Consider the following 56,734-nt stretch of genomic DNA (forward strand, 5'->3'; position numbering starts at 1 on the left):
ATCCGCGACACGACACTGTTGATACCCCAGTCAAATAATATCAACGAATCGATGCAGCCTGATCCGCTGCCCGCTCAACCTCATAGCGGGCATGCAAGATCATCGCCCACTAAAGTTGGCTGAAGAAATTAAGGAGAGTCGACCCTCGCCCGCCCACCGCTGCGAATAGCGGTAAGCGAACGGGGAGATTATTTTGATCGAAGCTGCATACATCATGCATGCCTGGAACGGCATCACAGGTAAGAACACGCACGGCCACCCGATTGCCGGGCTACTTCGGCAAGACTGGACGCGCTTGTGACTCTATGGCGGCCGCCGATTAAACGGCTATCGGAATCAAACAGACAAAGGATCGTCGACCTCGAATATCTGGAATCTTCGATGGGTAATCCAGCCCGCAGCCTCACTCGATCGCCACTGCGCCATATGGGATGACGCCGAGTGTTCGTCGAATGCAGCCTTGCTCAACCAGGTTTCCTTGACTCGAATCAGCCCAGGATCAAGGACATCCTCGGCGTAGGTATAGTCCAGGCACCCGGCCTCCTCCCGACTCGCTGTAATCACGCGCTCCATTGCAGGCTTCGCTGCCTGGACCTTGTCTACCGGCAAACGGACCTCGCCAACTATCAGCAACATCATATTTTCCTTTATCCAGGGATGAGACTTCGCAAGACTTACTCGCGAACGGTGTTGGACTTTCAGACGACTTAATGAACGATGCTTTCCTTCTTGATCGCACCCTCGGACGCTGCCAGGGAAGCCTGCCATTCTTGACCATAGCGGGCCATAAAATGAGGGAATTCATTGGTCAAACGCTGTTCATCCACCCGCCCAGTGCGTCTCATGTAGTCGAACACAAGCGCTATCGGGCCAAGGTCGAGCTTCGACACGACATGCTCATACCAGGTAAAGCTTTTCTCCGCCGCACTGACTAGCTTCTGTTTTGCAGGCTCGCGCTCTTGACGGAAGGCTACGAGTGCCGAAGCAACATCCGCACTGTTCTCCAGGACCGAGACCAGAGCAATGGCATCCTCCATGGCGATACGGGTACCGGAACCGATGCTGGGATGCGCACTGTGCAGAGCGTCCCCAATCAACACCTTGTTGCCGACCGACCAGTTACGCACTCGGGTGACCGGGAGGCTATGCCACATTGATTTGTTGCAGATCAGCGACAGCCCCTTCAACTCCTTCGCGAACATCTGCTCGGTAAACCGTGCACTTTCCTGTTCGGTCATTTGACTCAGACCAGATTTCTCCCAAGTCTCGGCGTCGCATTCCGCGACAAAGGTGCTCATCTTTTCGGTGTAGGAATAGCCCACCGCCCAGAAATGGCCCAGCTCAGTCGTCTTGAAGCAGAGAATTGGATAAGGAAAGGCTGCCTCGGTGCCATACCACGCAAGCTTGTTGGTTAACGAATAGGTGGTTGTTCCGAAATCCTCCAAAAAGCCATTGCGAAGCGCGGAGTTGACGCCGTCGCCACCCACGACCAGATCGGCTTCGGGCAAATCTTTCGCCTCCATCCGGCTTCCGTAATTGACAACGACGCCAGCGCGCTCGGCACAATCCTGAAGGATCTGCAGCAACCGCAAGCGCGCAATCGCCGCACCGTAGCCGCCACCCTCGATAAAGATCTCCTCCCCTTTGTGCATCACCACGCGGTGCCGCGAGATAAAGCAGGACCGCATGATCTCGTCATAAGATTCAAGGTCCGCCTGCTTCATGCGATCCATGCCTCGGTCGGCCAGCACGATGCCGAAACCATAGGTGGCGTCGCGCGGATTCTGTTCATAAACCGTCACCTCCGCACCCAGCCTTTTACGAGCCAGAAGCGCGAAATATAGCCCGGATGGACCACCTCCATAGACCACGATCTTCATGACTCTGATACCTCATTTTCGATGCGCATAGTGTCGCGACCATACTCCAGGATGCGACCGCAAAAGCCGCCCGTCAGCGCACTGTTCCAGAGCGCCGGACCTAGTCCGAGGGCCCTTCGCTCGAAGTGGATCTGATCATCCGACTCAATCCGCCAATAGCCATTCACAGGCTCACGCACGGTGCAATTTGCGACCGTAAGCGCTCCGTTGATTAGCGGTAAGAATTCGGGAATGTCCGGCACGAAGATTCTGACCATTATTTGGCTTGCTCCATTTGGGCATCGAGCATGGCGCCCTTGGCTTTCCAGACACTTTCGATATCCTCCATCCGCAGCCCCTGACCCGTGCACTGCTCTTCAACCGCGATAGCCGCAGCGAGCGTCAATGCTGCGTCCGAGATGTCGAGCGGCTGGAAGGGCCGTACCGGTCGTCCGATCTCGAGGTAGTAGCCGTTTGGATCACGAAAATAGATCGACTCCACCACTTCGTGCTCAATCTGATACAAAACATCCACGCCCCGAGACTCGAGCAATTGGCGCCACGCCATTAGCTCTTCCCGTGTCTCTACGCGCCAGGCGGTATGGATTGCATCATTGTCATATTCCGGGCGGTGAATGAGATGATCGGGCTGCTCGTCACCCAGATAGTAGAAAAATGCAATGGTGCTGCCTTTGCCACTATCAAAGAAAAAATGCAGAAAATCGGGATGCTCCGATGGCCCCCAACCTCGCGCCGAAACACAATGGACAAGCGGCAGCCCAATAACATCGCGATAAAACTCGAGTGTCTCCCGTAGCTTCCAGGTAGGCCGGGCAGTATGGTGGACACCATTCAGTAGCAGTTGCTTGGTCATGGCATTTCCTGTCTGGCTAGTTAGTAACTACGTCGCGCTGTTCGAGCCGCTTCGCGATGTCTGTTCGCAACGCCGCCTTGTCTATCTTTCCGACCTTGGTTAGCGGCAGCGCGTCGATCGTCACGACTCGTTCAGGCCATTTGAACTTGGCCAGGCCCAACCCCTCCATGTGTACCTGGAAATCGTTGACGCTTGGCGCCTGATGCCCACCTCGCAGCACGACATAAACGCAGACCCGCTCACCCAGAATCGGGTCAGGCATACCCACGACGGCGCATCCGGCAACAGCGACATGAGTTGAAACTGCAAGCTCGACTTCTTCACAGTTGATCTTCTCGCTTCCGCGATCGACGACATCCTTGAGCCGTCCAGCAAAGGCGTAATAGCGCTTGCCGTCGATAACACGACGAACCAGCAAATCGCCTGGCTTGTAGAAGCCATCGGGCGTGAAGGCCTCGCGGTTACGCTCGGGAGCATTGAAGTAGCCCGATACCGTATACGGTCCACGGCAAATCATTTCACCGATCTCGCCATCGGCGACCTCGTCCATTGTCCCCGGCACAACAAGCCGCACCTCATCAAAGCTGGAAAGAGGCCGTCCGACCGTCCAGTCCCGCGCCTCTTCAGAGTCACCGGGGCGACAGTACATATTCATGCCTTCGGACATTCCGAACAGGGCGTAAGTTGGACGATCATATTTCTCACGCAACGTGCGGGCAGAATCCGCCGACCAGAATGCGCGCACATGCCCAAGCGCAGCGGGCTCAAGATCGAACGCAGCTTCAAGTCGCGGCAAAAGCGGGCGGATCACGCCGATATAGGTGGGCGGCGTGCGTTTGAAGGCAGCAGCCCAAGCCTCTGGCGTCAGGTCTTCAGGAATCACGAATGCAGCACCAACCAACAGGACTGGCATGATGAAACAAATCATGCAGGCGTTGTGCATCATCGGCATCGGCATAAACATGACATCGTCATGCCGATAACCTATGGCCTCGATGGTCAGGGTCGCGTTGAGCAAATAGTCGTTCTGCATGCGAGGAATAACCTTGGGAACTCCGGTCGTGCCCCCCGACAACTGAAAGACCGCAACCTGGTAAGCATCTCTCGGCACTGCCCTAACCGTCGCGTATGCCTTCGCCGCATCGGTCGCAGCAATCAGGTCTTCCATCCGAGCGACACCATCGCGCGGCCGCCCTCGGAACGAGATAACGTGGCGAACGGTCGGAATCTCCGGCTGCATCTTCAGCGCAAACGCCTCCAGATCGAACTTCGCGTCATCGCCCTGGACGATGAACGCCTTCGCATCGACATGCCGGCCGAGATAGGAAATCTCGCGCTCGCGATGGGGCGCCAGCGTGCAAGTGGGGATCAACCCCGCCTTGAGACAGGAAATCAGGGCAATGATGAGCTCGGGTGAGTTACCCGCCTGAAAGAGCACCCGATCAAGCGGCATGAGCCCCATTTCAAGCAACGCGGCAGCGAACCGATCGGTCCGCTCATCAAGTTCGGCGTAACTGATGATGCCATCAGTAGTACATAAGGCCGGCGCACCGGCATTGTCTGCGAACGAAGCCATCAGGGCTTCAATGAGACTGGTCTCGGACAGCTCACCGCTTTCGACATAGGTTCGCAGACGGTCAAGCGGTGGATAGACAACTCCGGGCAAAGGATCACGGACGCCGATCATAGTGATGCCTCCTTCTTGGAAGGGCTTTTCAACTGAACCGCAGCGGCGGGAAAGCGTGGCACGAGCCATTCAATCAAACGCTCAGCTGCAATCTCCTGACCATTGCGCTCGTCAAGACGCAGTGACTGACCATGATGGTTTCCGCGGATATCGACACGCTGTTTGTCACTGGTGGCAATGCTCGCAAAAATACTCGCGGCGTCGCCGGGAAAGACACTGTTGTCGCCGGTGTAGTACACGACGAATGCCGGCTGATTGATCGAGCTGCCACATAGTTCGAATGAGGCCCGCGAGGTCAATGCAGACCATGTCGAAAGCCAGCTCTCCGGCGTGCACACCCGTGCGAAACTAACGCTCCCCATATTGGACACAGCAGGATTGGCGCCCCACACACTGCCCCATCGGCGGTCCGAGGGATCCAGCGACAAATCGAAGCAGCGCAGGTCGGCATCGGTGCGCCAGACGGTGAACACACCAGAAAAGGCAGCTCTCAAGGCATCACCTCCGCAGCCGTCGGCGATCATCTTCTTCTGCGCCATGCGCCTGTCGATACTGCTGATGGCCGCCGCATCGATCCGAGCGATTCGGGCACGCTGAGCGGCGCGATATCGCTCAACGAAATCGTGGGAATAGTGAGCGCCGCCGGCTTTTCCGTCGCTGTAGCCATTTGCAGGACTAAACGGATCAAGCGAGGCATCAACCGAAAAAGGATCGTTCTCGTCGGTCAACGAGGGATCGATCATATTCATCAGCAGTCGACCCTGGCCCGGGTGCGGCGCGACGAAGACAAAGCCGTCCGCGATTGGCATGGACGCTTCGGCCAACCTGGTCGGCCGTCCACCCGGCGTGTGGGCAACGCGCTGGTCGCCATTGAGCTGCGATTGCTGATTATAGTAGGCAAAGAGACTTGCACCACCAGAGTTGCCGAGCATGACGATCTTCTCGAAAGCCAACTCGCGCAGCTTATTCATACCCGAGGCGACGTCGTGGAGCGCCAGTTCGTGCTCCAGACGTATATCGTTTCCAGTCGAGCGCGGCGCCTGCACCCAGCACGCATAGCCTGCTGAAACCAGACCGGGCACAAGGTAATGCGAAACCAGTAGCTCACGGGGATGCATGATGTATACGACGGTTCGTTCACCGCCACAGGCATGCAAATACCCCATGATCGGCGCACCGTCGAAGGTCACGCCTGGGTAGACCACTGTACGCATATCACTTGGCAGTAACGCCGGATTCCAGGACGCACCGCGAAGGCCCGCTGTCACCTGCCGCTCAAGTGTCGGATTATCTTTCTTCGTGCCGGTCATTCCTGCACCTTCTCAATCAAGTTCTATTATATTTATTATCTATCTTAATTAGCATCCAGATAGCATTTTCCGTCGCACTCAAATGACCGGTGTACACCTCACACTCATCGACTACCGGCGTCGTCACCCTCTGACAACCGGGCATCCTGATGAGCATCGACAGCCATTCAGCGCCACACACAATCAAACCTACCGAACTATAATTAATAGGTCAATCATTTTTATCCGCACCTTTCACAGACATAGATCCCCTGCGTGAGCATGCCGCCTGGCGGACGACCATGACCCAGTAGATACCCGCCACACTTAACTCAAGCGACTTATCAAGAGCCGCCCCTAAGCAATCGTATACCCGTTGCGAAAATTTCGAAAATGTCGAAGCGCGCAATTTTATTGACACCCCAATTAATCAAACCTAAGCTCGAGTCGCACTTGGAAAGTGCCATGTGCCCGCCAGCGGTTCCGCACGACAAACCTGAATTCAAATCCAACCAGTCGAAATCACAAACAGCCATGACAAAAAAATCGTTTAACGCCCTGGTTCTGCGCCAGGACGAGAATGGCACCGTGGCGATGATGGAGCCGCTATCCATTGACGACCTGCCAAGCGGTGACGTGCGCGTTGCAGTCGAATATTCGAACCTCAATTACAAAGATGGGCTCGCCATCACGGGAACGGGCAAGGTCGTACGCAGTTTTCCCATGGTCCCGGGAATCGACTTCGTCGGCACTGTTGAGGAATCAGCGTCGCCACTCTTCAATCCAGGCGACAAGGTCATCCTGACAGGCTGGGGTGTTGGCGAGACATGGTGGGGCGGTTTTGCCGAAAAGGCCTCAGCTAAAAGCGAATGGCTTGTTGCCTTACCTGCGGGAATGACGACTAAACAGGCTATGAGTTACGGAACGGCGGGACTCACTGCGGGGCTCGCAGTCAATGCCCTTGAGGACCACGGAGTCGATCGGAAACGCGAGATACTGGTCACCGGAGCCTCAGGCGGTGTCGGTAGCGTAGCGGTGCTCATGCTGGCGAAGCTTGGCTATCGCGTGGTGGCTTCAACGGGACGCCCTGAGCAGGAAGCGTGGCTCAAGGAACTGGGCGCCGAGAGCATTATCGCCCGCGATGTATTGGCGGCACCGTCCAAACCGCTACTGTCCGAACGCTGGGGCGGCGTGATCGACACGGTTGGAAGTCACACGCTTGCATCTGCGATGGCAGGCGTATGTAGCCGAGGCGCAGTGGCGGTTTGCGGACTTGCGGGAGGCTCTGACCTGCCGACGACCATCCTGCCGTTCATCTTGCGCGGGATAACCGTAATCGGCATCGAATCCGTGCGCTGCCCGCTTGAGGATCGACAGCGCGTCTGGTCCCGTCTGGCCAGCCTGTTTCCGAATGGACTGCCCGAGAGCCTGGTGCAGGAGGTTTCTCTGGCGGACGTGGTATCCCCTGCGAAGTCCATTTTGCAAGGACAGGTGCGTGGCCGCATCGTGGTTCGTGTCACTGAAGAGGTAGCAGCCTGATGACCGCTCCCCGTACGCTGATTCAGAAGGTTTGGGACGCCCATCTCGTCGCGACGATAGGTGATGGCGCGGTATTGCTCTACATCGACCGGCATCTGGTGAACGAGGTCACCAGCCCGCAGGCATTCGAGGGTCTGCGGCAGACTGAGCGCCGCGTGCGCCAACCGGATGCAACCATTGCAGTCGCGGACCACAACGTCCCCACGCAAGGCCGTGCCGGGGGCGTGGCGGCGATCGCCGAACCCGACAGTCGACTACAGGTCGAAACGCTGGAATGGAATGTAGCCGCCTTCAATGTACCTTATGTACCACTACTCAGTCGGCAGCAAGGCATCGTCCATATCATTGGGCCAGAACTGGGCCTGACGCTACCGGGAACCACGATCGTCTGCGGCGACAGCCACACCTCGACGCACGGCGCCTTCGGTGCGCTTGCTTTCGGCATTGGCACATCGGAAGCCGAGCATGTGCTCGCCACTCAGACACTGATCCAGCAGCCGGCCAAATCCATGCTGATCCGCATCGATGGACAGCTCCGTACCGGCGTTTCGGCGAAGGATCTGATCCTCGCAATCATCGGCCGGATCGGCACCGATGGTGCGACGGGTCATATCATCGAATATGCGGGCGAAGCGATCGAGGCGCTCGACATGGCTGGACGCATGACCGTCTGCAACATGTCTATCGAGGCCGGCGCTCGCGCAGGCATGATCGCTCCCGACGAGAAAACCTTCGCCTGGCTGCGAGACCGACCATTAGCACCACAAGGCGCCGCATTCGAAGCAGCCAAAACCTGGTGGCAAACGCTGCACTCCGATCCCGGCGCCTCATTCGACCAGACCATTTCCCTTGATGCCGCCGATGTTGCCCCGATGGTGACCTGGGGCACCAGCCCGGAAGCTGTCACCACCATCGACGGCCAGGTTCCCGACCCGGCGAATTGCACCGACCCTGACCGGCGACGCCAAATGGAAGCGATGCTCGCCTATATGGCATTGACGCCCGGCCTTGCCCTGAAGGGTCTGCCCATCGATGTCGTATTCATCGGGAGCTGCACAAATGGGCGCATTGAGGATCTGCGCGCCGCCGCCGCGGTTGTCGATGGCAGGCAGGTATCTGCGCGCGTGCGTGCACTGGTAGTGCCGGGCTCGGGCAAGGTGAAAGCACAGGCCGAAGCGGAAGGACTCGATCGGCTATTCATTGACGCCGGTTTCGAATGGCGAGATGCCGGATGCTCAATGTGTCTGGGCATGAATCCTGACCGCCTCGCGCCGGGCGAGCGCTGCGCCTCTACCTCCAATCGCAACTTTGAGGGACGACAAGGTCCTGGTGGGCGCACTCACTTGATGTCACCCGCCATGGCGGCCGCAGCGGCAATCGCTGGCCACATCGTCGACGCTCGGGAGTTTTCCTCATGAAACCGTTCCAACACATTGCCGGAGTGGCAGCTGCGCTGCCGCTAACCAATATCGACACAGACAAGATCCTACCCGCCCGCTTTCTCAAGACCATCCGCCGTGAGGGCCTGGCCGACGGATTGTTCGCAGTCCTTCGTGAAGACCCGGCATTCGTCTTGAATCGCAGCCCTTGGCACAGAGCCGAAATCCTCGTGGCGCTGGATAATTTCGGCTGCGGCTCCAGTCGCGAGCATGCGCCCTGGGCACTGCTCGATTTCGGCATTCGCTGCATCATCGCCCCTGGTTTCGCCGATATTTTCTACAACAACTGCTTCAAGAACGGCATCCTGCCGGTCGTACTCCCTCGCGATCAAGTCGATGCCTTGCTCGAGTCAGTCAGTGACCCCAAACTGGCGCGAATCGAGATCGATCTGCCAAAACAGACGGTACAACTCACCGACGGACGCATCTTCTGCTTCTCCATCGACCCCGCGCGCAAGCGCGCCCTGCTCGAAGGTCTGGACGACATCGGCAACACTTTGACTTTCGAAGACAAGATTGCAGCATTCGAAGCGGCGCGCCGAGAGAGTCAACCATGGCTCCCTAGCATCCCTATGGAGCTTTGACGAAACTCAAATCAGGCAACAGGCCGCATCTTGATGAATCGCACCAGATTGATGACGATGGCAAGCGAGGCGCAGATGACGGCCACTACCACGGCAGTGATCGGGCCGTCGGTGCCGGCCACGCTAAAGGCGATCGCCACCAGCGCACCGCCCAAGCTCTGCCCGAAAACTCGCGTTACGGCCTGCAAGCCACCCGCAGCACCACTGCGAATACGTGGCGAGTTTGAAAGAATTGCACGACCATTCGCGGCCTGGAAGAAGGCGAAGCTCAGCCCCGCAACCAACATCCCGATCATGATAAGAAGATTGGGGGAGCCTTGCGGCAAGGCCGCCACCCACGACAAGCCAGCCACCATACCTAATGCCCCGCCCCCACCCAGCAGAGCTGACGAATATCTATCGGAGAACCGGCCAGCGATCGGCGCCACCAGCACGGAACCCAATGGCCACGCCCCCATCAACATACCCACTTCCAGATGCGAACGATTCAGCACTTCCTGGAAGTAGAACGGCAAGGCGACAAAGGCCGACATTTGCGCGGTGAGCGTAAAAATGGCGGCGCCTACAGCATATGCCACCGGCCGAATGCGCAGCAGATCGATGGGCACCAACGGCGCCGGTTGGTGGCGCACACGCCTGTACAGCAGTAGACCGGCGCAGGCCGAAATCGACAACAGACTGAACGCACACAGGAAACTCTCCCCCAGATACCCCACACCACTGACAAACGCACCCAGCGTTAGCATACTGAGCAAGGCACCAACCCCGTCAAACGATGTCTTGGCGCAAGGCACTTCAGGCAGATACCGCAGGCCGAACACGGCCGCGATACCGATCGGCACATTCACAGCAAAGATCCACGGCCACGTGGCTACCGCGAGAATAGCGGCACCCACGGTAGGCCCCAGCACCGACATCACCCCCACGGTGAGCGCATTCCAGCTCAAGCCTCGCCCAAGCTTGTCCAGTGGATAGATATTGCGCGTCAGACCGCCGACCAGACTCATCAGACATGACGCGCCTACGCCTTGAAAAATACGTGCTGCGACGAGTGTGCTCAGCGAGTACGCCAGCGCGCACCCCAGTGATGCCAGCGTGAACAGCACCAGGCCGAAACCGAACATGCGACGGAAGCCAATTCGCTCAGCCAGAGCCGAGAACGGCAACAACAAAACCACCAACGTGAGGTTGTAGGCGTTGATTACCCACACAGCGGAAGCACTGGAGGCGTTCAATTCTGCAGCAATGGTGGGAAGCGCAACGTTGGCGATCATCGCATCCAGCACCGCCAGGCTGATGCCGGCGAGCAAGGTGGCAGCTGCCCATTGCCTACGCGGCGTGGGCAGCCCCTGAAAAGCATCAAGCTCGAAAGCTTCGCGGCTCAGATCTTGTGGAGGATTCGAACTCATGATCTCTTCACCCCACATACCACCGACATTTTAACGCGCACGCCCCAGGTTCATACCGAGGCTTTGCGGCTACGGGCTGGCCGCTTGGTTGCGACTGGCGCCTCGCTTGTAACGTGGGTATCAACCGGAGGCAAAGCATTGCCGAGGTTCATACGATTAAGCGCAAGTTCGAGCGCATCGAACAACAAATTCAATCCGGCAGCGAATGTGGTTAACGCATTGAGTGTTGTATAACTTTCCCGAACGAAATCGACGGCTGGGAACACTTTCGGGTCAAGGGCCGCCAGTTTGGCGTCAAGAAATTCCTTATGCTCCCCCGGCCACCGATGCCGTACGGTTGCATGTGCGTTGCCGATGATGAAATCCACGATCAGATGCGCATACATCGAGGTTCGCGCTGCATCGAATCCCATACCCCGCACAGTCGAGAGCATCTTCTCGAATACAATCACACCGTAATCAGTTTCACCTTCAGCAACTTCCTGGAACAGTCGGTACCGATTGTGCGAAATCACGTAGGCGGCCACGCCTGGATATCTTATATACGCTCGATACATGGCTTCGGCAGTGACTTCGATGTTGTGCCTCCAGCCACCCTGCTCTGGCGGCCAGGACTCCACCAGTTCTTTATAGAACATGTTCATCACGCCAGAAGTGAGCGGATCGCGCCCACCCAAATAATAGTGAATGAGTGCCGGCGTGACACCAAGCTCCTTCGCCACCTTGACGATAGAAACATCTTGCAAGGGAGCCGTTTTCGTCAACTGGAGAGCGACAGTGATGATCGTTTTTTTATCAAGTAAACTGGTATCGGTACCTGTGGGGCGACCACGCCCGCGACCCGTTTTTGCCACGATCGTCTTTGCAGAAACCGCCCGCAACTTTTTGGTTTCAGTCGTCGCCTGACTTTTCGTCTCTTCGGATGTTTTCCGCGCCATAATTAACATACTCCCACCGAATGGCTGATCGTTGCTCCGTCCCAACAGCGCAATCAAACGACCGTGGGAACTCAATATTACACTACGGTTAATTATATTGAGCCATAAATTCACACAACCAGACAGCACTCCTCAGGCTTCACAGCGCCATTCCTTTTTTTAGCTCGCAGTGGTATTTGCCACAGTACTTTCTGTGCTGGACGTCGATCCATTGGCCAGCATGCGCCACATAAAGTCCTTGAAAAGGCTTTCTTCGTCGGCCGTGAAACCGCGCAAGTGCTGAGCCAGCACGCGTCCTATGCCTGCCGGAATTCTCTTCGCGGTGTCCGATCCCGCCTCGGTCAGCTCGATCCTGATTACCCGGCGGTCCTCATTACTGCGCATACGACGCAGCAACCCCTTGGCCTCAAGCCGGTCGAGCGTGCGCGTCATGGCACCGGTATTCACATTATTCAGCAAGGCCAATTCACCGGCAGTAGCGGCACGCCCATTCCAAACCATGATGATCGGGCGCCATTGGCCCGCAGTCAGACCCAGCGGCGCCATTTCCTGGTCCAGCATCCGGTTCAGTGAACTCAAGGCTAGTCTGACCAGGAAGTAGGCATTGTCGCATTGCTTCCAACTGGCATCGCCCAGGTACGGGGCGGATTGATCGGGCGCAAGGGAAAGAAGGGATTCGCTCATACCGACAACCTAACTGCCCGAGCATTTATTATCAATATTATTAATTTAATTTCCCGCAACCTCGCCAGCGTAGAGCAGCCCCTGCGCAGAACGCACATCCAAAAGCCTGCAGGCCTTCAGACCCTCTGCCGGGAGGCATTGACAGAATAAAATTAACTGGCGTATAAATTTATCATAAATCAGTGATCTTCACGTCCTTCGGATGTGGCGAGAATGGTAAGTCGGGCCTTCGCTCGAGGTAAAAAACAAGAAGAGGAACAACTGATTATGGAACCCGTCTTTATCGTTGCAGGTGCGCGTACGGCTATCGGAAGTTTTGGAGGAAGCTTGAAAGATATTCCGCCGGCACGCACCGGGGCGCTGGTGATCGCCGAAGCCATCCGGCGTGCGATGCTGAACCCGAGCGACGTACAACATGTAGTGCTCGGCCAGGTTGTTCAGACCATTCCCCAGGACGCGTTTCTTGCCCGCGTCGCCGCCGTTCACGCCGGCATTCCCGTAGAAGCATCGGCACTGACGCTCAACAGGTTATGCGGATCAGGCGTGCAGGCCATTATTTCAGCCGCACAAATGATCACCCTGGGCGAATGCGACATCGTAGTGGCCGGTGGTGCCGAATCGATGAGCCGCTCACCCCATCATGTGACGGCCGCACGTTTCGGTCAGAAGATGGGCGACATGACCATGACTGATGCGCTCATCGCGATCCTCAGCGACCCCTTTGAAGGCTTTCATATGGGAATCACCGCCGAAAACATTGCGCGGGACTACGGCATCACTCGCCAGGCACAAGACTTCGCTGCCGCCCAAAGCCACAAACGCGCCGCAGCCGCCCAAGCAGGAGGATATTTCACCAGCCAGATCCTGCCTGTCGAGATCAAGGATCGGACAGGTACGCGGCTGTTCGATACCGATGAGCATGTTCGCCAGGACACAACTGTCGACAGTCTTGCAGCCCTTCGCCCCGCATTCAAAAGCGACGGTACTGTGACGGCTGGCAACGCCTCCGGTATCAACGATGGCGCAGCAGCCGTTGTCCTCGCCTCACAACGGGCCGTCGATGCACACAACCTCAAGCCACTGGCAAAGATTCTTGGTTGGGGTCATGCCGGTGTCGAACCTCACCTCATGGGCATCGGACCGGTCAAAGCGGTCCCTATCGCGCTGGCCCGCTCCGGACTCACCCTTGATCAGATCGACGTTATCGAGTGCAACGAAGCATTTTCGGCACAGGCTTGCGCGGTCGCGCAGGTGCTTGGGTTCGATCCGCAGAAGGTCAACCCGAATGGGTCCGGGATCTCACTCGGCCACCCAGTCGGCGCCACTGGGGCAATTCTGACCGTCAAGGCATTATATGAATTGGCACGAACGGGCGGCCGTTATGGTTTGATCACCTTGTGCATCGGCGGTGGTCAGGGTATTGCGATGACGATCGAACGAATGTGAACGATGAGATACCTGCGTCGAGGTATGACGCAGGTTTGCTTGTTCGACACCACTGACTGACAACTTGTGCAGCACGGGTGACGCTGTGTTGTCGAATAATTCGGCACCGCTCTGGAGTAATCATGTCGTACAAACTTCTGTCGTTTGCATCCAAAGAAAACAAGATCAGGGCCGGCCTGTTGATCGGCGACATCGTTCACGACGTCGAGCAGCTCACAGGCAACGCGCACTATGCGACGGTTCTCGGAATCCTCGAAGACTGGGAGCATGCCGAGGCGATCCTTGCCAAAGCCTCAGCCTCGCCCCCCGCCGACGAAGGCGCGCCCCTGGCCTCTGTCACGCTGCATGCGCCGATTCTGTATCCCGGCCAGATTTTTGCCGCCGGAGCAAATTATCAGGATCATATCGACGAGATGGTCAGGCAAGGCGTGGTGGAAGCCGGGCCGAATGCCAAGCAGGCTGGAGAACGACCTTGGCACTTTATCAAAGTCTCACGCAGCGGCGTCGTCGGGCCGGGTGCTGTTCTTCCCCTGCCCTCTCACTCGGCCAAAGTCGACTGGGAAATCGAGCTGGCGGTCGTTATCGGCAAAAAAGCCAGGAATGTGCCGGTTGAAAGCGCCATGGAATATGTTGCCGGTTATACGATCGCCAACGACCTGTCTGCGCGAGATTTTGTTTTCCGTAAGGGAACACCTCCTGATTCGCCGTTTTACCATGACTGGATCGGATCGAAGAACTTCGATGGCGCCTGCCCAATGGGCCCCTGGATCGTCCCTGCCTCCGATATCCCCGACCCCATGAATTTGTCGATGAAACTGTGGGTGGACGAAGTCATCCGACAGGACTCTTCAACACGACACATGATCTTCAACATCGCTGAACAGATCGCGGAGCTCTCTGCGCGTGTGACGCTAAATCCTGGCGATGTAATCATGACTGGAACACCTGACGGTGTCGGAATGGGCTGCAATATTTTTTTGAAACCAGGCCAGCAGTTGCGCCTGTGGATCGAGCACATTGGCGAGTTGCAGCACGGGTTTACCGCTTAATCAATGTCGGCGACGTTTAATTGAGGCGTTCATGGGCGACTGAGGTACTTCAATGGCCTACAGCATGACGCGACGGTGGTTATTCAACCTTGGAAAGGAACAACCAATGACATTCATGCCAGAGCAGATTATCGAAGCCTCCGAAGCCCTGATCCACAGGCGCCCCATCATCGTACGACGACAGGTACGATGGGGTGATTGCGATCCGGCTCAAGTGGTTTATACACCGCGATTTGCGGAGTACGCAGTTTCTGCTGCGGCCTTTTTTTTTGATGACGTGTTCGGCAAAGCTTGCATTGCAAGACGGGCAGACAAGAGCTTTGGGTATCCACTACGCGCTTTGTCCTTCGAGTTCGAGAAAAGTCTGACTCCGCACGAACTCTTCGACATGCACGTGGAAGTTTCGGCCATCCGGTCTCGCACTTTCGAACTGACGATAACCGGGTTACGTCTGAATGGAGAAGTCGCGTTTCGCTGCCTCTTCGTTCCGATCTGCATTGCTGTCGATGAGCGCCGCGCCCTGCTACTCCCGGCCGAAGTCCGGACTGCATTGGAAGAGTACATGGCTGAGTGCTCCGCAACATAAGCAATGCCGGACAAGATGTTCATCAACAGATCGGCCAGCAAAAAAAAGCGCGATTCCCGTATTTTTACGGGAATCGCGCTATTCACCTGGACTCAATGCCCTCTTCGGGCCGCCCGCAATATTTCTGAAGCCGCCAAATCGACAACGCCTGCGCCGTCAACGACCACTCCATAATTCTCGCGAGCGCTATCGACGGTGACGTAACCTTGTCGCACGTCGCGAGCAACCCGTTCAAGATCGCGCTTGAGCGGATCTCCATACCCGCCCCCGCCCGAACTCAACACCCGAAGCGCATCCCCGGCACGCAAGTCCAGGTTCGCCTTCATGACGGCCTGCCTTTCTGCGCCCTGCCACTCGACATAGGTCTCCGGCACTGCAGCGTCTTTGCCGCCAAGGATCCCCCAAGGCGCACATCCGCTGCGCTCGAAATTGAGTTGAACCGAAGTGGGTGCCAGCGTCCTGATCAGCTTCTCTAGCCCGGCACCGCCACGATATTCGCCAGCTCCTCCCGAATCAGGGCGAACCTCATAATGTTCGAAGCGCAAGGGATAGAGCGCCTCAAACGCCTCGATTGGTACATCCAGTGTATCGCCATGGGACATCGTCTTGTACGGACCGGGACCATCATGTCCTGCCGATGCTCCCCAACCTCCGTGATTGCCGGTGATCGCCAGATAGAGTTCGCCGGTCTCCGGATGATGGCCTTCGAAAACATGCGCCCCGAAATTAGCGTGATGCCCTCCCGCGACATGGTGCGGCATCGCCGGAACCATCGCACGCAGGATTGTGTCGATCACCGTTGGAAGAGGAGGACTGTACATGCTCATGGCAGCCTGCCCGTTCGCGCTCAGGAATTTGCCGTCCGGGATGTCCACATGCAACGGGCGGTAACTGCCGTCGTTCGAAGGTTCGTGAGGCGCACAGAGAAACTTGAAGGCTATGCGCGCCGCCGTGGTCGCGCCACCGAAGCGCCCGGAGTTGATTGATCCAGTCACCTGGTCAGCTACGCCGGAGAAATCGACAGTCATTTCATCGCCCGAGACACGCACGACAACCTTTATCTCGACCGGTTTGCCGAAATCATGGCCATCATCGTCGAGAAAGGAGCTCGCCTCGTAAACGCCGTCAGGAATCGCCGTAATCGCCTCGCGCGCGGCCGCCTCCGATCGACTCCAAATTAGGTCGATCGCACTCCGGAATGTTTTCAGCGTATGTTTTTCCACCAGCTCGCGAATCATGTCGCGACCCAGCAGACAGCCAGCGAGTTGCGATTCAATGTCGCCGAGCAGCATTCGTGGAAAGCGACTGTTTGATTCGATGATGCGGTAGACGTCCTCGACGCGTTTACCTTCCGACCATAACTTGATGCTGCGGAACTGAATCCCTTCCTGGAAGATGCTGGTGGTACCGATCGGAGCGGCAGAGCCCACCGCCCAGCCACCAATGTCGAGCCAGTGCATGATGATCGCCATGAACCCGGCGAGCTGGCCATCGTCCATAAAGATTGGTGTGTACATGATCACATTGTTGAGATGCTGGCCTAGCGTCCCGGAATGATTCGAGATGATGACATCGCCCGGTTTGATACCATCCCGACCATGAATAAGCAGGCCATCGCGCACACCCACACCGAGGGCATCGGCAACGAACAACGGAATACCACCGCCTGATTCCGAGATCAGTCGACCTTCCGGGTCCACAATACCGACTGCATAATCCTTGTATTCATAGACAAGCGGGCTGTATGCCGTGCGCGTGATATTCAGCTCAATCTGTTTGGGGATCGACAGCAGACTGTGGCGAATGAATTCCGCCGTTATCGGGTTGATCGACGTAGCGTGGGCAGCACTGGCCGCGTGATCACGCGGAAGCGATTCGGCCTGATTCATAGTGGGCTCCTTCAATTGAAACGGATATGGATTTCACCGAGCTGACCAACCTCAAATCGGTCATCGGGACCAACGACGGTGGTTGAGCCATATTCTTCGATGATCGCGGGACCAGTGGCAGAGAACCCAAGCTGAAGATTTCGACGCTGATAAATTGGCGTGCTGATGCGGCCACCGCGTTCTGCGAAATACACCGATCGCTCGCCACTTGGCTTGGAATTGCCCTCCCCGACCGACGGACTGAGCTCCTCAAGTCGAGGACGCTTGATCGTCGCCGCAGCCGTCAGAACCAGATTGACGATCTGTATCGGCGAATTGACCTCGACATGGCCATAGCGACGTTTATAGATCGTCTCGAACGTCTCGCGAACGCTTGCCGTATCGGGATCGGTACCCACTGGAACGCGCACGGAGTGTTTCTGCCCCTTGAAGCTAAGCTCGACCTGACGTTCGAAGCGGATGCTGGAGACGCCAAGATCACGCGTCATGTCGCCACCGACCCGTTGTTCCATTTCCTCAAAGCCTGCAGTGAACAAAGGAACGGCGTCCTGATCGAGGGCTTTGAGGAACGTGCGCGTGTCATCGACTCGAGCATCGGCGAGGATCATACCCAGTGCAGAAAAATTACCCGGCTCCGGTGGAATGATCAGATGCGGTACGCCCAACTCCCGAGCAAGAGCAGCGGTATGCAGTGGCCCACCGCCGCCAAAGGCAATCATCGACAGATCGCGCGTATCGATACCGCGCTCGACGGTAATCTGCTTGATGGCAGACGCCATCGTCAGTGCCCCCAGAGACAATATCCCTTGTGCGGTTTCATCCGTTCCAGCGTCGCCGGAAAAACCCAGCGCGGCGGCGACTTTCTCAATCGCATGTCGCGCCCCCGCCTCGTCGAGCGTCATCTCACCCCCCAGGAACGACGATGCGGCAATTCGACCGAGCACCAGGTTGGCGTCAGTTATCGTCGGCTCGACGCCGCCGCGCCCATAGCATACGGGCCCCGGGGTAGAGCCGGCGCTGCGTGGGCCGACATGCATGCCGCCATGGCGATCGACGGACGCAATCGAACCGCCGCCGGTACCCACTTCAACGATGTCCAGGACACCGCCACGGACCGGAAATCCTCGCTCGTAGCCACCCACGTAATACGGCGACTTGACCTCAAAGCGCCCATTTTCGAGCAGCGCACACTTCGCGGTGGTTCCTCCCATGTCAAACGCGATGACCCTTTCCAGCCCCAACGCCTCAGCGTATACACCCGCCCCGATGCACCCTCCGACCGGCCCCGACTCGACCAGCATCACCGGCTGCTGCTGAGCACGCTCGGCCGAGAAAACACCCCCGTTCGATGCCATCAGGAAGAAGCTGTCTTTGAAGCCTTCCGATGCCAGTCGCTCATTCAGACGCTCGACATAGTCTTCAAGCTTCGGCCCGACATAAGCATTGGCCACAACGGTAGAGGTTCGCTCGTACTCGTACCACTCGCGGCTCAATTCGGTGCCGGCGCTGACATAGATGCCGGGGAGAAACTTGCGTAGCTGCTCGACGGCAATGCATTCGTGCTCGTCATTGATGTAGGAGTTGAGAAAGGATACGGCAACAGATTCGACGCCGAGCTCGCGCAGACAAGTCGCGAGGCTTTCGAGCTCCACAAGGTCAAGCGGTTGCAGGATCTCGCCTTCAGCCGACATGCGCTCGCCGATACCGAAACGAAGATCGCGCCCGATCAAAGACGCTTCGCGTGCAAAACGCAGGTCGAAAGGAACTGGTCTGTTACCCCGGCCCAGCTCCATGACGTCACGAAAGCCCTTGGTCGTCACCAGGGCAGTCTTGGCACCGTCACGTTGCACAAACGTGTTGATCACCAAGGTCGTACCGAACTTGACAGTTTCGGCCTTGGCAAGATCAATCCCGGCCTTCGTCACGCAGCTCATCAGCCCTTCCACCAGATCACCATAATTGGTGAGGCTCTTGGTGTAGATGACGCGGCCACTCTCGCTGTCGTAAGCAGCCAGATCGGTAAATGTTCCCCCCGTGTCGGCGGCCAATATATAACTCATTTCGCTTCTCCCTTATTGTTATGGCGAGCGTTTGTCACGCCAGCCGACAGGCACGCGAGAAGCCCCGCGCACAGACTTTTCAGACTTGAGTCCAAGCGCGATCCCGCCCGGCATCTGCAGATGATTTGTCGTAGTTCCGAATAGGCGATGGTCATCGCTGATCGCTCACTTTCTCGAGAAATGCTGAATCAACCAGGCGTATACAGGCACGCTCCTGCGCGATAGTGCCGCGCCGTGCCAATCGCCTGAGTTGTGTGCTGATGGTCATCCGGGTCTTGCCCGCGAACTGCGCCAAACGCGCCTGGCTAACGTGAACATAGCCGTTGTCGTCAGCAAGCTTGAGCAGCAGCGCAGCGGTTTGTGCCGCGCTGGTAGCAAAGGCACCACGCTCGATGTCGCGCAACAAAGTCGCGGTCTTGCGGCTGATAACGTGCAAGAGTGCCGGTATCAGGTCCGGGTGGGCGCGTATCGCAGCGATAAGACTGGAAGGCGATATCTCGCCAACCCTGCAATTGGAGTCCGCTATGCAGACCAGGTCGCTGTCAAACCGGGTGCGCCCAATAGCGGTTTGTTCACCGATGAGGCTGCCCGGACCGAGATACCCCAGAAGATGCTCACGCCCATCACGACCGCGTAACGTTGAACGGGCGCACCCCTCAAGGATAATGATGATGACCGGTTCGCCATCCTTGCCTGTGGTTGGGATCGGCATACCTTCTGCGACCTCGTGCCGACGGGCAATCGGGATCTGGCGCAGCCATTCGGGGGAAACCACCCCCTCATTGCCATGCCCATCCATGACAGGCGTCGCCATCTCCTCAGACCAACGCGCCGGATTAGCCATGGACTGCCTCGCTCGATATCGCCCAAAGCCGTTGCGCCGCATCGAGGTCTTGCGCATGCGGTCCAACCCCGGACGGCGGCGACAATGCTGGAGCGCCAGCGATAGCACAATTTTCAAGGTAAAGTCCGCCGCGCCCCTCCAACTCCGGCGCAAGGGCCGCCCAGATCGTCGTCGCTGCGCCTTGTTGTGGCGTCTTCTGCATGGATCCCACGCGTGCCATCAAATCCGCCTCGGCTTTTTCATCCATATCTTTGAACAAGCCGGTTCGGATGACACCTGGCATCACCGACCAGGAATTGATACCACGCGATTCGTAGCGATCGCTGATAGCAACGGCCGCCAAGGCCGTCGCCGTCTTGCTACGCCCGTAGGCTGCTGTTGGATCATAGGGTTGGGACAGGAAATTCCAGTCGTCGAAGTCGAACGGCCAGCGCAGATGTGCGCCCGACGAGAGCTGAATGACTCGCGAAGGTGCTCCAAGCTCAAGATTGGGACGCAGCAGCTGGAACAGCAGAAAATGGCCGAGATGATTGATCCCGATGTTCATTTCAAAACCGTCCGCTGTCCGCGCCAGCGGCCCGGCCATAATCCCTGCGTTGTTGATTAGAAGATTCAACGGGCGGTCGCCCCACGCGGATGCGAAAGCACGAACGGACACCAGATCTGCCAGATCGAGAAGCCCGGTGCTAACCGCCTCCCGGCCTAACTCGGAATTGATGGTCGCCGCTGCGAACTCACCCGCTGCCGGGTTGCGCACGGCGATCATCACGTCCGCGCCGACACTGGCCAAGGCCCTTACTGTTTCGATGCCGATGCCTGCCGCACCACCCGTGACAATCGCAACAACGCCTGAAAGGTCACGACCACGCACGACATCTGCCGCTGTCGAACTGGCTCCGAACACTGCATTCGATACCATCCCATTCACCTTCTTATTTTTATTCAGATATGGCGTAACGTTGACCCATGGCTCATGGCATGTCTCAACATGAACAATATTTACTACCCTGTCAATTTATGTGCGAAAATTAATTTTGTCAATTACGTCCCTCGCGCAGGAAAATGACCCATGCACAGCTACCCGCTCAAGTCGCAATGGCTCGACCGGTTCTCAATTGATACCGTGAAACAATATCGACCCGACTGCCAGATAACCTTGCCTGAAAAGGACCAGGCCTTAGGCATCATCGAAGGTTCAGTTCAGGTAGCTATGCTCTCGTCGGACGGCCGGCTTCGCTCGCTGATGGTGTTGCACACGGGTGGCCTCTTTGGCGAACAATCTGCCTTGGGCGGGATCAGCATCACGACAAACCTCGTTGCTGTCGCGCTGACGAAGTGCACGATCGGCTATATTTCAGGGTCCAGCATCATTGCAGCGGTCAACCGTGATCCATCACTGATCCTGGAGCTCATGCAACACAGTGCAGAAAACACCTCGCTTCTTTTGAGAGAGCTTGAACGGATTGCATTCAGCGACTCCCTCACTCTCATTGCGATAATTCTGATGGAGCACAGCGATCACAACGGCACCGTCCCCCTCAGCCAGGAAAGACTGGCGCAGATCGCCGGCAAAACTCGCGTCACTGTCGCCTCGGCCTTGCATCGACTGCAGGAAATGCAGGTCATTGGACTCGAGCGCTCTCGTATCCTGGTCATTGATCAGCAGTCGCTACACCGGCTTACCCTTGGCCACGGCGAGTCGAAGCCGGGCCGGCCGATAGTAAAGACGTATGCAGACAGGACAGACACGCAGCCACGAGGATGACACCTGCCCGGAGGGAGATGATGGTAGCGATCCAATGCAATCCACCGCCTTTCGGTTTGTCGACCCGGTGTACCCAGGCTCAACCGCGGGAACGCCTCTCATAGTGAGGATCATCACATGCCTACGCGCTCAATCAAGATTGACAATGCTGACTACCTATTCACGATGGACCCCCAACGCCGCATCATTCGTGGAGGTTCCATCCTCATAGAGGGAAGCCGAATCACGCGAGTGGGAACCAAAGCCGAGCTGGCCGACGCCACCGCGGAACGGGTCATCGATGCTCGCGGCAGGATCGTAACGCCCGGCTTCGTCAATGCGCATGACCATTTGTATCCACAGATCATGCGCGGATTGTTTCTCGACGAATTGACATCCACCTATGTCGAAGAATCGTGCGCAGTGCGTAATGTGATGTCTGAAGATGAGGAATACATCGCCACGCTAGCCAGCCTGACCGAACACCTCAAAAATGGCACCACCACCATCCTGAACCCGAGCGATTCGCAACGACATGAAACAGCCTTTCAGGCATATGAAGCGGCTGGTGCACGGGTCATCATGGGGCGCAACGTTACAGATACCGCGAACGAGATCCATATCAACGTCCAGTCCACGCCGGATGCGCTCGCCGAGCTGAAAAAGATCATCAAAACCTACCACGGTCGCTGCGACGGTCGGGTCAGTGCCTGGGTGATGCTGGCCTATGCATCATCCGACTGCTCACCTGAGTTCGCCACGGCGGCAAAAAAGATTGCCGACGATTATGGCGTCGGAATGACCTTCCACCAGTCTGCACGACCGCGCCATATCCAGAGAGCCTTGCGCGACCACAATATGCGGCCCATCCAGTATCTTGAGAAGCTTGGCGTTGTCGGCCCCAATGTGGTGTTGGGCCATGGCATTCTGCTGGATCAGGCTGAAATCGATATTCTTGCCCGCACGCAGACCCGCGTGGTCATGTGCCCGACAACGTCGCTGCGCTGCGGTTATGGCACAACCCAGCATGGCAAACTACCCGAGATGCTCAAACAGGGCGTGGTGGTAGGCTTGGGCACCGACAGTGCCGATTTCGGCTCGGTGGATATGATGCGCGTGATGTGTCTGACAGCCGGTATCTATAAGGATGCGCGCGAAAGCACCTCGATGATTCATGCGGAAACCGCGCTTGAAATGGCAACCATCCAGGGCGCCAAGGCAATCGGTCTTGATCACGAAATTGGTTCCCTTGAAGCAGGGAAGAAAGCCGATATTGTCATCCTCAACACCCACTCACTGGAGTGGCAACCACTGATCAATCCGATCAATTCGTTGGTGTACAACGCAGACGGTCGTAGCGTCGAAACGGTGATTGTCGATGGCCAGATCAAGATCGAGAACGGATCACCGACGTTCATCTCCGAAGACAAGCTCATCTATGATCTTCGCGCTGCGGCAGAGCAGCTCGTCGCACGCTCAGGTCATAAAGTCCCCTCACGTTGGCCGTTCGTGTAGCACTGGGAGACATAATCGATAACGGGCGGTAGTGCCGGAACCAGGCAACAGGTCCTGGCACTGCCCCCCTACCTCAGCTCAACAAGCCTGTCCAAAACTATCTGCGCGACTGCGCGTGGCACTAACGCCGATCATCACGATATCGACGCTGCAAGCCAAAAGAGGATACACACTGCCCTGCGCTGGGAGCGGCCACTAAAGCGTTATTCGGCCGGCACCCAGCGCAATTAACAAGACGTCAGACCATATCGCCGAAGGCGAAGAAGTCGTCGGTCAGATTGCCAGGGTAGTATTCGATTTCCCACCAGTTATGGTCGAGATCCTGAAAGAAGAAACTGTAGGCACCCCAGACCTGTTCCATGGGCTCAACAGTCTCGCGGATTCCGTACTTGTCCTTCAGTTCAAGACAGGCACGATAGGCGTGATCGACCTCCTCCTTGGTTTCAACCTGAATACCCCAGTGATTGGCCAAGCCCATCGGGCGAATTTCTTCACCCAGCGCGAGCACGACCACGTGAAACCGTACGCCGATAGTGAAAATCACGCTTTCGGGTGAGATTCTGACGCAGCTCAGCCCAAGAAACTCTTCGTAAAACTGGCGGCTCTTTTCAATATCGTAACTTTCAGCGGTGCCATGGGTGAGAAGCATCGATTTGATGACCGGATTGGCCACCGATGTCTTTTCCCAGGTTGGCGTCTCTGCGTTTGCGTTCATGGCATTTCCTCGGCTGTTGTTGTAATGGTTGGAAAGCGCTCTCAGCTTGCCGCGACGCTTTCACTCTCGACAAAATCGGCTTGCGTGAGAAACAGGTCGGCAAAGAACTCGTCCCCCGGCAGCCCACACATTTCAACGAAATCGCGGCGGGCAGAATTGACCATGATTGGCGCCCCACAGGCATAAACCTGCATGGATGACAGATCAGGGTAATCGGCTATAACCGCCTGATGAACAAAGCCGGTTCGCCCCTGCCAGGCATCTTGCGGAGCAGGATCGGACAGGACCGGAATGAAGTGGAAACGTTCGTGCTGAGCATCCCATTGCGTGGGCTCATCAGCCAAATACAGATCCGCCCTGGTTCGCCCGCCCCAATAGAGATGGATGTCACGGTTCGGCATTGCCTCGAAGGCATATTGGAGCATCGAACGAATGGGGGCATAACCAGTACCACTGGCCACGAGAATAATGGGTTTATCACTGTCTTCGCGCAGGAAGAATGTGCCCAGCGGCCCACAGATGGTGAGCAGCTCGCGCGCCTTCATATCGCTGAATACATGATCGCTGAAGAGCCCACCGGGACTGTGCCGGATATGCAACTCCAACTCCCAGTTCCCCTCCGCCCGCGCCGCGCTCGCCAACGAATAGCTACGACGAGCGCCATCGGGAAGCAGGATATCGACATACTGCCCGCCATTGAATTGAAGGCCCTTGCGAGGCGGCAGTCGCAACGAAACGATCATCACATCAGGGGCGGCCAGGCGCATGTCAGCCACCAGCGCCTTAGCGATATCAGACTTGGCAACTACCGGTAAAGGCTTCGCTTCAACCACCACGTCAGTGACGGGCATTGACTGGCATAGCAGCGCATAACCGGCGGCAAGATCTTCAGCAGACAGCGACGAGTGCTTGTGCAACACCTTGCCCTCAGTCACCCGAGCGCGGCACGTACGACAAACACCCTTCTTGCAACTATAGGGCAAGCCTATCCCCGCAGCGGCGGCGGCCGCATGGATGGTCTGTCCTTCATCCACGGGAAAGGAGAGTTCACTGGGCATCAAACGCACTGAGAAACTCATTTGACACCCTCCAGCGCGGTGATGAGGCAGACAAGTTCAACGCGTGTAACAGGCTCATGCACTGCCACGCGGCCCTTCGCGATTAGAGTCACTTCTTGTCTCCATTTTATTTTTATATTGAGTAGAACATCTGCGCCAGTAGCCAGCACATGACATTGCATAGAACGCAAATTAGATCTATTTTGCAGGGATGTCAATATAACCCCGGCAGAGGGCTACCGAGTCAATCCAGACATACGGCGCTCTCCTGGATAGCACCTGTCGCTACTACGAAACAGCCGGTGTTAAGCAGCCTTTTTTTCGCCGTAATACCCGTGACCTACCGACCTTAATCATCAAGCTTTTCAGGAGAAATCATCATGCAACCTTCGACGCCAGCCCCCCATCTGATAAAGCCTGTCCTACGCCAAAGGCAAGGGGAGATTGAGATCCTTACCCTTAATCGACCAATGCAACGCAATGCAATGTCCAGTGCGCTTGTCGCCAGCTTGACCGAGGCTTTAGCGGACATCAACGAGGATGCCAGCGTCGGTGCAATCCTGCTCGTTGGTGAAGGCAGAGGCTTTTGCGCCGGCAGTGACCTTGGCGGCCTGACATCCATGACTCCAGCTCAAAGACGTTCTTTTGAAGCAGAATCAGGTCGCCTCGCCAGGATGATCGGACAGTGTGCTAAACCGGTGGTTTCAGCTGTTCATGGCTTTGCCGTCGGTGGAGGCCTCACCCTTGCCACATCCTGCGACATCGTCGTCACCGACGCGGCCTCGCGATGGAGCCTGCCAGAAGTGCCAATTGGGCTGTTCCCCGCGTGGGGCCTTGCGTCGGTCGGCAGTCGAATCGGGATGCCGGCTGCGCGGCGGCTGTCCTGGGGGATAGAGACGCTTACGGGCGCAGAGGCTCATCGTCTCGGACTGGCGGATATTCTGGTCGACAGCGCAAGCGAAGTTCGCGATACAGCTTTGAAGATTGCCAGCCAGCTTGCCGCCTTGCCACGTCGACAATCCGAAGCGGTGAAGCGCTATTTCGCGTCACAGTGTGCGGACGAAGGTGCTGACATCGCCGCGAATAGCCTCTTTATGGAGATGACCAGTAGCCCCGAGGCACAGGCGAGCTTCATACGCTTTGGAAGCTAACCGCTCTCCGGGAGAGGCTGCTCGCAAGCTTGCCCTGAACAATTGGTATCGCAACGCAGCCCACAGCTGCGTTGCTTTTCTTTACCTAAGTAGGTAATGAGGGAGCGTGCATTATCAAGCCCTCCCTCTAACGCCTTACACCCCTTCCCTTACAGCATCAAGCGCCGGAAGTCCGCCAACAATTGAGCCAGAAAAGCGTTGAAACGTCCGGCTGCGGCCCCGTCAATTACCCGGTGATCCCAACTGAGACTCAGAGGCAAGATCAAGCGAGGCACACCTTCCTTGCCATTCCAAACCAGCTTGGTAGCGCTCTTCCCGACACCGAGGATCGCAACTTCCGGTGCGTTGATGATGGGCGTGAAATAAGTGCCGCCGATACCGCCAAGCGATGAGATCGAGAAGCAACCGCCGCTCATCTCAGCTGGTCCCAATTTGCCGTCACGCGCCTTGGCCGACAATTCAGCCATCTCCCTTGCGATGGCAATCACCCCTTTCTGGTCGACGTCGCGGATTACGGGTACTACCAGACCGTTTGGGGTGTCGGCGGCAAAGCCAATATGGAAGTACTGCTTGAGTACGATTTGTTCGCCATCCAGACTGGCGTTGAATCCCGGAAATTTCTTCAGGGCCACTGCGCAAGCTTTCATCAGTAAGGCCAGCAACGTGACCTTCACCCCAGCCTTCTCGTACTCTTTGTTGAGCTGTACGCGGAAGGCTTCCAACTCTGTAATGTCGGCATCGTCATGGTTGGTGACGTGAGGGATCATCACCCAGTTACGGTGCAGGTTCGCGCCGCTGATTTTCTTGATGCGTGAGAGATCCTGGCGCTCGACCGGACCGAACTTGGCAAAGTCCACCTGCGGCCAAGGCAGCAGGCCAGATAAACCGCCACCTGCAGCAGGTGTGTTGGCTTTCTGGGCTTCAGTCTGAGCCTGCCCGGTCATGACGCATTTGATGAAACTCTCGACATCCGCCCGGGAAATTCGACCTCGAACGCCTGTACCGCGAATCTCGGTCAGAGGGACACCCAGTTCGCGAGCCAGCTTACGGATTGAAGGCGATGCAAAGGGCAGCTCGCCCTTGGCCTCAGTCAATTCCTGTGCGAGTGGCGAAACCACGACGGGCGCACGCTCTACAGGCTGAGCCGGTGGTTCTACAGACAGCGTAACAGCTGCCGGCGCTGGCTCAGGCAAGGGGGCGGTGACCGGGATCGCCATGCCGGGTGCTGGAGCCACCTCCATCATCGCGATCAGCGACCCTTCACTGATCTTGTCGCCCACCACGACATTCAACGTCTTGATTACACCAGCCTGCGCGGCGGGTATCTCTATCGAGGCCTTGTCGGTCTCGACGACGACCAGGCTCTGCCCATCGACGACCGATTCGCCGGGGCTGACCAGCACTTCGATGATGTCCACTTCCTTGTAATCACCGATGTCGGGAACCCGAATCTCCTGCAGTGTACTCATGCCTAAACTCCTGACGAAGTAAGCCGGACTGAACCCAGTCAGCCCGAACAAGATGATCGGCGGCACCTGGCGGCGCCGCGCGGAACAAGCAGCCTTGGTGCCGTACTTAGCACTCCCAGGGCGCGACCGAGTCGGCATCGATGCCATAACGCTCGATAGCTTGGGCACAGACCTCAGGCTTGAGCTTGCCTTCCTGCACCAGCGATGCGAGCGCACTCAGCGCGATCTGGTGCCGATCCACTTCGAAGAAATTGCGCAGGGCCGCGCGCGTATCGCTACGGCCGAATCCGTCAGTGCCGAGGGCGATATAACGCGCCTCGACATAGGCGCCAATTAGATTTGGCAAGGCACGCACGTAGTCAGTCGCGGCGATCACCGGCGCCCCCACCGGCAAGCACTTGCCGACGTGACTCTGTTTGGCCCCCTGCTGCGGGTGCAGGCGATTCCAGCGCTCGACTTCGCGAGCATCGCGAGCCAGCTCACTGAAACTGGTCACACTCCAGATTTCGCTTTCGATGTTCCAGTCTTGAGCCAGCAGCTCAGCGGCAGCGATCACTTCAAGCAAAATTGTTCCCGAACCGAGTAGTCGCACGCTCCCGCGCGAACTGTCCACCGACTGTGTGGCATAACGGTACATGCCTTTGATGATGTCTGACTCGACACCTTCCGGCAGCGTCGGCTGCGCGTAATTCTCATTCATCAAGGTCACGTAATAGAACTCGTCAACCTGACGTTCCAGCATCTGTCGCATCCCATGATCAAGGATCACCGCGAACTCACCAGCGAAGGCCGGATCGTAGGCGCGACAGTTGGGCACCATCGAAGCAATCAGGTGACTGCTGCCATCCTGGTGCTGCAGCCCCTCGCCGCCCAACGTGGTCCGGCCGGCTGTAGCACCGAGGAGAAAACCGCGAGCCCGCTGATCGGCGGCGGCCCAGATCAAATCACCAACACGCTGGAAGCCGAACATCGAGTAGTAGATATAGAACGGCAGCATGGCCAGACCATGCGCCGAATAGCTGGTGGCCGCTGCAACCCAGGAACTGATGGCCCCCGCCTCGCTGATGCCCTCCTCAAGAATCTGCCCATCCATGGCTTCGCGATAACTGAGAATCGAACCGATATCTTCCGGTTCATAACGCTGACCGACACTCGAATAGATGCCGATCTGCTTGAACAGGTTAGCCATGCCAAAGGTACGTGCTTCGTCAGCGACAATCGGCACCACCCGCGGCCCCAACTGCTTGTCCTTGAGCAGGTTGCCGAGCATGCGCACGAAGGCCATGGTGGTGGACATTTCCTTACCTTCGGCCTGGGTCGCGAAACCACCGTAGCCCTTCAAGTCAGGCACTGGCACGACCGCCGCAGTGGTGCTGCGGGTTGGCATGTAACCACCGAGCGCCTGGCGTCGCTCATGTAAATAGCGCATTTCCGCACTGTCATCGGCAGGCTTGTAGAAACTCAGAGACTCGACCTGCTCGTCCGAAAGCGGAAGATTGGAGCGGTTACGGATCGCGATCAGCGCGTCCCGATCCAGCTTCTTCTGCTGATGGGTGGTCATCTTGCCTTGCCCTGCCTCGCCCATGCCGTAGCCCTTCTTTGTCTGAGCCAGAATCACGGTCGGGCGACCACTGTGCAGCGTCGCAGCCTGGTAGGCGGCGAAGATTTTCACCATGTCATGCCCGCCACGCTTGAGGCGATCGATCTGCTCGTCAGTAAGACCTTGGGCGAGCTGGGCCAACGCCTCGTTCTGGCCAAAGAAATGGTCGCGGTTATAACGCCCATCCTTTGCGGCAAAGGTCTGGAACTGACCGTCCACCGTCTGCGACAAGGTCCGCACCAGCGTACCGTCCTTGTCGCGGGCAAACAGACCGTCCCAATCCGATCCCCAGACCAGCTTGATGACATTCCAGCCGGCACCGCTGAACAAAGCCTCCAGTTCGTCAATGATGCGGCCGTTGCCACGCACAGGACCGTCCAGGCGCTGCAGATTGCAATTGACCACCCAGGTCAGATTGTCCAGGCCTTCACGGGCAGCCAGGGTCAGTGCCGACATGCTCTCCGGCTCATCCATCTCACCATCGCCGAATACCCCCCACACGGTCCGCCCGGTGGTGTCCTGCAAACCACGGTGCTGCAGGTAGCGCATGAACCGCGCCTGGTAGATCGAGCTGATCGGCCCAATGCCCATGGAGCCGGTGGGGAACTGCCAGAAGTCAGGCATCAGCCAGGGATGCGGATAGCTGGAAAGCCCCTGTATGCCGCTACGCCGTGCGGTGATTTCCTGGCGGTAATGCTCAAGGTTATGTTCGCTCAGGCGCCCTTCCAGAAAGGCGCGGGCATAGACCCCAGGGGACGAGTGCGGTTGATAGAACACCAGATCGCCGCCGAGCGTGCCATTGCTGGCGCGGAAGAAATGATTGAAGCCGACTTCGAAAAGATCCGCAGCACTCGCATAGCTGGCAATGTGTCCGCCCAGCTCGCCATAAGCCTGGTTAGCCCGTACCACCATCGCCAGCGCGTTCCAGCGCATGATTGCCGCTAGCCGCTCCTCGATAGCCAAATCACCGGGAAATGCTGGCTGTTGCTCTACCGGGATAGTGTTGATGTAAGGCGTTCCGTGGACGGGATGCCAACCGATGGCAGGATCGCGAGCAATGGTCGTGAGCATGTCGAGGATTTCCCGCGCACGCTCCGGCCCCGCATTCTCTATCAGCGATAGCAGAGCCTCACGCCATTCGACCATTTCTTGCGCGTCGGCTTGATTCTGCTCCAGCGTCAAGGCCGCCAGGGCTGGGGAATTGGAATGGGTCATAGGCTTCTCCTGTGTTATTCTTTAATTGTTATACCTATTAAATATAACAAACATTTATCCATATATTCCTGACAAATGTCAAATTATCAAATGTTTAATAATCAGATACAGAGGATCGAAAAAGTAAGGAGCAGCCCCCTCAGAAGGATGAATATCAGTTCCAGAACGTGCAGAGTGCGGCTCACTCGTCTTGAGGTCGGCGAGGGATCGATATCAGTGCAGAAGCGGCGGCAGAAGGGGCGGCAGAATCACTTCAGTCACGGCTACTCGCTGCCGTGCAACATCTCTCGCCGAGGGTGCTTGCCCATCGACGTTAAACGGTTGAAGCAATCGATAAGGTTGAGCGCATTCCAAATAGTCAAGACATCACCCGCATTTCAAGGAGGCTTCCAGCATGTATGCTGTCCAAAGTTGCAACCCAGACGCCAAACTATTCTATCGCCCCATTGAAGCAGCGTTGCGCTGGTGCAATTTAATGGCCTACGAAACGGAAATTCTTGAGGTAGCATGGCGCAACCCAGAGCTGCTCAATACAGCGTTCCCACAATGGCCATGCCTAAATACCAATTCCGAGAAGATTCTCGATGCTATTCAACATGGTGAACTGACCTACGGCTGCCTGGGTATGCCTGTCGCCATTGGCACCACCGTCGATCACAGTCAGCTAACCGTCCGCCATACTGACCTCAGATTTTGGATGTCGCGCTACTACCCTGATCAGAGACCAGCTTTTCTTTTCGAGCAATCACTCGATCAACAAGGAGATATCAGTATCGGTATCTACCTGGCCTTACAAGCCGACCGGGATGCCTTGCAGCTACAGATAAAGGATATGGAAACAGCTTATCAACAATTGCTGAATGAACTTGAAGCTGTCGGGCTGGAAAAGGAAAACATCCATCACCTGATCAAGACCAATAGCAAGGTCAGCGACCGGAGCGAAACCGCTTACCTCCACATTATCGGCGCAATGGTCAGCCTGTTTCTAGATCACTCCCCCTCTGGGAAACCTCATTCTGTTTTCCGGTCCCAAGCCGCCATTGTCGACGCACTGACCGCTCACCATAAAAACCTGTCTGGCATTTCCAAGCGTACCCTGGATGAGAAATTCGCCGCTGCCAAGCGCAGCCTCTCCAAGCGCTGAGTCGTTTTGCGCTGCAATCGCCCCAATTGCGGTGCAATGACTCATTCCCATTTCTGCTATTCAATTCAGGTCACTTCCCAGAACGCGCCAATCGGCGCCAGGAGTGACCATCATGTCCAACCAGCTCTCACCTATTGCAGACCTACTCCAACCACCGCACGAACGTCACATCATGCGGCGTGAGGAGGTGGAGCGTAAAACCGGCTTCAAGCGTGCGCATATCTACAACTTGATGAAGGAAGGCAAATTCCCTCAAGCCAAACGCATTGGATTGCGTGCCGTAGGCTGGGACTCAGTGGAGATCGAACGGTGGATCATCGAGCGTTTAGGCCAACAGGTCTGATGCCATGCGTGTGGTCTCGGTGGTTTCCACCAAAGGTGGAGTAGGCAAAACCACAATAGCCGCCAATCTCGGCGGTCTGCTGGCGGATGCTGGTCTACGCGTCCTGCTGCTCGATCTAGATAGCCAACCCACCCTCTCTAGCTATTACGCCTTGAGCCAAAAAGCTGTTGCTGGTGCGTACGAGCTGATAGCACTCAATCTAACAGCACCTGCCCAGATGATTTCCAGGACAGTGATCACCGGACTCGATCTGATCATCTCCAACGACGATCAAGGCCAGCTGAGTACATTGCTGCTACACGCCCCTGACGGGCGATTACGGCTGCGCAATTTACTCGACAACTTCCGCCCCAGTTATGACTTGTTTTTGATCGACACCCAGGGCGCACGTAGCGTGCTACTGGAGATGGCCGTCCTTGCCTCCGATCTTGCTCTCTCCCCCATCCCGCCGGAAATGCTCGCCGCCCGCGAACTGCGCCGCGGCACATTGAAGCTGTTCAGCGAACTCGATTCGTTCCGCCACCTGGGCATTCCACCACCCCCCTTGCGATTGCTACTGAACCAGGTGAACGCCATTCGGATGGACACGCGGATGATCATCAGAAGCCTGCGCGAGACTTTCGTGGGGGCTACCAATATCTCGGTTCTGGACACCGTAGTTCCAGACCGAGTGGCTTATCTCAATGCCGCCTCCCTCGGTCTACCAGTCCACCGAATCGAGGCGCGCCGGTCACGTGAACGACGCTCGCCCTCAGCGCTGGAAACCATGCAGGCGTTGGCCATCGAGTTGTTTCCGGAATGGCGCGATGCGATCTCTACGGTGGGCAGGTGCACGGAGGCTCAATGAGACGAATCACCAAACCGGTATTTCTCACCCAATTGTTTTGTTTGATCGACCTTGAGGCCAACAGCGTTTGGCAAGGAGTCCTTTGATGCTGGATCAACTTCCCATCATCGTTCAGCCATTCGTTCGACCACACCATCCACCGTGCGAGGAGTACTGCACCGTGGTCTTTCGTTTGCAGGGTGGGCGCTCGGCCATGGGGTGGTTCCTCGCAGAACTTTCCCGACACTTCGAAGGTTCGGGGACTGCCGAGATCGTCAAGTTCGCGGTCGGTGACCATGTGCACAACCGGCGTTAACTGAGGTTGTTCCGATGAAGAAGCTCAGTCAGGAGGAGATTATCGACAAGCTGCAGCAGGGCCACTTCCCTCGGGGTCCAGAGCTTGAACGTCTATCCGATCCACTCATCGATACACCTATGCTCGTCACCCTGGAGCAGTTGCGACCCTACGAAAACAACCCACGCTTCATCCGCAATCCGCTGTACGACGATATCAAGGCCTCGATCCGTGAACGCGGGCTGGATCAACCGCCGCCGATTACCCGCCGCCCGGGAGAAGCCTATTTCATCATCCGCAATGGCGGTAATACTCGCTTGGCGATTCTCGGCGAACTGTGGCAGGAAACCCGCGACGAGCGCTTCTTCCGCATTCATTGCCTGTTCCGACCCTGGACCGATGAACTCACCGCCCTGCTCGGCCATCTGGCCGAAAGCGATCTGCACGGCCAACTCACTTTCATCGAACGAGCACTGGCTGTGGCCAAACTCAAATCCATGCTCGAACCAGATGGCGCTGCGCTCTCGCAACGGGAGCTGGCACGACGTCTTGCCGCTGGGGGCTATCCCATTTCGCAGTCACATATCAGCCGGATGCTGGACACCCTCGAACACTTACTGCCCGCCATTCCACAAACCCTGTATGCCGGATTGGGCAAGCCCCAGGTCGAACGCTTGATCGGTCTGCGTAGCCAGGCTGAACGAACCTGGAACCGTTATCCAACCGCCACCGTTGCGTTCTCCGAGTTTTGGCTCGAGACCCTGGGCGACTTCGATGCCGATCCCGAATCCTTCGATCTTGAGCAAATCCAGGATGAACTGCTCGAACGCATGAGCCGCCTACTCGGACAGTCCTACCGCATGTTGGCCCTGGAATTGAGCGATACCCAACGGGTCATCTCGACGCATGGTGTTGTCGTCACCACACCTGAGAACAGCCATCCGCCGAGCGTTGATGAAGTCGCGGCAGAACCTCCCTCCTCCGAGTCCCCTCCCAAATCAACTGAGACCAGAACCCAGACCGAAACAGCGCGAGAGGAGCTGCTCACACCGCCCCAAGCGAATGTCGTATCAGCAGTCAGCCCTCCGTCACGTATCCAACAGATTCGCGAACAGATCGATCGCGACACTGCCACTGAAGTAACACCGACCGTCGAAACCCGCACGATCGACGACATCTGGAGCATCGCACCAATACTGGATACCCCCGAACAACTGCGTTTAGCCATCGCCGGACTGGCGCGGGAAATGGCGGCCTATGCCGGACATCCCGCGAGCATCATCGATCAGCAGCATGGATTGGGTTTTGCTCTAGATATGGAGCGGGTAGATCTTGCGACACCTGGCGCGACCGGGGTTCACCTAATGCTCCTAGCCCTGCTGCGCGCTCAAGACGACGTGAACTGGGAGGATCGCAAGCAACTGCCATCAGCCCTGTTCGGCCAGCTGTTGTTGGGGGTCTATCAACTCCCGCTGACAGATCGTCCCGCCGTGGATGTGGGACTGGAACGACTGCCTGACAGTCTGCTAATCAAACTGTATCGCCTGATCCGCCTGGCCCGTCGTCTGATCGACCTAACGCTTACCCCTGAAGACGACTCACCGAAGGAGTTGCCATGAACCTGTCCTTCAATGTGCTCAACCAGGCCATGCTGACCCAGGTGCTGCATGAGCTGCGCCTGGGTAATCTGCAACGCTGTAAGGCACTCGGACTGGGTGAGGACGACATCTACCTGTTGCAATCCTTGCCGCCCACCACACTGTCGCGCCTGGCCCATGCCTCCGTCCCCTGGGTTGAGGTCAAGATTGACTCACCGGTGCTGCATAGGTTGATCGAGCAAGCCGAACGCGACGAGCAGAACGAGCGATTGATCAACCGAGCGCTCAAGCTCGGCGCCAGCAGCACCATCATGTATCAGTGCTTCGGTTTGGCGCATTCGGAAACCGCCCTGCGTCGACGTCTACTCAAGTTAGAAACCCGTAAGGGCCGCCCCCAGAACTTGAGCGAAGAGCAGGAACATGCGCTTTGGCAGCGTTGGTGCCAATTACGAACAGAGGACGGGACCGAGGATAAACTCGACGCCATGATGATGCTGGCCGAAGAGCAGCAGATCAGCTTGACCATCGTTTGGCAGCAGATCGACCAGTACAGCAACGGAACATGAACGCTGTCCCTTCCAGTCGCTGGCAGCGTGTCCTGCAGCAATGCACCCAGCAGCTAAGTGAACGTTGGCCCGCACGCACTACCACTGAGCAACCCTCCAACCAGGCTTTGCAGGCTGGCTTTCTGTTCAGTGGTCAATCACACGAAGTCGTGCCGCGTCGCCTGCTGTTGGACCATCGGCTGACGCCATTGGAACGTAATGCCTGGCAAGTATTTCGACTCATGCTGCAAGATCAGGGCGTGGTCACGCCGCGCTATGAGGATTTGCAGCCTTACCTGTCGAGCGTGCCTTACGGTGCGTCAGCCTCCCGTGAAACCATCGCGCGCGTCTTGACCATGCTCAGACTGACCCGCTGGCTCAGCTTGGTGAGTCGTGGCCGCGATCAGCTCAGCGGGCGCCTACAAGGTTCTCTATACGTCCTGCACGATGAACCGTTAACCCCCGCCGAAGCCATGGAGCTGGATCAGGATTACCTGGAGCTAGTCGGACATACCCTCGTTCATGCGACTAAGGCCGTGCGCATTGTCGCTCAGCACATTCTGGAAGAAATCCGCCAAGACACGGATATCGATCAGGGTCGACTACCGACGCAGCTCGACAGCTGGGGCGAACTCTGGACGCAGCAAGGATTGGATCTCGCGACTGAAGACGCCTTACACGATTCCGAACTGGGTGGCGATCGCCGCGTTCGGAATCGTACAAGCCCTCGTTCGGATTCCGAACCAGGCTTGAACGCCAGCGTTTCCGGCACCGTTCGGAATCCGAACGCCGCCTGTACTGTATTAAAAGAAAGTACTCGTACTGTACCGCGCGCGACCTCAACGGTGGATAACCTGAACTGGCCCGCTCCGCTGCACCTGAGTCCAAGCGAGCGTCAGGCGATCGCCGTGGCGCTGAGCAAGCTCACCCCAGCTGATCGTCAGGCGGTGCTTAACGAAGCCGGTGCACGCTGTGCGGTAGGAGGTATCCGCAGACCAGCGGCCTACCTGATGGGACTGATCCAGCGCGCACTGAACGGTGACTTTCATCCTTGGGCAGGTCAAACAGAACCCTCCCCCATTGCAGAACCGCCCCCAACAGCACCGTCACGCCCGCCCCGAAAACAGGGTGAACCCGCCTCTGCCCTCGCCCAAGCGTGCCTGAATGAGCTGCGCCAACTGCGCGGCAAACGCCCTGGACGTCAGTAGATTTGATGCCACTGGCATCAAATCTACTGAGTTCTAATGTGAAATCGCAAAGGGCCGAACCTGTGCAGTCCGACGTATGGCCATCGCCATCCATGGAAATGATGCCACCGGCCTCACCCGCGAACGTCTTTGAAATTAACCCTCTCACACCAAACCGAACAGAGCGCATTCAGCTTTTTGGCTGCCCTTGCCCCTCAAATATCGCAACGTTCCCGTCCAAGCTTATGCGAGGACAACACCGTGGCCGATCACTACCAACTCAACCTGGGCTCATTGCGTAGCAGCATCACCCTGACCCTGCACACCCACCACGCTGCCCGTATCTGGCAAGGCCGGACCGCACGCGAAGGCGTCCACTCGATCATGGGCATGGCCGGCTACATAAGTGTCACCAATCTGATCAAACAAACCGCGGCCCAGGACGATCCCTATGCCGATTGGGCCATTGTGCAACTCGAAGAAAAACTGATGCAGGCTAAAGCTGGGATGTTGGAGCTGACCCAACAGTTGGATCGGATCAGACAGGACCTACCGACACAGATCGACATGGGCGATAACCTCAACATCCACCCCGTCACCTTGCCGTTGTACATCGGCAGTCAGTTGGGTTTTCTCGCGGTCTACCTATTGACCGACTACGACACCCTGGTACGTCGTACCCTGTTGGCCCATCACACTGCTTTGATCGGCCGCAGGGACATGGAAGCCTGGATCGACGACGGCGCCCATCTCCTACGAAGCCTGTTCGGCCAGGCGCAGCGCTATCGGCATGCTGGTGTCACCCGCGATGACATGGCGGCGAACAACGCCCGTGCCTTGGCGGCCATCGATAAATTAGGTCTGCCCCCCATGGACATCCTTGAGGGGCATCGCCGCTCCCAATTCGCGCCGCCGATCATTCGTCGTGGTGCTGTGGCAGTGGATGACGCTGACGCGTTGGCAGAGGAAGCGGGCGAGCCATCTGCGACAGTGGATGCACAGGAGGACGAAGCATGAATCCCATGATCCCGGCTCAACCAATGCCATTCGAAGCACTGCCACCGGATGCCTATCGACAGCTCGAACACGCTGCCTCCCTAAAAGGCCTTTTAAAACCTTTTAAGGGTAAGGGGGAGTTGGAGCACCTGGCGCAGGTGGCGAGGGAAATCGAGGCGCAATTATGTCACCTGATGGAGGCTGTGGTGCAGCAGGCCGGACATCCCCCGTACTCACTGCTGGATATTCGATTGGTGCTGCAGAACACCAGCGCTGGCAGCAGCTTTTTGCGTTGGCGTACCCGTGACTTCGCCCGTATGGGGATTGCAGTCTGGGAACGCCAGGTCAGCAGCAAAACCCTGCCGCAGGCCGTACGCGAGGGATTGCACCGTTTCGAACGCGAGCGTATTGCACTCAACCTGCAGATGAGCGTGGTGCATTCGCTTTACCGCCAGGCATCGACCTGCGCGATCAAAATGGCCAGTGCCGATCGGTTACTGCGCCAACTCACAACCGCAGTGGAGGTATCAGGATGAGTACTTTTTTTGTCGGCGAAGGCAATATCGGCAGTGCGCCAGAGTTCCAGGAGTTTCCATCAGGCAATGACGAGCCACGGCGTTTGCTGCGACTGAATGTGTACTTCGACAACCCCGTGCCACGCGATGGCAGCTATGAAGATCGAGGCGGCTATTGGGCACCGGTTGAGCTCTGGCACCGTGAGGCTGAACACTGGAGCACGCTATACCAGAAAGGCATGCGTGTGCTGGTCGAAGGCCGCACCGTGCGCGATGAGTGGGAGGACAGCGAAGACAATGCGCGGGTGACCTTCAAAATCGAGGCCCGTCGAGTTGGCATCCTCCCTCACCGAGTGCAAAGCGTGGCCATGCGGGAGCGATCTAGTGAACAAGCGCCTCCCGAAAAACACAATGGGCAAAGTCCAGAACAGGCTAGTTCACCAGAATCGAAACCCATAAGGCGCAGAAGATCATAAGCCACTACAGCATGGGATTGACCCCTAACGCGCAGCTCCTCAACAGAGGTCATACACCTACGTGAACAAGGGAGGCTAGAGTCGAGGCTTGGACAGCTGGATTCCGTACCATTACTTTTCCATCGAAATACACGTTGGAAAAGTGTGATGAACTTGGACGCCCAGCAACGTATTGCATGGGCAGTCAGGTGACTTATCTCTTCTCTGCCTTCTACACACTTTCGGCTGACTTAAGAGCTATATTTCTCTGCTAAATAACGCCCCTGGACAAGGACATTACCAAAGTACTCGGAGCCACCCGACACCACGCCCTGTAGTTGTCAGATTGTTTTTGTTGCCTGGTTGAGTGGTTAACGCATTAGCAGGTCATCCGGTGCCGGATGCAGGTCGCAGTTGCGTCCGGCTTTGGCGAGTTGCCCGGGTACTTCGTGGCCCAGCAACGCAGGCAATCCTCGGGACAACTTCAGCAACAACGGCAGATCAATGCCGGTGTGAATACCGATTTCATCGCATAGGTTGACCAAATCCTCGGTGCAGATATTGCCCGAAGCACCCGGCGCAAACGGGCAACCGCCAAGGCCGCCGAGGGCCGCGTCGAAGCGTCGGGCACCGGCCTCGTAGGCGGCCAGTACGTTGCACAAACCGAGGCCGCGAGTGTTGTGGAAATGCAGGGTCAGATCCGCGGGCGAAACCCGCTGCAACACTCTGCGCACCAACCGATCGACCTGACGCGGATTAGCCATGCCAGTGGTGTCGGCCAGGGTAATGCCCTGAATCCCGAGCTCCTGATAGGCGTCGACGATCTGCAGCACTCGGTCCTCATCGATCCAGCCTTCGAACGGGCAACCGAAGGTCGTGGCGATGCTGCCGTTGAGCCGCACCTGCGTGCCGCGAACGAATTCGACGATCTCGCCAAACGCCGCCAATGACGCCTCGCAACGCATCCGCATATTCGCCAGGTTGTGGGTCTGGCTGGCGGACATCACCAGGTTCAGCTCATCGGCCCCCGCGTCCAGCGCTCGTTGCGCGCCTTTGAGGTTGGGGATCAATGCGACATAGATCATGCCCGGCCGTCGGGCGATGCCCTTGAACACTTGCTCGCCATCGCGCAGCGCTGGAATGGCCTTGGGCGAAACGAACGAGCCTGCTTCGATGCGGCTGAACCCCGCCAGAGACAACTGATCGATCAGCGCAATCTTGTCGACGGTTTCGACCCAGGTCGGCTCGATCTGCAAGCCGTCACGAGGGGAGACTTCCTGAACGATCAGCCTCTGGGAATAATCAGTGATCATTGCACCACCCCTTCAGCTTTCAGCCGTTCGATGTCCTGGTCAGTCAGGCCCAGCCCCGCGAGGATGCCGTCGGTGTGCTGACCCAGGCTCGGTCCCGACCAGTTCACGCCGCCGGGGGTCTCGGACATTTTCGGTACGATGCCCGGCATCTTCACTGTGGCACCACCGGGCAGGTCGGCGCTGAGCAGCATGCCCCGCGCCTGATAGTGAGGATCGGCGACGATATCAGCCACCGAATAGATGCGCCCGGCCGGGACTTCGGCAGCTTCCAGCGCAGACAACACCTCGTCGATGGGCAGGCTGCTGGTCCAGTGAGTGATGGCTGCGTCGAGCACATTACTTTTCGCGGCGCGGCCATCGTTATGAGCAAACTCCGGCGCTTCGGCCAGATCGACCCGACCGATCACCATCATCAGGCGCTTATAGATCGGGTCGCTGTTGCCGGCGATCACCACGTAGGCGCCGTCGGCGGTCAGGTAGGTGTTGGACGGCGCGATGCCCGGCAAGGCGCCGCCGCTGCGCTCACGCACATGGCCCAGCATGTCGTATTCCGGCACCAGACTTTCCATCACGTTGAACACGCTTTCGGCCAACGACACATCCACCACCTGCCCGCCGCCCTGCCCGGTCTTGACCCGCAGCAGTGACATCAAGGCGCCGATGACCGCGTGCAGCGAGGCGAGGGAATCACCGAGGCTCACACCCACCCGGGCCGGCGGTGAACCGGGGGTGCCGGTGGTGTAGCGAATCCCGCCCATGGCCTCGCCGATCGCACCGAAGCCCGGACGATCACGGTACGGGCCAGTCTGGCCGTAACCGGAAATGCGCACCAGCGTCAGGTTGGGATTGAGGGCATGCAACACGTCCCAGCCCAGACCGAGTTTCTCCAGGGCGCCGGGGCGCAGGTTTTCGATCAAAACATCGGCGTCGGTCGCCAGTTGCTTGACCAGTTCGATGCCTTCGGGGGATTTCAGATTCAGCGCCAGGGACTTCTTGTTTCGCGATTGCAGGTACCACCACAGCGAAGTGCCTTCGTGCAGCTTGCGCCATTTGCGCAGGGGATCGCCCTGGCCCATGGCTTCGATCTTGATTACTTCGGCGCCGAACTCGGCAAGCATGCGCGCGGCGAATGGCGCGGCGATCAGTGTGCCGATCTCGATCACTTTGATTGCACTCAAGGGGGCAGTCATCGCGGGGTACCTCTTGTTCTTGGAATATGAGCCAAGGCTAGAGGACCGAGGGGCAAGGAATCCAACCTTCAGTTGGAAACTGATCGTTCGTGAAATGCGAAGGGGGTTCGGAAAGCTTTTGCGACCTCAGGAAGGCCTTCACGGGCTTGCCCGCGAAGGCCTCTTTACAGGTACCAACAAATCTCAACCTTGCTCCCCCCGTAAACACTCAAACAACATTCGGCTCACCGGCGACAGCGATGCTTCATCGCGCACCACCAGAATCAGCGTGCGTGCCGACCATTCGTCGCAGAGTGGCACCGCGTGCAAACCCAGCGCCCGGCCGAACAGTTCATAGGCCCGCTGCGGCAGAATGCCGATGCCCATGTTGGCTTGGACCATGCGGCACATGGCGTCAAACCCCGGCACATGAATCCGCAACCGCAGCACCTCGCCCGCCGCCCGTGCTGCCGAGTGAGTGCGCATATTGATAGAACTACCCGCGTGCAGGCCGACGTAATCGCTGTCCAGCGTGTCGGCAAACACCAATTCGTGCTCAATGGCCAACGGATGATCCGGACGCATCAGCACCACCAATTTGTCGCATCGATACGGTACGCTGTGTAGCCCTTTCCTATCGATGTCACCGGAGCAAATGCCGAGGTCCGCCACGCCATCCAGCACACCCTGAATCACTCCGTTGCTGGGGCGTTCTTCAAGGTCCGTTTTGACTTGCGGATGCAGCTCGGAGAAGTCCCGCAGATCTTCCGGCAAAAACTGAATGATCGCTGAAAGATTAGCCAGCATCCGCACATAACCGCGCATACCTTGCACGTGCTCACCCAACTCAAGGCCTATTTTCTCGACGTTGAGCAACATCTGCCGCGCATGGTGCAACAGGGTTTCGCCAGCAGGCGTCAGGGTCATGCCCTTGGCCTGGCGCACGAACAGACTGATACCCAGCGCCTCCTCCAGCTCCATCAATCGCTTGCTCGCCGCCGACACCGCAATCGCCTCACGGGCCGCCGCACGGGTTAGCGTACCCTCCTCCTGGATGGCAACGAAGAGTTGCAAGGTGATCATATCCAGACGACGGATCAGTTTTTTTTGCAGCATTAGCATTCTCGGCGATAACAGCTCATTTAAAGGACAAGAGAATGGTGTCAATTCACTTGAATGAAGCCAGCTGATTAGATTTCCCTGCCTCTGATGCTGTCTACGTCCCGTCTCTTCGGGCGATTGCAAGCATGGCTTTGTCAACCACTTCAACGTCCAGGATTACACTGGGCCCCTGATCCGCGACATAGGTATATGCATTTGAGACGAAAACAAGGTCTTCTGAGGATTGAGCCAGGACAACGAGTTGATTTGAGCTCTCTTACTTCATTGAAGGAGTACCGCACGATTTTGGATCAAAAATTCGCGTAGCAAACGTGGAGGTTTTCCCGTAAGAGTCTGTATCGTGTTGCTGACTATATTGACTCCTCCAGCGCGAGCAGTGGCATCCATCGCGACGAGCAACTCAACAATTGGAGCGAGGACACCGACAGCCGACATGCCCTCAGCGAGTTGTTCGTCGCACACCGGGACGACTTGAATCGAAGAGTCAAAGACCTCATTCACAATGCCAACGACCGCTGTCGCCGATAGTGCTTCCAGCCCAGTACGTCAACACGACAGCTGTGTATAACATCGGATGAAAGGACAGCAGCGGCAGCGGCCGCCACATCATCGCGTGTCACATATCCGGCACATCCCTCACCCGACGAAGTAAACCACTGGCGCTGACGCTTGCCGGGCACTCCGAACGCGTCCGTAGAGACGATAAGCAGACGCTCTATGCCAGCGAATGCCAGATCAAGAGTAGCCGGATCATCGAAATCGGCTTTGCGTATCTCGGCCCCACGTGAGGCAAGGTCTGAAAGCATCTCCGGATAACGGCTGGCGGCGATGACGTTTTCAGCTCCCGCCTCCAGCAACAATTCCACGGTACGTCGACCAATATAGCCACTGGCACCAGTGACGAGAAGGCGCGATGGAAGGGGTGCTGACATGCGAATTACCTCACAGATTCACAAGCGGAAACCATCTGATAGAGAACCCGATGGAAAACGCCAAAAGCATGCCGTTTTCCATCGTCTATAACGGGGGAATCATGCCGAAGTAGATGAGCGGAGCCGCCATGCTGTCCAACCAACAACAGCCGACAACGCCAGCACGACTACAGGAGGAATCGCATGGGCGTACTCACCGTGAACAGTGACGGTGGCTGCTGCCGCAAACATGGCGACACAGCCAAGCGCTGCCCCCCAAAGACGCGTAGCCGCAACAGCCAGCAGAACAGCCGTGGTGAGTTCCAGTGCTCCAGTCACAAAGTGGAACCAGTCCGGGTACCCCCAACGCAGATAGTCTTCAGCGATCGATTCCGAAACAAAGATGTTACCTACGGCTCCGACGAGGAAAAAAGCGGCGAGCGTCCAGGCCAGAATCGGCCTCCAAGAGAATTTACGCATTGATACCACCTTTCTGAATGAGGGCTCCGCTCAGGAACAGCGCGACCGCCCGCTCAACGATTTGAGCGTTCTCTGTTGATCGACTTGGGTCAGGAATGAAACCGACGAGAAAGCGCAGTTGCGGTTCGGTAACCACTAGACTCACGAATTGCCCAGCAAGGTCTTTAGCCGGCAGATCGGCCCGCAGCTGCTTATTGGATTGCTTATGCTCGATCCAGGGGATAAGGATCCGCGCGGCATTGTCATGCCCAGCCTGCCAGATCGCTTGAGCCAGCTCGGGAAACCGCTGACCTTCAGCAATCATCAGGCGATGCAGAGCTAGGGTGCGCGACTGCAAGACGATCTCAAGGAGGCGGCTCCCGAAGATGGTGAGGGTATCTTTCACGCCTTCGCTAGAGATCTCCAGCCCTTCAAGCGGGCGGGCGAGATCAGCACATAACCGGGTAACGACCTCTATAAACAGGCCTTCCTTGCCGCCGAAGTGGCTGTAGATGTTACGCCGTGAGCCTCCAACCCGAGCAATGAGAGCGTCCAGTGACACAGCCTCATATCCCTGATCCAGGAACATATCGGCCGCCGCGTCGGTCAGCGAGCGTACTCTCGCAGCCCCGTGCTTGGTGCGATGTGCATCCATAGTCATTGCACCAACCGTAATTTAGTTCGGGCAACTTTGAGCGCCTCGGCCCACCAGACTAGATTGTCAAAGAGATCGGTACGGCTTTGAACAAGATAGTCATAGTCGTTCAGTGTCTTGCTTTGCGTTAAAACACCCATGAACGGCTCACGGGCAATATTTACCTCGTGTTTGAGTGGCGCCATCTGCATTTCTACGGCGATACCGCGAAGCTGCTCGATGGCCCGCGCGCCCCCGACTCCACCATAGCCGACAAAGCCAATAGGCTTGCGATTCCATTCAAGGAAGGCGCTGTCGAGCGCGTTCTTCAGGACCCCGGTCGGGCCGTGGTTGTACTCGGCAACAGTAGCGATATAACCATCATATTCACCAATACGACGCCGCCAGGCCTCAGCCTTAGGATGGGAATAGACTCCCCCAAGCATCGACGGAGGAATGGACTCCTCGAAAAAGGGTAAATCCGCCTCTCGCAGATCGAGTACATCGAGTTGGACGTCAGTGCGCGCTTTCGCGCCTTCGACAAGCCATTCCACCGGTTTATCGGCAAAGCGTTTGGGACGAGTCGACCCAACGATCAAGGCAATTCTGAGCATGAGGTTCTGATCCTCTCGGTCAAAGTTTTTTGATGGAGATCCGGCGCTTCGAATACGATTCCCAGGATCACATCATGTACGGTATCGTACCGTACCATACCTATCAAGACAAAAAATTTGGACAACGTTAAGGATTGCACTGCACTAATCGTTTGCGCACAAACCTGGCTCAAATGGACAATAAACAGTCTAACTATCGCAATACAGAAGAGCTCGTAGAGTCTTACGCACCTCCCCTTTTAGCCATCAGGGGTGGCATGCGAAACCAGGCGTATCGACTACACGAGCTTTATCCGTGTTCTCACACCATGCTCGCGCTTTTCCCCTTCAACTGTTGCCCCATTTACTTAATATGGAAGACCTGAAATTCAGGTTTCTCATATCCCACACCTAGTGTTTCCAACAACGCTGCTTTGGACCCAATCCGGAGCAGTTTTATGCGCCTATTCCTCTGCGAGAAACCTTCCCAGGGTCGGGACATCGCCAAGGTACTCGGGGCCACCCGGCGTGGTGATGGTTGCCTGAACGGCACAGAGACAACCGTCACCTGGTGTATCGGCCACCTGCTGGAGACAGCACCGCCTGAAGCCTATGGCGCTCAGTACAAGAACTGGTCGTTGGATCATCTACCGATCATTCCCGAGCAATGGCAGGTCGAGGTCAAACCCAAGACCGCGGCACAATTCAAAGTCATCAAGCGCCTGCTCAGCGAAGCCACCACCGTCGTTATCGCGACCGACGCCGACCGCGAAGGTGAAATGATTGCTCGCGAGTTACTGGAGCTTTGCCAGTATCGAGGCCCCGTTCAGCGCCTCTGGTTGTCTGCACTCAACGAGGCGTCGATTCGCAAGGCACTATCCTCGCTGAAGCCCGGCCAGGAAACCTTCCCGCTCTACCACTCAGCCCTCGCCCGCAGCCGCGCCGACTGGCTGATCGGCATGAACCTGAGTCGCTTGTTTACCCTCCTTGGTCGGCGGGCGGGCTACGATGGCGTACTGTCGGTGGGACGCGTCCAGACACCGACTTTACGTCTGGTGGTCGATCGGGATCGTGCGATTGCCAGCTTCGTCCCAGTGCCCTATTGGGAAGTGGAAGTGCACCTGTCCTCCATGGGGCAGCCGTTCATCGCGTCGTGGCAACCACCCAGCGCAGGACAAGATGAGGCCGGTCGCTGCCTGCAGCAGGCGCTTGCCCGTCATGCTGTCCAAACAATCACGGACAGTAAGACCGCCACAGTACTTACGCTGCAGACAGAGCATTTCCGCGAAGCGCCGCCCCTACCCTTCGACCTGAGCACCCTTCAGGAGGTCTGCTCGCGCAAGCTGGGACTCGGTGTCCAGGAGGTCCTGAACATCGCCCAAGCCCTGTATGAAACCCACAAAGCCACCACCTACCCGCGCAGCGATTGCCGCTATTTACCAGCGAGTATGTTCGACGAGGTCACTGCGGTATTCGATGCCCTGCTCAAAACGGATCCCGCACTGCGGCCCGCACTCGGAAGCCTCGATCGAGCATTGCGCTCACGAGCATGGAACGACGCCAAGGTCACCGCACACCACGGCATCATCCCCACCACCGAGCCGGCGAGCCTGGCACGGATGTCCGAACAAGAACGCCAAGTCTACGAACTGATTCGTAGCCACTACCTCGCGCAATTTCTGCCGCACCATGAGTTTGATCGAACCCAGGTCGAACTGCAGTGTGGCGGAGAACGATTGACCGCGGCTGGCAAACAGATCCTGGTCCAGGGCTGGAAAGGTTTGCTCTCCGAAAACACCGAGGAGGATGAGCCCAGTCACAAGTCCCAAATCTTGCCCGTCCTGCAACAGGGTACTCAGTGCGCAGTAAACGACGTCGAACTCAAGTCGATGCGCACTGCCGCCCCCAAACCGCTCACCGAGGGTGATCTGATCAAGGCCATGAAAAACGTGGCCAAGCTGGTCAACGACCCTCGCCTGAAACAGAAACTGCGAGACACCACCGGTATCGGTACCGAAGCCACCCGAGCCGGCATCATCAAGGGGTTAATTGATCGCGGTTATTTACTGAAGAAAAAACGCGCCTTGATGGCCTCAGCAGCGGCCCATACCCTGATCGAGACGGTACCCGTTGCAGTCGCGGATCCGGGTATGACCGCGATCTGGGAGCAGGCTCTGGACGAAATCGAAGCGGGACGTCTGACCCTGGATGCATTCGTCGCCAAGCAGGCGAATTGGATTGCGCAGTTGGTCGCACGCTGCGGCTCACTTACTTTGGCCATGCCTATCGAAGTCGGTCCGGCCTGCCCAACTTGCAACGCCTCAATGCTCAGGCGAAAGGGGAAATCAGGACCGTTCTGGTCATGCTCCTACTACCCAGACTGCAAGGGTACTGTGCCGATCAGCCAAGATACGCGTCGCCCATGACACGCCATTGGAGGCCAACATGCGTATTGGGGGCGATGTACTGGTCAGTGCATCATCAACGGCGGCTGGTCCCTCTCTAAGTCGCTTAGCGGTTGTCCGATTTCACGGGCCAAGGCGATGCCTGTCGAAATCCATATCTGCCCCAGTTCGTTAAACGCTTTCAGGTAAGCAGGATCTTCGTTGAGCCAATGGACAAGATTGTCGAAGTGCTCAGGGTTATCTGGGCAATCATGAATCCTGATGAACAACTCCAGTGTTCGATCCCAAATCAGATCCATGACGTTCTCGCTCTCCTCTTCCATGCTCAACCTTTCCTCCGTTTGGTCCTATCAGACCGTTCATTCTCACTGGCCACCTCGGACTCTGATTCCTGGAGGAATAGAAGCCACATCGCATTACACAGCGATTTCAGCCAATATAACAACCCTAAAAGTCTATACTCAACCTTTAAGGATGTTCATGTCAATGGGTCTTTGCTCAACCATTCGGGTTGAACTGGAGAACTCATCACTTGGCACATAAACATCCAACCCAAGCCCAAATCGGGCGCATGATCGCGAAGCACCGCACCGAGCGTAATCTGACCCAGGAAGAGGTGGCTGAACGCCTGGGGATCGGCAGCGAAGCCATCTCGCGCCTGGAGCGAGGTGTGGTGGAGCTTTCCGTGGTCAAGCTGATGCAGTTAGCAGATATTTTCGACTGTCGGATAGATGAACTGCTGACGGCGTCGAGCAATCGTCCCCATGACCAGGGCCAGATGATCGCTGGTTTGCTGAGTGGACTGAAAGAAAACGACCGTGCCTTCATCTTGGCAACCGTCGAACAATTGGCCGCACATCTCGCCAACAAGTGAGCTCATTCGCTCGCATTCGCTATAGGGACCGCTGGGTGCGTCCTCTGCCTTGACGTCGTCCCACCCTCTCTGCTGTAGTGCCTCAGGATCATCGCCAACGGCGACCCAAGACCGATTCGCTCCGGATAGTTCGGTCGGACTCCTTGAGTTCGGAGCCTTCTCTTCTGCGGGATTTCGTTCCCGTTTTGTGCTCGACCTGATCGTGGTGGCGGATGACCACTGTTGCCTCTGCCAGGCAATAGCGGTCATCCGCTTCGGCGATCGTATTTAGTCCCGGAGCCCGCCGGGGAAACACTGGGCGCCCTTTGTGCGCGGATGCGTGCCAGCATGTTCCGATCCAGGCCACGACAAGGGTCGGTTGGCGAATCATGGCGCAGTTAAACCAAGTTTTGCGAGGAGCTTGTGACTGCGTAAGACCGTCAAAGGTGGCTTTTCTGTTCCTCGCCTGGCGCCTCGTCAGGCCTACTCTTCATTTTCTTCAGTACAGTGACTGCCGCTGAATTCCGGCCATAAAAAACCGGGTTGCAGCGCCTTGACGCTCCCCTGTGACAGGCTTATATAAAGGGCGTGGTTCGCTGTCGTTGACAGCCCAGCCCAGGTAGCTTGAACCTTCAAGGCTACGCCACATTCGTGGTGGTTTACCCAAGTGCGATCAGCGTTCGGAAGCTCGCGCGATTACCGCTTCAGCGGTGATGAATGCCCACTACCCCATGCCTGCGGATCACCAACGCAGACATTCATCTGCTGCACCGCTACTCCCCCAGACGCATCGTTCTGCTCGTCATCGACTTGCCGGTGGAGAGTCATTCATCGCTCGCCTTCACCTTACCCACCCTGACGGGGGCTCACTTCCCCGTCAGGGACTGTGCGTCGCCGTTTTCCCTTGAAACAGGAGAACTACCATGGCCCACGCCAACCAATCCCAAGAAGCGACCACCTACTTCAACCTGCACACCGTCGGTATCGGTTACCTCAACCGTGTTCGTGAAGTCCAAGTCCGCCGCGGCCAGCCGTTCATGGCCTGCGATATCGCCGCCCTGCACGGTGCCTCCGATGCGGTCGAGTACACCCGTTTCGACTGCAAAGTCGCGGGGGGCGAAGCTGAACGCTTGATTCGTCTCTATACGGACGCCGTCAAGGCCGAGAAAAAGGTCTTGCTGTCGTTCCGTATCGGCGACCTGTGGATCGATCCGTTTCTCTACGAGAAAGGTGATAAACAAGGTCAACCAGGCGCCAGTCTGAAAGGTCGTTTGCTGTTCATCGACTGGATCAAGGTCGACGGCACGTTCGAGTACAAAGCGCCCGCCAGGCAGGAAGCAACAGCACCTGCTGAGCAAGCGTCCACCAGTGAGCCCTCCCCACCATCGGCTGATGCCGAAGCTGAGGAAATCGAAAACCCAACAGAGGCTCGGGTTGAACCTGACTCTCCACCCACTCCTCGCACGGCTCGCCGTGATGCTACCCGTAACGTTCAGTCCGTCTGAACAGGACACGATGTTTCTCACCAAGGCGCTCCGTTGAGCGCCTTTTCTTCAATCAGAACAGGAGAACCAACATGGAATCCTTCTGGCTTTGCGATGACTGCCTGTTCGCTGTGGCTTACGAGGACTACAGCACATTATCGCTCTACTACACGACGGATGAAATCGAGAAACGCATCGCAGGTATCCATCGTGGACTGGTTCAGTTGATGCCCATCAGTGCCGACTTCGATCCCGAAGCCGGCTGGGGGATAAAAGCCTTTTCTCCGTTGCCCTGCGACGGCTGTGGCTCACCCCAACACGGTCAACGCCACCGATTCACTCGGCTGTAAACAGCGCGCCATCGGCTAACGCCCGCGACTCCACACCTACTGGGGATACCACTCCCCTCGGGCGTGTACCCCTGATTGTTCCCTTCGGAGGTACCGCAATGAGCACCCAATTCACCCTGATCGAGACCTCGGATTTCGAGGCCGATCGTATCGTCCAAGAAAACCAGCTGATCGACGAAGCGCTGCAAATTCTGGATCGTCGGCTGTTCACCCGCGGCCCTATCCTGACCGCCCCTGACACCGTAGCGTTTTATCTAAAACTGCACCTTGCGCAACAAGAGCATGAAGTCTTCGGTGTAATTTTTCTCGATTCCAAGCACCGCGTGCTGGCGTTCGAAGTCCTCTTTCACGGCAGCATTGATGGCGCCAGCGTTTACCCCCGCCAAGTCGTTAAGCGTTCCCTCGCGCATAACGCCGCAGCCGCCATTTTTGTGCACAACCACCCCTCAGGGTGTACGGAACCCAGCCAGGCGGATCGCATCTTGACCGCACGGTTGAAAGAGGCCTTGGCCTTGATCGAAGTGCGTGTACTGGATCACTTCATCGTGGGTGAAGGTCGTCCGCTCTCCCTTGCCGAACATGGCTGGCTTTAACCCTCACAGGCGTCGGGCGCCTTGTTCATTTTCATCTGGAGAACCCTCATGCCCCCCACACCCCAAGCCCCAACCCTGCTGGCAGCTTCAAACCCATTTGCTCGCGGCTACGACAACTTTCATATCGAACGGCTGCTGCAGATCACCTACGAAGACGACTGCCCTCCCTGCTTTCGACCCGTACACGACTCACAAGCCCATCTGCCCGACGATGAGCTGCAGCTGTTCCCCTGTCTGTTCAATGACGATTTCGCCTTGATCAGCGAAGGCCAATCCATTCCGGATGAGTTGGATGAACGCTGCCAGTCCACCGGGCTGGTGCGCCAAGTGATCTACGCCGTGATGGGAGAAGTGCTCAACGAGCGGCATCACGTCGGCGACCTGTACTCCCTGGAAGAAGCCCAAGCCGTGTTCCATCGCTTGAGCTTCGAAACGGGACACTACAGTCGAGCCTGGGAGATCAGTACCGCACACCTTCCCGAAGAAGCGATGCTTTATCTGGAAGAATGGGTCAGTCACTTCGTTCCGAGGCAAACTGGCCTCTTGTTCGAACTGTTCGCGTTGCCGGATTGCTGCGGTATCGGATGCAAACTGATCGGCACGCCATGGACGGACGACAACCTGCTGAACATTGAGAGCCAGCCTTATTCAACCCTGAGACAAGAGCAGCTCGACGCCGGCACGCCGGAAACTTTGGTCAACGTACTGTATCTGGCGGCATTGGCGGATGTGCGATTGTTGATCTTCGACCCCGACGCTGCCGTCTTGGATGGGCTCGCCGTTTTTGATGAGTAACAACGCGTTCAGTTTTAACACGACCCGCCTTGAATCGACTTTCTCACTGAATCGCTCCTTCACCTCATGTCAGGTTCTGCACTGAATCTGACATGAGGTTTTTTCCATGGAGCGTTTTTTCACGCCTGTCTGCCTGCTGGGTTTGCTGAGCGCCTGCACCGCACCAATCCCCAGCCCATTGCCGACCACTCCAGCTATAGAGAATGGCTCCAATCGAGCCCAGCTCCCGATGGGCACTGCCGAAGGAAGCCATCCGACAGAACTCCGCTATGGTCGCTATACGCTGGTCAGCACCGAGCCCACCACGGAACAACGCGATCTTCTAGAGCAAATCATCGACGTGAACATCCCGTCCAGCCTGAGCCCTTCAGTGCAGGAGGCGTTGCAGTATGTATTGCAGCGCTCGGGCTATTCGCTCTGTCCAGTTTCCGCGTCGGTGAAGGTGCTGTTTACCCGCCCTCTGCCCGCAGCTCATTACCGGCTTGGCCCAATCCCGTTGCGCAGCGCGCTACAAGTGCTGGCTGGCCCCGCCTGGCAACCCACAACTGATGAAGTCAGCCGTTCGGTCTGCTTCGAACAGTTGAAAACGGAGGCTGGCGTCACGCCAATCACACCCGTTTCGCCCCATCAGTCGGAGGCACGCCCATGAAAGCCTCGACGTTTCAAACCCTCATTGTCGGATTGCTTTGCCTGGCAATTGCCGGCCTGAGTGGTGGTTTGTATAACCAGTATCAGCGCATCGCCGAGCTACAGAGCACGAACACCCAATACCGACAAACCCTGGACACCCTGCAACGTGATTCAAACGCCCTCATGGATGCACAGGAAAAACTGCAGTACGCGATGAAGGACCTGAAGCAGATGGTCGATACCGGCGAGCAACAAGCCAATACCCTCGATCCGATGTTGGATCAATGGGCACAAGAGATTCAGGAACTGCGCGATGATCTGGCAGCCCGTGCCACCGAGGCAGACCTGACAGCGCTACGCGCACGCCTTGAGCACATCGAGCAGCAGCTCCTGGACCTCAAGTCTCAGCCATCCCCCCCACCGCCGACGCCTTCCGCGACCAAACCGAAAAAGACCGCTCGCCCCATGCCCGTCCCGCTCTCGCCGCCGTTCTCGGTGTTGAGTGTCGAGTCCCGCGGTGGTGAGCGCTTTCTGGCGGTCGCTCCTCATGACAGTCGCTCTCTCACGGACGTCCGGCTGCTGCATAGCGGCGAGCAGCTCGGAACTTGGCACCTGAAAGTGCTTGAACCGAACTCAGCCATCTTCGCAGTGGCCGCTCAGCCAGACCAGACCGTGCACCTCCCTTGAGACGCAATCATGAACAGAGCGCTACTGCCCACCGTTGCCTGTCTCGTTTCGCTACTGGCCATGGGCGCTGCGATTGGCAACCCCGCCACGACACAGTCACGGATCCAGGAAACGCAGTCCGCTCCCCTGGGGCGCTCTGACTCTGAACAGGCTGCGAGCTGGGGTCTGACGGAGCAGGAGTGGACGCGCTTCGAACAGATCCAAACCGGCCCACGCGGTTTCTGGAGCCCGAACCTCGATCCGTTGACCGCACTCGGAGTCGAGGCAGAGACCGACCAAGAGCGCCGGCGCTATGCCGAATTACAGGTAGCACTGGAAGCCAAACGCGCCGAGCGCGAGATGGCCTACCAAAACGCTTACACCGCGGCCTGGGCCAAGCTGTTTCCCGGGCTGCTGCCGATCCAGGGCATGGCATCCCCATCCCCATCCCCTGCCAACTCATCGGTCGTGCTGCGCCAATCCCTGTTTGTGGAGGACCACTGCCCAGCGTGCACCGCCGAAGCGCAGCGTTTGCAAAGCAGTGACACGGCGTTCGATATCTACCTGGTGGCCAGCCAAGGTGAGGATGAACGCGTCCGTCGCTGGGCTCGGCAAGCAGACATCGATCCGGCCAAGGTTCAACGCCGGCAGATCACCCTGAACCATGACCGTGGACGCTGGTTCCGCCTCGGTGCCCCGGGGCCATTGCCTGCCACATTTCAACAGGTGAATGGACAATGGCAACGCCTCGACTGAGTCGTATTGCGCTCCTGCTGACGGTGCTCGCCGTCCAGGCGGATGAACTCCCGCCTCCTGCCTACCAACTGGCGGCGCATGACGCCGACATCCCTTCTACGGTGCTGTTCGCGATTGCCCTGCAGGAGAGTAGTATCCGCGTCCGTGGTCGACTGCGGCCCTGGCCTTGGACGCTGAATATTGCCGGTAGCCCTTACCGCTTCGCCACTCGCCAGGCCGCCTGTCACGCCTTACTTCAGGCACTCGCCCGACATGACGCCAAGCGGGTCGATGTCGGACTCGGGCAAACCAACCTGGGTTACCACGGACAACGCTTTTCCAGCCCCTGCGAAGCCCTTGATCCCTACCGAAATCTCGCCGTGACCGCCGCGCTGTTGCAGGAGCACCACGCCGCCACCGGTGATTGGGTGTCAGCTGCCGGACGCTATCACCGCCCGGCGGGCGGAGCGCCAGCCGCGCGTTACCGCTCCGGCTTTTCCCGGCAACTCGAACGGTTGTTGGTTTCCTTCGAACAGGGCACATCGCCATGAAGCCCATATCTCTTACCTGTTATTTCCTCCTGCTCTTGGCACCTTTCGCCCAGCTGGAACTAACCGTTGCTGGGGGGCAGCCTAACGACGTCACCCAGAACCATTTTCAAGTTTCCAGACCGCCCATCAACAACAAGACCCAGCCTGATCGGGCCATGCATGCGGACCTGTCCACGTTTACCGATGAAGCCTGGATACTGCCGATCCGTAGTTCTCGGTTAAGCCCAGGCCAGATCACGTCTCGCGCCCTGAACATGCCGGGCTTGCGGCCATTTTTCCTGGTCGGTGAAGATCCCCAATCACTGACTTGGCTGCGTCAACGCGCGGCTGAACTGCAGGAAATGGGTGCGGCCGGCCTCGCCGTCGAAGTGGCTGATACTGAAGCCTTGGCCCGGATTCGAGCAGCCGCTCCTGCCATCACCATCCTGCCGGTCAATGGCAACGACATCGCCACCCGCCTGCAGATTGAGCACTACCCGGTCTTGATCACTGCCACCTCACTGGAACAGTGAGTCCAGGTCATGGCCGAGCATGCGATGGAGTCCAAGCTCCGGCCAGCGGTGGAGCTGTACACCGTAGCGATCTGTATCGCCGCCGTGGTGTTGTGCGTGTACTCGCCCTGGGCTGTAGCCCTGTCACCCGAGATCGGTCTGATTGCGGCGCTGGCCTATGCCCTGTTCGGCCTTATCCGCCTGCGACAAGCCTGGGAGGTGTTGCGCTATCGGCGCAATATCCGCCGGCTGCCCCGCTACGAACTGACCAGTCGGCAGATTCCGGTTAGCCGTCAGCGCTTGTTTATGGGGCGCGGCTTTCGCTGGAGCCGCCTGCACACCCAGCGCTTGGTCGAGGCCCAGGATCCGGCGGTCGCTCACTATGTCGACCAACCGACCCGTTACCGCCTGGCCCGAGCACTCGAATGGCGCTTGGAGCATGCACCGTTTCCGTTCTCGACATTGGCGCGTGTCACCGCCTGGGACAGTGCCTTCAATCCGTTGCGCCCTTTGCCCCCGGTCGGTGGCTCGCCGCTGTTGCATGGGGTCGAACCCGACGAAACGGAAGTCAGCCTGCCGCTGGGCGAACGGGTAGGACACACCCTGGTGCTCGGCACTACCCGTGTCGGAAAGACGCGACTCGCCGAGGTGTACATCACCCAGGACATTCACCGCGTCGAACCTGAGGTGGTCATCGTTTTCGATCCGAAGGGCGATGCCGACCTGCTCAAGCGCATGTACGTCGAAGCCAAACGCGCCGGTCGGGAAAAGGAATTCTATGTTTTCCATCTAGGCTGGCCAGAGATCTCCGCGCGTTACAACGCCGTGGGACGTTTCGGGCGCATCTCGGAGGTGGCATCGCGCATCGCAGGGCAGCTCAGCGGTGAAGGTAATTCTGCGGCCTTTCGTGAGTTTGCCTGGCGTTTCGTCAATATCATCGCCCGCGCTCTGATCGAGTTGGGCCGGCGACCGGACTACCTGCAGATCCAGCGACATGTGGTCAATATCGACGCGCTGTTCATCGAATACGCCCAGCAGTTTTTCGCCAAGACCGATCCGAAAGCCTGGGAAGTGATCGTCCAACTGGAAGGCAAGCTCACCGAGAAAAACATTCCCCGGCATATGATCGGGCGCGAAAAGCGGGTGGTGGCCATTGAGCAGTACCTGGCGGCGAAGCGGGTATTTGATCCGGTAATGGACGGACTGCGTTCGGCGGTGCGGTATGACCGTACTTACTTCGACAAAATCGTGGCCTCGCTACTGCCGCTGCTGGAGAAACTCACCACCGGCAAGACCGCCCAGTTACTGGCCCCCAACTACACCGATTTAGATGACCCGCGGCCAATCTTCGACTGGATGCAGATCATCCGAAAACGCGGCATCGTCTACGTCGGTCTGGATGCGCTGACCGATGCCGAGGTGGCCGCCGCCGTGGGCAACTCCATGTTCGCCGACTTGGTCTCGGTCGCCGGACACATCTACAAGCATGGCATTGACCATGGCCTCCCCCCATCGGGCAGCAGCGGTGACAAGCTGCCGATTAACCTGCACGCTGATGAGTTCAACGAGTTGATGGGCGATGAGTTCATCCCACTGATCAATAAGGGTGGCGGCGCCGGTATCCAGGTAACCGCCTACACCCAAACCCTCAGCGATATCGAAGCGCGAATCGGTAACCGCGCCAAAGCTGGCCAGGTTATTGGTAACTTCAACACCCTGCAGATGCTGCGGGTGCGCGAAACTGCGACCGCAGAACTGCTCACCCAGCAGTTGCCCAAGGTTAACGTGCTGACCAAAACCCTGGTGTCGGGCGCCACCGACACCTCCGATCCGGAGGCCAACACGGACTTCACGTCCTCCTCGCAGGACCGCATCAGTAGCACCAGCGTGCCGTTGATCGAACCCGCGCACATCGTCAGTTTGCCCAAGGGGCAAATGTTCTCCTTCCAGGCGGGGGGGCAGCTCTGGAAAGTTCGTATGCCTTTGCCAAAACCCTCCAATGACGATGCCATGCCCAAAGACCTGCAGGAGCTCACCGAGCGAATGCGGGCGGCCTATAACGCGCAGGCGGGGCAATGGTGGACTGCCAGCGGTGGCGGGCCAACTACCAACTTCGATCTGGATCAGGTCGGATAGCCCGCCCCGCCACAGGTTTCGATTCAGTAAAAACCGATCCAGAAGGCGTCGTGCCCACATCAGCTCTGCAGCACGCAATGGAGTGAACTATGGCGACTACCGCCCAGAACACGCAGCCACAACCCATCCAGCGCCCAGGACTGATCATCTCGGCGATCAGCCTGGTCCTGCGCATCATCGGTTTGCTGATTGCCTCGTTGTTGTTCTCGATCCTCATCGAGTTCGTTGGCCTGCTGCTGTTCTGGGGTGATCAGGGCTGGCGACATAGTCAGGCCATGCTAACCAAGGAGTTAGGCT

Annotated in this window: 56 protein-coding genes (1 of these 56 running past the window's edge); 32 read left to right on the forward strand and 24 right to left on the reverse strand. The window is 57.5% G+C overall.

Annotation, left to right across the window (positions count from 1 at the left end; translation table 11 throughout):
* Positions 1–336 precede the first annotated feature (336 nt).
* From KGB18_RS09895 to KGB18_RS09915, 5 genes are all read right to left on the reverse strand, one after another.
* On the reverse strand, positions 337–636 hold the full coding sequence (locus KGB18_RS09895; RefSeq protein WP_223541920.1) for a putative quinol monooxygenase: 300 nt from the start codon (positions 634–636) through the stop codon (positions 337–339).
* A gap of 71 nt (positions 637–707) precedes the next feature.
* Positions 708–1,880 (reverse strand): FAD-dependent monooxygenase, encoded by a 1,173-nt coding sequence (locus KGB18_RS09900; RefSeq protein ID WP_223569755.1) that lies wholly within the window; start codon positions 1,878–1,880, stop codon positions 708–710.
* Positions 1,881–2,136: 256 nt separating this feature from the next.
* Positions 2,137–2,733, reverse strand: a complete 597-nt coding sequence (locus KGB18_RS09905; RefSeq protein WP_223541922.1) for a VOC family protein — start codon at positions 2,731–2,733, stop codon at positions 2,137–2,139.
* Between the two features lie 16 nt (positions 2,734–2,749).
* Entirely contained in the window at positions 2,750–4,420 is a 1,671-nt protein-coding gene (locus KGB18_RS09910) for an AMP-binding protein (protein ID WP_223569756.1), read from the reverse strand.
* A complete protein-coding gene (locus tag KGB18_RS09915; protein ID WP_223569757.1) occupies positions 4,417–5,730 on the reverse strand; it encodes an alpha/beta hydrolase in 1,314 nt (437 codons plus the stop codon). Before KGB18_RS09915 ends, KGB18_RS09910 begins: the two co-directional genes overlap by 4 nt.
* 513 nt (positions 5,731–6,243) lie before the next feature.
* On the opposite strand from KGB18_RS09915, the gene KGB18_RS09920 reads away from it, so the two are divergent.
* Genes KGB18_RS09920 through leuD form a run of 3 tightly spaced genes read left to right on the forward strand, consistent with a single transcriptional unit; the run spans position 6,244 to position 9,271 of the window.
* Positions 6,244–7,248 (forward strand): MDR family oxidoreductase, encoded by a 1,005-nt coding sequence (locus KGB18_RS09920; RefSeq protein ID WP_223569910.1) that lies wholly within the window; start codon positions 6,244–6,246, stop codon positions 7,246–7,248.
* The gene (gene leuC / locus KGB18_RS09925; RefSeq protein ID WP_223569758.1) at positions 7,248–8,666 is read left to right on the forward strand and encodes a 3-isopropylmalate dehydratase large subunit; all 1,419 of its coding nucleotides are present in this window, start codon (positions 7,248–7,250) and stop codon (positions 8,664–8,666) included. The genes KGB18_RS09920 and leuC overlap by 1 nt, the downstream gene beginning before the upstream one ends.
* Positions 8,663–9,271 (forward strand): 3-isopropylmalate dehydratase small subunit, encoded by a 609-nt coding sequence (gene leuD, locus KGB18_RS09930; RefSeq protein WP_223569759.1) that lies wholly within the window; start codon positions 8,663–8,665, stop codon positions 9,269–9,271. The genes leuC and leuD overlap by 4 nt, the downstream gene beginning before the upstream one ends.
* A gap of 11 nt (positions 9,272–9,282) precedes the next feature.
* On the opposite strand, the gene KGB18_RS09935 is transcribed toward leuD, so the two are convergent.
* From KGB18_RS09935 to KGB18_RS09945, 3 genes are all read right to left on the reverse strand, one after another.
* Positions 9,283–10,680 carry an MFS transporter gene (locus KGB18_RS09935; RefSeq protein ID WP_223569760.1) on the reverse strand — a complete coding sequence of 466 codons (1,398 nt, stop codon included), beginning with the start codon at positions 10,678–10,680 and terminating at the stop codon, positions 9,283–9,285.
* A gap of 50 nt (positions 10,681–10,730) precedes the next feature.
* Positions 10,731–11,627, reverse strand: a complete 897-nt coding sequence (locus KGB18_RS09940) for a TetR/AcrR family transcriptional regulator C-terminal domain-containing protein (protein ID WP_223569761.1) — start codon at positions 11,625–11,627, stop codon at positions 10,731–10,733.
* A 150-nt stretch (positions 11,628–11,777) separates the two neighbouring features.
* Positions 11,778–12,302, reverse strand: a complete 525-nt coding sequence (locus KGB18_RS09945) for a MarR family winged helix-turn-helix transcriptional regulator (protein WP_223569762.1) — start codon at positions 12,300–12,302, stop codon at positions 11,778–11,780.
* Between the two features lie 267 nt (positions 12,303–12,569).
* On the opposite strand from KGB18_RS09945, the gene bktB reads away from it, so the two are divergent.
* The 3 genes from bktB to KGB18_RS09960 all read left to right on the forward strand — a co-directional run bounded on the left by bktB (position 12,570) and on the right by KGB18_RS09960 (position 15,383).
* A complete protein-coding gene (gene bktB, locus KGB18_RS09950; RefSeq protein WP_223569763.1) occupies positions 12,570–13,748 on the forward strand; it encodes a beta-ketothiolase BktB in 1,179 nt (392 codons plus the stop codon).
* A 122-nt stretch (positions 13,749–13,870) separates the two neighbouring features.
* Positions 13,871–14,797 (forward strand): fumarylacetoacetate hydrolase family protein, encoded by a 927-nt coding sequence (locus tag KGB18_RS09955; RefSeq protein ID WP_223569764.1) that lies wholly within the window; start codon positions 13,871–13,873, stop codon positions 14,795–14,797.
* A gap of 106 nt (positions 14,798–14,903) precedes the next feature.
* Positions 14,904–15,383 carry an acyl-CoA thioesterase gene (locus KGB18_RS09960; RefSeq protein ID WP_223569765.1) on the forward strand — a complete coding sequence of 160 codons (480 nt, stop codon included), beginning with the start codon at positions 14,904–14,906 and terminating at the stop codon, positions 15,381–15,383.
* A gap of 92 nt (positions 15,384–15,475) precedes the next feature.
* Here KGB18_RS09960 and KGB18_RS09965 read toward each other — a convergent pair whose 3' ends face one another.
* From KGB18_RS09965 to KGB18_RS09980, 4 genes are all read right to left on the reverse strand, one after another.
* Positions 15,476–17,272: a hydantoinase B/oxoprolinase family protein gene (locus KGB18_RS09965; RefSeq protein WP_223569766.1), complete on the reverse strand. Its 1,797-nt coding sequence runs from the start codon at positions 17,270–17,272 to the stop codon at positions 15,476–15,478.
* Positions 17,273–17,283: 11 nt separating this feature from the next.
* Positions 17,284–19,332: a hydantoinase/oxoprolinase family protein gene (locus KGB18_RS09970; RefSeq protein ID WP_223569767.1), complete on the reverse strand. Its 2,049-nt coding sequence runs from the start codon at positions 19,330–19,332 to the stop codon at positions 17,284–17,286.
* Between the two features lie 151 nt (positions 19,333–19,483).
* Positions 19,484–20,176, reverse strand: a complete 693-nt coding sequence (locus tag KGB18_RS09975; RefSeq protein ID WP_223569768.1) for a Crp/Fnr family transcriptional regulator — start codon at positions 20,174–20,176, stop codon at positions 19,484–19,486.
* Positions 20,169–21,095 (reverse strand): SDR family NAD(P)-dependent oxidoreductase, encoded by a 927-nt coding sequence (locus KGB18_RS09980; protein WP_223569769.1) that lies wholly within the window; start codon positions 21,093–21,095, stop codon positions 20,169–20,171. The genes KGB18_RS09975 and KGB18_RS09980 overlap by 8 nt, the downstream gene beginning before the upstream one ends.
* Before the next feature lie 150 nt (positions 21,096–21,245).
* On the opposite strand from KGB18_RS09980, the gene KGB18_RS09985 reads away from it, so the two are divergent.
* Positions 21,246–21,941 carry a Crp/Fnr family transcriptional regulator gene (locus tag KGB18_RS09985; protein WP_223569770.1) on the forward strand — a complete coding sequence of 232 codons (696 nt, stop codon included), beginning with the start codon at positions 21,246–21,248 and terminating at the stop codon, positions 21,939–21,941.
* Between the two features lie 117 nt (positions 21,942–22,058).
* Entirely contained in the window at positions 22,059–23,435 is a 1,377-nt protein-coding gene (locus KGB18_RS09990; protein ID WP_223569771.1) for an amidohydrolase family protein, read from the forward strand.
* A 238-nt stretch (positions 23,436–23,673) separates the two neighbouring features.
* Here KGB18_RS09990 and KGB18_RS09995 read toward each other — a convergent pair whose 3' ends face one another.
* Positions 23,674–24,150 carry a VOC family protein gene (locus tag KGB18_RS09995; RefSeq protein ID WP_223569772.1) on the reverse strand — a complete coding sequence of 159 codons (477 nt, stop codon included), beginning with the start codon at positions 24,148–24,150 and terminating at the stop codon, positions 23,674–23,676.
* A 41-nt stretch (positions 24,151–24,191) separates the two neighbouring features.
* Positions 24,192–25,229, reverse strand: a complete 1,038-nt coding sequence (locus tag KGB18_RS10000) for a CDP-6-deoxy-delta-3,4-glucoseen reductase (RefSeq protein WP_223569773.1) — start codon at positions 25,227–25,229, stop codon at positions 24,192–24,194.
* Between the two features lie 359 nt (positions 25,230–25,588).
* Between KGB18_RS10000 and KGB18_RS10005 the strand changes: the two genes are divergently transcribed.
* Complete coding sequence (locus KGB18_RS10005; RefSeq protein ID WP_223569774.1) at positions 25,589–26,359, forward strand: enoyl-CoA hydratase/isomerase family protein; 771 nt, start codon at positions 25,589–25,591, stop codon at positions 26,357–26,359.
* A gap of 149 nt (positions 26,360–26,508) precedes the next feature.
* Here KGB18_RS10005 and aceF read toward each other — a convergent pair whose 3' ends face one another.
* Together aceF and mdeB are read right to left on the reverse strand one after the other, a co-directional pair.
* Complete coding sequence (gene aceF, locus KGB18_RS10010; RefSeq protein ID WP_223569911.1) at positions 26,509–27,828, reverse strand: dihydrolipoyllysine-residue acetyltransferase; 1,320 nt, start codon at positions 27,826–27,828, stop codon at positions 26,509–26,511.
* A gap of 106 nt (positions 27,829–27,934) precedes the next feature.
* Positions 27,935–30,643, reverse strand: coding sequence for an alpha-ketoglutarate dehydrogenase (gene mdeB / locus KGB18_RS10015; protein ID WP_223569775.1), 2,709 nt, complete (start codon positions 30,641–30,643; stop codon positions 27,935–27,937).
* A gap of 394 nt (positions 30,644–31,037) precedes the next feature.
* On the opposite strand from mdeB, the gene KGB18_RS10020 reads away from it, so the two are divergent.
* The 10 genes from KGB18_RS10020 (at position 31,038) to KGB18_RS10065 (ending at position 38,568) form a co-directional block, all read left to right on the forward strand.
* Entirely contained in the window at positions 31,038–31,787 is a 750-nt protein-coding gene (locus KGB18_RS10020) for a hypothetical protein (protein WP_223569776.1), read from the forward strand.
* Between the two features lie 112 nt (positions 31,788–31,899).
* Positions 31,900–32,130: an AlpA family transcriptional regulator gene (locus KGB18_RS10025; protein WP_223569777.1), complete on the forward strand. Its 231-nt coding sequence runs from the start codon at positions 31,900–31,902 to the stop codon at positions 32,128–32,130.
* A gap of 4 nt (positions 32,131–32,134) precedes the next feature.
* A complete protein-coding gene (locus tag KGB18_RS10030; protein WP_223569778.1) occupies positions 32,135–32,977 on the forward strand; it encodes a ParA family protein in 843 nt (280 codons plus the stop codon).
* 85 nt (positions 32,978–33,062) lie between these two features.
* A complete protein-coding gene (locus KGB18_RS10035) occupies positions 33,063–33,272 on the forward strand; it encodes a hypothetical protein (protein ID WP_223569779.1) in 210 nt (69 codons plus the stop codon).
* 14 nt (positions 33,273–33,286) lie between these two features.
* Positions 33,287–34,870 (forward strand): ParB family protein, encoded by a 1,584-nt coding sequence (locus KGB18_RS10040; protein ID WP_223569780.1) that lies wholly within the window; start codon positions 33,287–33,289, stop codon positions 34,868–34,870.
* Entirely contained in the window at positions 34,867–35,415 is a 549-nt protein-coding gene (locus KGB18_RS10045) for a DUF2857 domain-containing protein (RefSeq protein WP_223569781.1), read from the forward strand. The genes KGB18_RS10040 and KGB18_RS10045 overlap by 4 nt, the downstream gene beginning before the upstream one ends.
* Positions 35,412–36,602, forward strand: coding sequence for an STY4528 family pathogenicity island replication protein (locus KGB18_RS10050; protein WP_223569782.1), 1,191 nt, complete (start codon positions 35,412–35,414; stop codon positions 36,600–36,602). The genes KGB18_RS10045 and KGB18_RS10050 overlap by 4 nt, the downstream gene beginning before the upstream one ends.
* A 240-nt stretch (positions 36,603–36,842) precedes the next feature.
* Complete coding sequence (locus KGB18_RS10055) at positions 36,843–37,598, forward strand: PFL_4669 family integrating conjugative element protein (protein WP_223569783.1); 756 nt, start codon at positions 36,843–36,845, stop codon at positions 37,596–37,598.
* Positions 37,595–38,113 carry a DUF3158 family protein gene (locus KGB18_RS10060; protein WP_223569784.1) on the forward strand — a complete coding sequence of 173 codons (519 nt, stop codon included), beginning with the start codon at positions 37,595–37,597 and terminating at the stop codon, positions 38,111–38,113. The genes KGB18_RS10055 and KGB18_RS10060 overlap by 4 nt, the downstream gene beginning before the upstream one ends.
* Positions 38,110–38,568, forward strand: coding sequence for a single-stranded DNA-binding protein (locus tag KGB18_RS10065; protein WP_223569785.1), 459 nt, complete (start codon positions 38,110–38,112; stop codon positions 38,566–38,568). The genes KGB18_RS10060 and KGB18_RS10065 overlap by 4 nt, the downstream gene beginning before the upstream one ends.
* 350 nt (positions 38,569–38,918) lie before the next feature.
* Here KGB18_RS10065 and KGB18_RS10070 read toward each other — a convergent pair whose 3' ends face one another.
* The 7 genes from KGB18_RS10070 to KGB18_RS10100 all read right to left on the reverse strand — a co-directional run bounded on the left by KGB18_RS10070 (position 38,919) and on the right by KGB18_RS10100 (position 44,769).
* Positions 38,919–39,860, reverse strand: a complete 942-nt coding sequence (locus tag KGB18_RS10070) for a hydroxymethylglutaryl-CoA lyase (RefSeq protein ID WP_223569786.1) — start codon at positions 39,858–39,860, stop codon at positions 38,919–38,921.
* On the reverse strand, positions 39,857–41,050 hold the full coding sequence (locus tag KGB18_RS10075; RefSeq protein ID WP_223569787.1) for a CaiB/BaiF CoA transferase family protein: 1,194 nt from the start codon (positions 41,048–41,050) through the stop codon (positions 39,857–39,859). Before KGB18_RS10075 ends, KGB18_RS10070 begins: the two co-directional genes overlap by 4 nt.
* A 183-nt stretch (positions 41,051–41,233) precedes the next feature.
* A complete protein-coding gene (locus tag KGB18_RS10080; RefSeq protein ID WP_223569788.1) occupies positions 41,234–42,145 on the reverse strand; it encodes a LysR family transcriptional regulator in 912 nt (303 codons plus the stop codon).
* A 503-nt stretch (positions 42,146–42,648) separates the two neighbouring features.
* Positions 42,649–43,083 (reverse strand): NAD(P)H-binding protein, encoded by a 435-nt coding sequence (locus tag KGB18_RS10085; RefSeq protein ID WP_223569789.1) that lies wholly within the window; start codon positions 43,081–43,083, stop codon positions 42,649–42,651.
* Positions 43,084–43,182: 99 nt separating this feature from the next.
* Positions 43,183–43,542 carry a DoxX family protein gene (locus KGB18_RS10090; protein WP_223569790.1) on the reverse strand — a complete coding sequence of 120 codons (360 nt, stop codon included), beginning with the start codon at positions 43,540–43,542 and terminating at the stop codon, positions 43,183–43,185.
* Positions 43,535–44,176 (reverse strand): TetR/AcrR family transcriptional regulator, encoded by a 642-nt coding sequence (locus KGB18_RS10095; protein ID WP_223569791.1) that lies wholly within the window; start codon positions 44,174–44,176, stop codon positions 43,535–43,537. Before KGB18_RS10095 ends, KGB18_RS10090 begins: the two co-directional genes overlap by 8 nt.
* A 2-nt stretch (positions 44,177–44,178) precedes the next feature.
* On the reverse strand, positions 44,179–44,769 hold the full coding sequence (locus KGB18_RS10100; RefSeq protein ID WP_223569792.1) for an NADPH-dependent FMN reductase: 591 nt from the start codon (positions 44,767–44,769) through the stop codon (positions 44,179–44,181).
* A 437-nt stretch (positions 44,770–45,206) separates the two neighbouring features.
* On the opposite strand from KGB18_RS10100, the gene KGB18_RS10105 reads away from it, so the two are divergent.
* Entirely contained in the window at positions 45,207–47,174 is a 1,968-nt protein-coding gene (locus KGB18_RS10105; RefSeq protein WP_223569793.1) for a DNA topoisomerase III, read from the forward strand.
* Between the two features lie 44 nt (positions 47,175–47,218).
* Here the strand turns inward: KGB18_RS10105 and KGB18_RS10110 are convergent, their stop codons facing one another.
* Positions 47,219–47,476, reverse strand: a complete 258-nt coding sequence (locus KGB18_RS10110; RefSeq protein ID WP_223569794.1) for a hypothetical protein — start codon at positions 47,474–47,476, stop codon at positions 47,219–47,221.
* 209 nt (positions 47,477–47,685) lie between these two features.
* Here KGB18_RS10110 and KGB18_RS10115 point away from each other — a divergent pair, with 209 nt between their 5' ends.
* The 12 genes from KGB18_RS10115 to KGB18_RS10170 form a co-directional block, all read left to right on the forward strand.
* Positions 47,686–48,027 carry a helix-turn-helix domain-containing protein gene (locus KGB18_RS10115; protein ID WP_223569795.1) on the forward strand — a complete coding sequence of 114 codons (342 nt, stop codon included), beginning with the start codon at positions 47,686–47,688 and terminating at the stop codon, positions 48,025–48,027.
* Between the two features lie 902 nt (positions 48,028–48,929).
* Positions 48,930–49,511: an STY4534 family ICE replication protein gene (locus tag KGB18_RS10120; protein ID WP_223569796.1), complete on the forward strand. Its 582-nt coding sequence runs from the start codon at positions 48,930–48,932 to the stop codon at positions 49,509–49,511.
* Positions 49,512–49,582: 71 nt separating this feature from the next.
* The gene (locus KGB18_RS10125) at positions 49,583–49,840 is read left to right on the forward strand and encodes a hypothetical protein (RefSeq protein WP_122513600.1); all 258 of its coding nucleotides are present in this window, start codon (positions 49,583–49,585) and stop codon (positions 49,838–49,840) included.
* A gap of 98 nt (positions 49,841–49,938) precedes the next feature.
* Positions 49,939–50,433 (forward strand): RadC family protein, encoded by a 495-nt coding sequence (radC, locus tag KGB18_RS10130; RefSeq protein ID WP_223569797.1) that lies wholly within the window; start codon positions 49,939–49,941, stop codon positions 50,431–50,433.
* Positions 50,434–50,481: 48 nt separating this feature from the next.
* Positions 50,482–51,228, forward strand: a complete 747-nt coding sequence (locus KGB18_RS10135; RefSeq protein WP_223569912.1) for an ABC transporter substrate-binding protein — start codon at positions 50,482–50,484, stop codon at positions 51,226–51,228.
* A 106-nt stretch (positions 51,229–51,334) separates the two neighbouring features.
* A complete protein-coding gene (locus tag KGB18_RS10140; protein ID WP_223569798.1) occupies positions 51,335–51,877 on the forward strand; it encodes a PilL N-terminal domain-containing protein in 543 nt (180 codons plus the stop codon).
* Positions 51,874–52,545 carry a chemotaxis protein gene (locus KGB18_RS10145; RefSeq protein ID WP_223569799.1) on the forward strand — a complete coding sequence of 224 codons (672 nt, stop codon included), beginning with the start codon at positions 51,874–51,876 and terminating at the stop codon, positions 52,543–52,545. Before KGB18_RS10140 ends, KGB18_RS10145 begins: the two co-directional genes overlap by 4 nt.
* A 9-nt stretch (positions 52,546–52,554) precedes the next feature.
* Positions 52,555–53,280, forward strand: coding sequence for a TIGR03759 family integrating conjugative element protein (locus KGB18_RS10150; protein WP_223569800.1), 726 nt, complete (start codon positions 52,555–52,557; stop codon positions 53,278–53,280).
* The gene (locus KGB18_RS10155) at positions 53,262–53,810 is read left to right on the forward strand and encodes a lytic transglycosylase (protein ID WP_223569801.1); all 549 of its coding nucleotides are present in this window, start codon (positions 53,262–53,264) and stop codon (positions 53,808–53,810) included. Before KGB18_RS10150 ends, KGB18_RS10155 begins: the two co-directional genes overlap by 19 nt.
* Positions 53,807–54,322, forward strand: coding sequence for an integrating conjugative element protein (locus tag KGB18_RS10160; RefSeq protein ID WP_223569802.1), 516 nt, complete (start codon positions 53,807–53,809; stop codon positions 54,320–54,322). The genes KGB18_RS10155 and KGB18_RS10160 overlap by 4 nt, the downstream gene beginning before the upstream one ends.
* Before the next feature lie 9 nt (positions 54,323–54,331).
* On the forward strand, positions 54,332–56,437 hold the full coding sequence (gene traD / locus KGB18_RS10165; RefSeq protein ID WP_223569803.1) for a type IV conjugative transfer system coupling protein TraD: 2,106 nt from the start codon (positions 54,332–54,334) through the stop codon (positions 56,435–56,437).
* A gap of 89 nt (positions 56,438–56,526) precedes the next feature.
* Positions 56,527–56,734 carry the 5' end (the start) of a TIGR03747 family integrating conjugative element membrane protein gene (locus KGB18_RS10170; RefSeq protein WP_223569804.1) on the forward strand. 524 nt of this gene lie beyond the right edge of the window, so the window shows 208 of its 732 coding nt (coding positions 1–208); its start codon is at positions 56,527–56,529; the stop codon falls past the right edge of the window.

Source organism: Pseudomonas sp. BF-R-26, assembly GCF_019947395.1.
Classification (GTDB): domain Bacteria; phylum Pseudomonadota; class Gammaproteobacteria; order Pseudomonadales; family Pseudomonadaceae; genus Aquipseudomonas; species Aquipseudomonas farris.

Excerpts from the sequence above, each read along its gene's own strand:
- KGB18_RS09895 (WP_223541920.1), bottom strand. The coding sequence starts at position 636 with ATGTTGCTGATAGTTGGCGAGGTCCGTTTGCCGGTAGACAAGGTCCAG.
- KGB18_RS09900 (WP_223569755.1), bottom strand. The coding sequence starts at position 1,880 with ATGAAGATCGTGGTCTATGGAGGTGGTCCATCCGGGCTATATTTCGCG.
- KGB18_RS09905 (WP_223541922.1), bottom strand. The coding sequence starts at position 2,733 with ATGACCAAGCAACTGCTACTGAATGGTGTCCACCATACTGCCCGGCCT.
- KGB18_RS09910 (WP_223569756.1), bottom strand. The coding sequence starts at position 4,420 with ATGATCGGCGTCCGTGATCCTTTGCCCGGAGTTGTCTATCCACCGCTT.
- KGB18_RS09915 (WP_223569757.1), bottom strand. The coding sequence starts at position 5,730 with ATGACCGGCACGAAGAAAGATAATCCGACACTTGAGCGGCAGGTGACA.
- KGB18_RS09920 (WP_223569910.1), top strand. The coding sequence starts at position 6,244 with ATGACAAAAAAATCGTTTAACGCCCTGGTTCTGCGCCAGGACGAGAAT.
- leuC (WP_223569758.1), top strand. The coding sequence starts at position 7,248 with ATGACCGCTCCCCGTACGCTGATTCAGAAGGTTTGGGACGCCCATCTC.
- leuD (WP_223569759.1), top strand. The coding sequence starts at position 8,663 with ATGAAACCGTTCCAACACATTGCCGGAGTGGCAGCTGCGCTGCCGCTA.
- KGB18_RS09935 (WP_223569760.1), bottom strand. The coding sequence starts at position 10,680 with ATGAGTTCGAATCCTCCACAAGATCTGAGCCGCGAAGCTTTCGAGCTT.
- KGB18_RS09940 (WP_223569761.1), bottom strand. The coding sequence starts at position 11,627 with ATGTTAATTATGGCGCGGAAAACATCCGAAGAGACGAAAAGTCAGGCG.
- KGB18_RS09945 (WP_223569762.1), bottom strand. The coding sequence starts at position 12,302 with ATGAGCGAATCCCTTCTTTCCCTTGCGCCCGATCAATCCGCCCCGTAC.
- bktB (WP_223569763.1), top strand. The coding sequence starts at position 12,570 with ATGGAACCCGTCTTTATCGTTGCAGGTGCGCGTACGGCTATCGGAAGT.
- KGB18_RS09955 (WP_223569764.1), top strand. The coding sequence starts at position 13,871 with ATGTCGTACAAACTTCTGTCGTTTGCATCCAAAGAAAACAAGATCAGG.
- KGB18_RS09960 (WP_223569765.1), top strand. The coding sequence starts at position 14,904 with ATGACATTCATGCCAGAGCAGATTATCGAAGCCTCCGAAGCCCTGATC.
- KGB18_RS09965 (WP_223569766.1), bottom strand. The coding sequence starts at position 17,272 with ATGAATCAGGCCGAATCGCTTCCGCGTGATCACGCGGCCAGTGCTGCC.
- KGB18_RS09970 (WP_223569767.1), bottom strand. The coding sequence starts at position 19,332 with ATGAGTTATATATTGGCCGCCGACACGGGGGGAACATTTACCGATCTG.
- KGB18_RS09975 (WP_223569768.1), bottom strand. The coding sequence starts at position 20,176 with ATGGCTAATCCGGCGCGTTGGTCTGAGGAGATGGCGACGCCTGTCATG.
- KGB18_RS09980 (WP_223569769.1), bottom strand. The coding sequence starts at position 21,095 with ATGGTATCGAATGCAGTGTTCGGAGCCAGTTCGACAGCGGCAGATGTC.
- KGB18_RS09985 (WP_223569770.1), top strand. The coding sequence starts at position 21,246 with ATGCACAGCTACCCGCTCAAGTCGCAATGGCTCGACCGGTTCTCAATT.
- KGB18_RS09990 (WP_223569771.1), top strand. The coding sequence starts at position 22,059 with ATGCCTACGCGCTCAATCAAGATTGACAATGCTGACTACCTATTCACG.
- KGB18_RS09995 (WP_223569772.1), bottom strand. The coding sequence starts at position 24,150 with ATGAACGCAAACGCAGAGACGCCAACCTGGGAAAAGACATCGGTGGCC.
- KGB18_RS10000 (WP_223569773.1), bottom strand. The coding sequence starts at position 25,229 with ATGAGTTTCTCAGTGCGTTTGATGCCCAGTGAACTCTCCTTTCCCGTG.
- KGB18_RS10005 (WP_223569774.1), top strand. The coding sequence starts at position 25,589 with ATGCAACCTTCGACGCCAGCCCCCCATCTGATAAAGCCTGTCCTACGC.
- aceF (WP_223569911.1), bottom strand. The coding sequence starts at position 27,828 with ATGAGTACACTGCAGGAGATTCGGGTTCCCGACATCGGTGATTACAAG.
- mdeB (WP_223569775.1), bottom strand. The coding sequence starts at position 30,643 with ATGACCCATTCCAATTCCCCAGCCCTGGCGGCCTTGACGCTGGAGCAG.
- KGB18_RS10020 (WP_223569776.1), top strand. The coding sequence starts at position 31,038 with ATGTATGCTGTCCAAAGTTGCAACCCAGACGCCAAACTATTCTATCGC.
- KGB18_RS10025 (WP_223569777.1), top strand. The coding sequence starts at position 31,900 with ATGTCCAACCAGCTCTCACCTATTGCAGACCTACTCCAACCACCGCAC.
- KGB18_RS10030 (WP_223569778.1), top strand. The coding sequence starts at position 32,135 with ATGCGTGTGGTCTCGGTGGTTTCCACCAAAGGTGGAGTAGGCAAAACC.
- KGB18_RS10035 (WP_223569779.1), top strand. The coding sequence starts at position 33,063 with ATGCTGGATCAACTTCCCATCATCGTTCAGCCATTCGTTCGACCACAC.
- KGB18_RS10040 (WP_223569780.1), top strand. The coding sequence starts at position 33,287 with ATGAAGAAGCTCAGTCAGGAGGAGATTATCGACAAGCTGCAGCAGGGC.
- KGB18_RS10045 (WP_223569781.1), top strand. The coding sequence starts at position 34,867 with ATGAACCTGTCCTTCAATGTGCTCAACCAGGCCATGCTGACCCAGGTG.
- KGB18_RS10050 (WP_223569782.1), top strand. The coding sequence starts at position 35,412 with ATGAACGCTGTCCCTTCCAGTCGCTGGCAGCGTGTCCTGCAGCAATGC.
- KGB18_RS10060 (WP_223569784.1), top strand. The coding sequence starts at position 37,595 with ATGAATCCCATGATCCCGGCTCAACCAATGCCATTCGAAGCACTGCCA.
- KGB18_RS10065 (WP_223569785.1), top strand. The coding sequence starts at position 38,110 with ATGAGTACTTTTTTTGTCGGCGAAGGCAATATCGGCAGTGCGCCAGAG.
- KGB18_RS10070 (WP_223569786.1), bottom strand. The coding sequence starts at position 39,860 with ATGATCACTGATTATTCCCAGAGGCTGATCGTTCAGGAAGTCTCCCCT.
- KGB18_RS10075 (WP_223569787.1), bottom strand. The coding sequence starts at position 41,050 with ATGACTGCCCCCTTGAGTGCAATCAAAGTGATCGAGATCGGCACACTG.
- KGB18_RS10080 (WP_223569788.1), bottom strand. The coding sequence starts at position 42,145 with ATGCTGCAAAAAAAACTGATCCGTCGTCTGGATATGATCACCTTGCAA.
- KGB18_RS10085 (WP_223569789.1), bottom strand. The coding sequence starts at position 43,083 with ATGTCAGCACCCCTTCCATCGCGCCTTCTCGTCACTGGTGCCAGTGGC.
- KGB18_RS10090 (WP_223569790.1), bottom strand. The coding sequence starts at position 43,542 with ATGCGTAAATTCTCTTGGAGGCCGATTCTGGCCTGGACGCTCGCCGCT.
- KGB18_RS10095 (WP_223569791.1), bottom strand. The coding sequence starts at position 44,176 with ATGGATGCACATCGCACCAAGCACGGGGCTGCGAGAGTACGCTCGCTG.
- KGB18_RS10100 (WP_223569792.1), bottom strand. The coding sequence starts at position 44,769 with ATGCTCAGAATTGCCTTGATCGTTGGGTCGACTCGTCCCAAACGCTTT.
- KGB18_RS10105 (WP_223569793.1), top strand. The coding sequence starts at position 45,207 with ATGCGCCTATTCCTCTGCGAGAAACCTTCCCAGGGTCGGGACATCGCC.
- KGB18_RS10110 (WP_223569794.1), bottom strand. The coding sequence starts at position 47,476 with ATGGAAGAGGAGAGCGAGAACGTCATGGATCTGATTTGGGATCGAACA.
- KGB18_RS10120 (WP_223569796.1), top strand. The coding sequence starts at position 48,930 with ATGGCCCACGCCAACCAATCCCAAGAAGCGACCACCTACTTCAACCTG.
- KGB18_RS10125 (WP_122513600.1), top strand. The coding sequence starts at position 49,583 with ATGGAATCCTTCTGGCTTTGCGATGACTGCCTGTTCGCTGTGGCTTAC.
- radC (WP_223569797.1), top strand. The coding sequence starts at position 49,939 with ATGAGCACCCAATTCACCCTGATCGAGACCTCGGATTTCGAGGCCGAT.
- KGB18_RS10135 (WP_223569912.1), top strand. The coding sequence starts at position 50,482 with ATGCCCCCCACACCCCAAGCCCCAACCCTGCTGGCAGCTTCAAACCCA.
- KGB18_RS10140 (WP_223569798.1), top strand. The coding sequence starts at position 51,335 with ATGGAGCGTTTTTTCACGCCTGTCTGCCTGCTGGGTTTGCTGAGCGCC.
- KGB18_RS10145 (WP_223569799.1), top strand. The coding sequence starts at position 51,874 with ATGAAAGCCTCGACGTTTCAAACCCTCATTGTCGGATTGCTTTGCCTG.
- KGB18_RS10150 (WP_223569800.1), top strand. The coding sequence starts at position 52,555 with ATGAACAGAGCGCTACTGCCCACCGTTGCCTGTCTCGTTTCGCTACTG.
- KGB18_RS10155 (WP_223569801.1), top strand. The coding sequence starts at position 53,262 with ATGGCAACGCCTCGACTGAGTCGTATTGCGCTCCTGCTGACGGTGCTC.
- KGB18_RS10160 (WP_223569802.1), top strand. The coding sequence starts at position 53,807 with ATGAAGCCCATATCTCTTACCTGTTATTTCCTCCTGCTCTTGGCACCT.
- traD (WP_223569803.1), top strand. The coding sequence starts at position 54,332 with ATGGCCGAGCATGCGATGGAGTCCAAGCTCCGGCCAGCGGTGGAGCTG.